General features: G+C 41.7%; 46 protein-coding genes, 7 tRNA genes and 1 riboswitch. Of the genes, 34 read left to right on the top strand and 19 right to left on the bottom strand.

The genetic code is table 11. The features are described 5' to 3' along the window. Positions 1-90 precede the first annotated feature (90 nt). From V7L95_RS02080 to V7L95_RS02050, 7 genes are all read left to right on the top strand, one after another. Positions 91-163, top strand: a tRNA-Phe gene (locus V7L95_RS02080). A gap of 24 nt (positions 164-187) precedes the next feature. Continuing rightward, positions 188-263, top strand: a tRNA-His gene (locus tag V7L95_RS02075). Between the two features lie 11 nt (positions 264-274). Further along, positions 275-348 (top strand) — tRNA-Gly (locus V7L95_RS02070). A 16-nt stretch (positions 349-364) separates the two neighbouring features. Next, a tRNA-Ile gene (locus V7L95_RS02065) sits at positions 365-441 on the top strand. Between the two features lie 6 nt (positions 442-447). Then, a tRNA-Asn gene (locus V7L95_RS02060) sits at positions 448-522 on the top strand. 3 nt (positions 523-525) lie between these two features. Beyond that, a tRNA-Ser gene (locus V7L95_RS02055) sits at positions 526-616 on the top strand. Between the two features lie 7 nt (positions 617-623). After that, a tRNA-Glu gene (locus tag V7L95_RS02050) sits at positions 624-695 on the top strand. 77 nt (positions 696-772) lie between these two features. Here the strand turns inward: V7L95_RS02050 and V7L95_RS02045 are convergent. The 3 genes from V7L95_RS02045 to V7L95_RS02035 form a co-directional block, all read right to left on the bottom strand. After that, positions 773-1,249 (bottom strand): tryptophan-rich sensory protein, encoded by a 477-nt coding sequence (locus V7L95_RS02045; protein ID WP_008342900.1) that lies wholly within the window; start codon positions 1,247-1,249, stop codon positions 773-775. 87 nt (positions 1,250-1,336) lie between these two features. After that, on the bottom strand, positions 1,337-2,071 hold the full coding sequence (locus tag V7L95_RS02040; protein ID WP_017358383.1) for a TraR/DksA C4-type zinc finger protein: 735 nt from the start codon (positions 2,069-2,071) through the stop codon (positions 1,337-1,339). A 117-nt stretch (positions 2,072-2,188) separates the two neighbouring features. Next, complete coding sequence (locus V7L95_RS02035) at positions 2,189-3,127, bottom strand: 1,4-dihydroxy-2-naphthoate polyprenyltransferase (protein WP_017358382.1); 939 nt, start codon at positions 3,125-3,127, stop codon at positions 2,189-2,191. A gap of 382 nt (positions 3,128-3,509) precedes the next feature. Between V7L95_RS02035 and V7L95_RS02030 the strand changes: the two genes are divergently transcribed. The 6 genes from V7L95_RS02030 (at position 3,510) to menC (ending at position 10,953) form a co-directional block, all read left to right on the top strand. Further along, positions 3,510-4,928: an isochorismate synthase MenF gene (locus V7L95_RS02030; protein ID WP_017358381.1), complete on the top strand. Its 1,419-nt coding sequence runs from the start codon at positions 3,510-3,512 to the stop codon at positions 4,926-4,928. After that, positions 4,921-6,663 (top strand): 2-succinyl-5-enolpyruvyl-6-hydroxy-3-cyclohexene-1-carboxylic-acid synthase, encoded by a 1,743-nt coding sequence (gene menD / locus V7L95_RS02025; RefSeq protein WP_017358380.1) that lies wholly within the window; start codon positions 4,921-4,923, stop codon positions 6,661-6,663. The genes V7L95_RS02030 and menD overlap by 8 nt, the downstream gene beginning before the upstream one ends. Further along, a complete protein-coding gene (gene menH, locus V7L95_RS02020) occupies positions 6,648-7,478 on the top strand; it encodes a 2-succinyl-6-hydroxy-2,4-cyclohexadiene-1-carboxylate synthase (RefSeq protein ID WP_019743670.1) in 831 nt (276 codons plus the stop codon). The genes menD and menH overlap by 16 nt, the downstream gene beginning before the upstream one ends. Positions 7,479-7,492: 14 nt before the next feature. Continuing rightward, complete coding sequence (menB, locus tag V7L95_RS02015) at positions 7,493-8,311, top strand: 1,4-dihydroxy-2-naphthoyl-CoA synthase (RefSeq protein WP_008342913.1); 819 nt, start codon at positions 7,493-7,495, stop codon at positions 8,309-8,311. Between the two features lie 70 nt (positions 8,312-8,381). Then, positions 8,382-9,842 (top strand): o-succinylbenzoate--CoA ligase, encoded by a 1,461-nt coding sequence (locus tag V7L95_RS02010; protein ID WP_048003422.1) that lies wholly within the window; start codon positions 8,382-8,384, stop codon positions 9,840-9,842. Then, on the top strand, positions 9,829-10,953 hold the full coding sequence (menC, locus tag V7L95_RS02005; RefSeq protein ID WP_050827618.1) for an o-succinylbenzoate synthase: 1,125 nt from the start codon (positions 9,829-9,831) through the stop codon (positions 10,951-10,953). The genes V7L95_RS02010 and menC overlap by 14 nt, the downstream gene beginning before the upstream one ends. 105 nt (positions 10,954-11,058) lie before the next feature. Here menC and V7L95_RS02000 read toward each other — a convergent pair whose 3' ends face one another. The 4 genes from V7L95_RS02000 to V7L95_RS01985 all read right to left on the bottom strand — a co-directional run bounded on the left by V7L95_RS02000 (position 11,059) and on the right by V7L95_RS01985 (position 13,903). Next, the gene (locus V7L95_RS02000; protein WP_340967887.1) at positions 11,059-11,250 is read right to left on the bottom strand and encodes a hypothetical protein; all 192 of its coding nucleotides are present in this window, start codon (positions 11,248-11,250) and stop codon (positions 11,059-11,061) included. A 25-nt stretch (positions 11,251-11,275) separates the two neighbouring features. Further along, complete coding sequence (locus V7L95_RS01995; RefSeq protein ID WP_008360682.1) at positions 11,276-11,434, bottom strand: DUF1540 domain-containing protein; 159 nt, start codon at positions 11,432-11,434, stop codon at positions 11,276-11,278. A gap of 68 nt (positions 11,435-11,502) precedes the next feature. Next, positions 11,503-12,549: a cytochrome d ubiquinol oxidase subunit II gene (locus V7L95_RS01990; RefSeq protein ID WP_169476099.1), complete on the bottom strand. Its 1,047-nt coding sequence runs from the start codon at positions 12,547-12,549 to the stop codon at positions 11,503-11,505. Positions 12,550-12,571: 22 nt separating this feature from the next. Then, a complete protein-coding gene (locus V7L95_RS01985) occupies positions 12,572-13,903 on the bottom strand; it encodes a cytochrome ubiquinol oxidase subunit I (protein WP_017358375.1) in 1,332 nt (443 codons plus the stop codon). Between the two features lie 175 nt (positions 13,904-14,078). Between V7L95_RS01985 and V7L95_RS01980 the strand changes: the two genes are divergently transcribed. Next, positions 14,079-14,321 (top strand): type B 50S ribosomal protein L31, encoded by a 243-nt coding sequence (locus tag V7L95_RS01980; RefSeq protein ID WP_017358374.1) that lies wholly within the window; start codon positions 14,079-14,081, stop codon positions 14,319-14,321. A 77-nt stretch (positions 14,322-14,398) separates the two neighbouring features. Here V7L95_RS01980 and V7L95_RS01975 read toward each other — a convergent pair whose 3' ends face one another. Further along, on the bottom strand, positions 14,399-15,391 hold the full coding sequence (locus tag V7L95_RS01975; protein WP_017358373.1) for a zinc ABC transporter substrate-binding protein: 993 nt from the start codon (positions 15,389-15,391) through the stop codon (positions 14,399-14,401). Between the two features lie 213 nt (positions 15,392-15,604). Here V7L95_RS01975 and V7L95_RS01970 point away from each other — a divergent pair, with 213 nt between their 5' ends. Continuing rightward, entirely contained in the window at positions 15,605-16,171 is a 567-nt protein-coding gene (locus tag V7L95_RS01970) for a carbonic anhydrase (protein ID WP_017358372.1), read from the top strand. A gap of 1 nt (position 16,172) precedes the next feature. On the opposite strand, the gene yidD is transcribed toward V7L95_RS01970, so the two are convergent. Beyond that, positions 16,173-16,397 carry a membrane protein insertion efficiency factor YidD gene (yidD, locus tag V7L95_RS01965; RefSeq protein ID WP_008342933.1) on the bottom strand — a complete coding sequence of 75 codons (225 nt, stop codon included), beginning with the start codon at positions 16,395-16,397 and terminating at the stop codon, positions 16,173-16,175. A 128-nt stretch (positions 16,398-16,525) separates the two neighbouring features. On the opposite strand from yidD, the gene V7L95_RS01960 reads away from it, so the two are divergent. Both V7L95_RS01960 and V7L95_RS01955 read left to right on the top strand, forming a co-directional pair. Then, complete coding sequence (locus V7L95_RS01960) at positions 16,526-16,999, top strand: S-ribosylhomocysteine lyase (protein ID WP_008342935.1); 474 nt, start codon at positions 16,526-16,528, stop codon at positions 16,997-16,999. Positions 17,000-17,121: 122 nt separating this feature from the next. Next, a complete protein-coding gene (locus V7L95_RS01955; RefSeq protein ID WP_017358371.1) occupies positions 17,122-17,559 on the top strand; it encodes a FixH family protein in 438 nt (145 codons plus the stop codon). A gap of 8 nt (positions 17,560-17,567) precedes the next feature. Here V7L95_RS01955 and ytzI read toward each other — a convergent pair whose 3' ends face one another. Then, on the bottom strand, positions 17,568-17,714 hold the full coding sequence (gene ytzI, locus V7L95_RS01950; protein ID WP_017358370.1) for a YtzI protein: 147 nt from the start codon (positions 17,712-17,714) through the stop codon (positions 17,568-17,570). Positions 17,715-17,845: 131 nt separating this feature from the next. Between ytzI and V7L95_RS01945 the strand changes: the two genes are divergently transcribed. The 4 genes from V7L95_RS01945 (at position 17,846) to V7L95_RS01930 (ending at position 19,513) form a co-directional block, all read left to right on the top strand. Then, positions 17,846-18,283 carry a Dps family protein gene (locus V7L95_RS01945; RefSeq protein WP_007501934.1) on the top strand — a complete coding sequence of 146 codons (438 nt, stop codon included), beginning with the start codon at positions 17,846-17,848 and terminating at the stop codon, positions 18,281-18,283. Positions 18,284-18,407: 124 nt separating this feature from the next. Next, entirely contained in the window at positions 18,408-18,599 is a 192-nt protein-coding gene (locus tag V7L95_RS01940) for a hypothetical protein (RefSeq protein ID WP_008342942.1), read from the top strand. A gap of 157 nt (positions 18,600-18,756) precedes the next feature. Continuing rightward, positions 18,757-19,161, top strand: a complete 405-nt coding sequence (locus tag V7L95_RS01935; protein ID WP_008342944.1) for a phage holin family protein — start codon at positions 18,757-18,759, stop codon at positions 19,159-19,161. Positions 19,162-19,204: 43 nt separating this feature from the next. Further along, positions 19,205-19,513 (top strand): hypothetical protein, encoded by a 309-nt coding sequence (locus V7L95_RS01930; RefSeq protein ID WP_017358369.1) that lies wholly within the window; start codon positions 19,205-19,207, stop codon positions 19,511-19,513. A 193-nt stretch (positions 19,514-19,706) separates the two neighbouring features. Here V7L95_RS01930 and V7L95_RS01925 read toward each other — a convergent pair whose 3' ends face one another. Together V7L95_RS01925 and V7L95_RS01920 are read right to left on the bottom strand one after the other, a co-directional pair. Then, entirely contained in the window at positions 19,707-20,489 is a 783-nt protein-coding gene (locus tag V7L95_RS01925) for an AIM24 family protein (protein ID WP_019743674.1), read from the bottom strand. A gap of 22 nt (positions 20,490-20,511) precedes the next feature. Continuing rightward, a complete protein-coding gene (locus V7L95_RS01920; RefSeq protein WP_041093355.1) occupies positions 20,512-21,165 on the bottom strand; it encodes a TerD family protein in 654 nt (217 codons plus the stop codon). Positions 21,166-21,411: 246 nt separating this feature from the next. Between V7L95_RS01920 and ytkD the strand changes: the two genes are divergently transcribed. Next, positions 21,412-21,888, top strand: coding sequence for an RNA deprotection pyrophosphohydrolase (gene ytkD / locus V7L95_RS01915; RefSeq protein ID WP_039964158.1), 477 nt, complete (start codon positions 21,412-21,414; stop codon positions 21,886-21,888). 30 nt (positions 21,889-21,918) lie between these two features. Here the strand turns inward: ytkD and V7L95_RS01910 are convergent, their stop codons facing one another. From V7L95_RS01910 to V7L95_RS01900, 3 genes are read right to left on the bottom strand one after another with little or no spacing between them, the layout of a single operon-like run. Continuing rightward, the gene (locus V7L95_RS01910) at positions 21,919-22,713 is read right to left on the bottom strand and encodes an ABC transporter permease (RefSeq protein WP_007501924.1); all 795 of its coding nucleotides are present in this window, start codon (positions 22,711-22,713) and stop codon (positions 21,919-21,921) included. After that, a complete protein-coding gene (locus tag V7L95_RS01905) occupies positions 22,700-23,470 on the bottom strand; it encodes an ABC transporter ATP-binding protein (RefSeq protein ID WP_008342956.1) in 771 nt (256 codons plus the stop codon). The genes V7L95_RS01910 and V7L95_RS01905 overlap by 14 nt, the downstream gene beginning before the upstream one ends. A 15-nt stretch (positions 23,471-23,485) precedes the next feature. Continuing rightward, on the bottom strand, positions 23,486-24,487 hold the full coding sequence (locus V7L95_RS01900) for an ABC transporter substrate-binding protein (RefSeq protein ID WP_024719321.1): 1,002 nt from the start codon (positions 24,485-24,487) through the stop codon (positions 23,486-23,488). A gap of 173 nt (positions 24,488-24,660) precedes the next feature. Here V7L95_RS01900 and V7L95_RS01895 point away from each other — a divergent pair, with 173 nt between their 5' ends. From V7L95_RS01895 to V7L95_RS01870, 6 genes are read left to right on the top strand one after another with little or no spacing between them, the layout of a single operon-like run. Continuing rightward, positions 24,661-25,389 carry a carotenoid biosynthesis protein gene (locus V7L95_RS01895; RefSeq protein ID WP_052320820.1) on the top strand — a complete coding sequence of 243 codons (729 nt, stop codon included), beginning with the start codon at positions 24,661-24,663 and terminating at the stop codon, positions 25,387-25,389. Continuing rightward, on the top strand, positions 25,358-26,104 hold the full coding sequence (locus V7L95_RS01890; RefSeq protein ID WP_052320821.1) for a lysophospholipid acyltransferase family protein: 747 nt from the start codon (positions 25,358-25,360) through the stop codon (positions 26,102-26,104). The genes V7L95_RS01895 and V7L95_RS01890 overlap by 32 nt, the downstream gene beginning before the upstream one ends. Beyond that, entirely contained in the window at positions 26,089-27,216 is a 1,128-nt protein-coding gene (locus V7L95_RS01885; RefSeq protein ID WP_052320822.1) for a glycosyltransferase, read from the top strand. Before V7L95_RS01890 ends, V7L95_RS01885 begins: the two co-directional genes overlap by 16 nt. Continuing rightward, positions 27,213-28,694, top strand: coding sequence for a phytoene desaturase family protein (gene crtI / locus V7L95_RS01880; protein WP_052320823.1), 1,482 nt, complete (start codon positions 27,213-27,215; stop codon positions 28,692-28,694). The genes V7L95_RS01885 and crtI overlap by 4 nt, the downstream gene beginning before the upstream one ends. 26 nt (positions 28,695-28,720) lie before the next feature. Then, a complete protein-coding gene (locus V7L95_RS01875) occupies positions 28,721-29,515 on the top strand; it encodes a prolyl oligopeptidase family serine peptidase (protein WP_017367901.1) in 795 nt (264 codons plus the stop codon). Between the two features lie 39 nt (positions 29,516-29,554). Beyond that, the gene (locus tag V7L95_RS01870; RefSeq protein ID WP_017358362.1) at positions 29,555-29,797 is read left to right on the top strand and encodes a DUF2584 domain-containing protein; all 243 of its coding nucleotides are present in this window, start codon (positions 29,555-29,557) and stop codon (positions 29,795-29,797) included. 40 nt (positions 29,798-29,837) lie between these two features. Here the strand turns inward: V7L95_RS01870 and pckA are convergent, their stop codons facing one another. Continuing rightward, positions 29,838-31,424, bottom strand: a complete 1,587-nt coding sequence (gene pckA / locus V7L95_RS01865; RefSeq protein WP_007501908.1) for a phosphoenolpyruvate carboxykinase (ATP) — start codon at positions 31,422-31,424, stop codon at positions 29,838-29,840. A 226-nt stretch (positions 31,425-31,650) separates the two neighbouring features. Continuing rightward, a riboswitch (SAM riboswitch) is annotated at positions 31,651-31,785 on the top strand. 195 nt (positions 31,786-31,980) lie between these two features. On the opposite strand from pckA, the gene metK reads away from it, so the two are divergent. Next, the gene (gene metK, locus V7L95_RS01860; RefSeq protein ID WP_008342973.1) at positions 31,981-33,183 is read left to right on the top strand and encodes a methionine adenosyltransferase; all 1,203 of its coding nucleotides are present in this window, start codon (positions 31,981-31,983) and stop codon (positions 33,181-33,183) included. Positions 33,184-33,331: 148 nt separating this feature from the next. Next, the gene (asnB, locus tag V7L95_RS01855) at positions 33,332-35,230 is read left to right on the top strand and encodes an asparagine synthase (glutamine-hydrolyzing) (RefSeq protein WP_136944718.1); all 1,899 of its coding nucleotides are present in this window, start codon (positions 33,332-33,334) and stop codon (positions 35,228-35,230) included. A gap of 141 nt (positions 35,231-35,371) precedes the next feature. Here asnB and V7L95_RS01850 read toward each other — a convergent pair whose 3' ends face one another. Then, on the bottom strand, positions 35,372-35,887 hold the full coding sequence (locus tag V7L95_RS01850; RefSeq protein WP_008342977.1) for a gamma carbonic anhydrase family protein: 516 nt from the start codon (positions 35,885-35,887) through the stop codon (positions 35,372-35,374). A gap of 45 nt (positions 35,888-35,932) precedes the next feature. Here V7L95_RS01850 and V7L95_RS01845 point away from each other — a divergent pair, with 45 nt between their 5' ends. The 3 genes from V7L95_RS01845 (at position 35,933) to V7L95_RS01835 (ending at position 38,829) form a co-directional block, all read left to right on the top strand. Further along, entirely contained in the window at positions 35,933-36,712 is a 780-nt protein-coding gene (locus V7L95_RS01845) for an alpha/beta hydrolase (protein ID WP_007501904.1), read from the top strand. Positions 36,713-36,741: 29 nt separating this feature from the next. Further along, complete coding sequence (locus tag V7L95_RS01840; RefSeq protein WP_017358359.1) at positions 36,742-37,821, top strand: tetraprenyl-beta-curcumene synthase family protein; 1,080 nt, start codon at positions 36,742-36,744, stop codon at positions 37,819-37,821. 231 nt (positions 37,822-38,052) lie between these two features. Further along, positions 38,053-38,829 carry a sporulation protein gene (locus V7L95_RS01835; RefSeq protein ID WP_081114385.1) on the top strand — a complete coding sequence of 259 codons (777 nt, stop codon included), beginning with the start codon at positions 38,053-38,055 and terminating at the stop codon, positions 38,827-38,829. Between the two features lie 19 nt (positions 38,830-38,848). On the opposite strand, the gene V7L95_RS01830 is transcribed toward V7L95_RS01835, so the two are convergent. Then, entirely contained in the window at positions 38,849-39,427 is a 579-nt protein-coding gene (locus tag V7L95_RS01830; RefSeq protein WP_046344273.1) for a class I SAM-dependent methyltransferase, read from the bottom strand. Next, a complete protein-coding gene (locus tag V7L95_RS01825; RefSeq protein WP_007501900.1) occupies positions 39,424-40,389 on the bottom strand; it encodes a TIGR01212 family radical SAM protein in 966 nt (321 codons plus the stop codon). The genes V7L95_RS01830 and V7L95_RS01825 overlap by 4 nt, the downstream gene beginning before the upstream one ends. Positions 40,390-40,541: 152 nt before the next feature. On the opposite strand from V7L95_RS01825, the gene V7L95_RS01820 reads away from it, so the two are divergent. After that, complete coding sequence (locus V7L95_RS01820) at positions 40,542-40,817, top strand: YtzC family protein (protein ID WP_017367895.1); 276 nt, start codon at positions 40,542-40,544, stop codon at positions 40,815-40,817. The last annotated feature ends 171 nt before the right edge of the window (positions 40,818-40,988 follow it).

Here is a 40,988-nt window from a genome sequence, read left to right as displayed (position 1 = left end):
CGGTAGTTCAGTTGGTTAGAATGCCTGCCTGTCACGCAGGAGGTCGCGGGTTCGAGTCCCGTCCGGACCGCCATTTTCAAATGAATACATGGCTCGGTAGCTCAGTTGGTAGAGCAACGGACTGAAAATCCGTGTGTCGGCGGTTCGATTCCGTCCCGAGCCACTTTTATAAATAAATATCAGTATGGCGGTTGTGGCGAAGTGGTTAACGCACCAGATTGTGGCTCTGGCACTCGTGGGTTCGATTCCCATCAATCGCCCCATACATATTTTTGCGGGTGTAGTTTAGTGGTAAAACCTCAGCCTTCCAAGCTGATGTCGTGGGTTCGATTCCCATCACCCGCTCCATTTGCATATCGTTCATGGGCCTGTAGCTCAGCTGGTTAGAGCGCACGCCTGATAAGCGTGAGGTCGGTGGTTCGAGTCCACTCAGGCCCACCATGACTTTCCGCAGTAGCTCAGTGGTAGAGCTATCGGCTGTTAACCGATCGGTCGTAGGTTCGAATCCTACCTGCGGAGCCAAATGGAGAAGTACTCAAGTGGCTGAAGAGGCGCCCCTGCTAAGGGTGTAGGTCGCGCAAGCGGCGCGAGGGTTCAAATCCCTCCTTCTCCGCCATTTTTCTGGCCCGTTGGTCAAGCGGTTAAGACACCGCCCTTTCACGGCGGTAACACGGGTTCGAATCCCGTACGGGTCATTTTTTAAAGAGGTCTAATTAAAGACCTCTTTTTTATTTTCCACAAAACGAAAGACCGCTATCATAGCGGTCTTTTCTTACATATTCATGGAATAGATCGTATAAGACAAGTATGTCGCAAAGAATCCCCATAAAACATAAGGAATCAATAAAATTGGGACAACATTGCTTAGTTTACGTGAGACGATGACAAGCGCGAGTGCTGTCAGTGCTACAAGCAGGCAGTCGATCGTAGCTGCAAATAAATCTTTTTGTGTAAATTGAAAAAAGCTAAAGGCTTGATTGAATACATAATTTAAAAGAAACAGAATCCAAAATGGTAATGTGATTTTTTGAAAACCGTACTTTGCATAAATGATGGCGGCAGATAACGAAATGAGGGCGAATAAGACAGCCCAGACCGCACCGATGACACCACCACTAGGTGTCCATTCAGGTTTATTTAGTGCGTCATACCATTCTCTGTCGATAGGGAACAGGAACCCTGCAATAGAAAATAATGCGTATGTAATAAAGAAGACGATAACCGCCCAAATGATACTTTTTTTAGCCATCCAGAAATCTCCTCCCAATCAATTCACTCTTCAACTTATTTCCCAATTATTACATGATATAAACATCAAGCCCCCAATATGTGGGGACTAATGATTTTTTTTAGTATAAGGATCTTCTTCGTAAGGCTTCAAGTCACCAAACACTGTCATGACGCCTTCTTCATCTAATGCTTCTTCATAAGCTTCGTGTGCTTTATTTGGATAGACCTTGCTTGCTTTTCCTTCAATATCAGCAGCTGCAAACCCTTCATAGTCTTCCACATCATCTTCATCTTCTGATTGAGTATACACATCATCGTATGTCAATGGAGGAAATTCCATATCGGATGGGGTATCAGAGTTCCCATAGCGTTCTACGTCTTGGTAGGCATCTTCTCCATCATATGCAGCACTTTCTTCATTTTCAAATTGCCCTGAGGGCGGACTTAATAAGTCCTCTTCAATGGGACGGTTTTGTGAAACGGTCTGTTCTTTTGAATGCTCTGTGCATGTGACGGCGGTGGGAAGGGCTTCTAAGCGTTCTTTAGGAATAGGGGCTTTACACACTTTACACAAACCATAAGAGCCGTCTGCCATTGCTTGGAGTGCTTCATTGATATCGGACAGATGCTCATGTTCCAAACTGTTTAAGGCAATGTCTTTTCCGCGTTCGAATAGTTCTGTTCCTTGGTCGCCAGGGTGGTTATCATAGGCTGACAGTTCGCCCACTGAATCATAAGGAAATGATACTTTCTGTTCATCGTCATGGCTTTTAGCTTCAATTTCTTGTTTTTCATCGAGAAGTCGCTGCTTCAACTGATGTAATTCGTTTTTAGATAACAAAGCGATCACCCTTTCATATCAAACATATTGTTAGTATGAGCAAATTTTTATGTAAGACTTGTGCCAATTTGAAGCAATTCTTCAATAAAAAACGCCTGCGGCTGCAGGCGTTTCGTGTTATGCGAGATAGTATTGTAAGATCAATGCGATCGTTAACAGGAAACCAAAAAACGTATTGGTTTGTGCTGTCGACTTCATGGCATTCATTAATTCAATTGGTTTTTCTTTTTGCTTAAATTCTTTAATGGCTGTATAAGCTTTTGGCACACTGAGTAAGACAAGAAGACTCCAAAGACCCACGATATCCATAAAGATATAAACAAAAATGAGTACATATGAGATCACAAACATGGAAAGTAGGATGTTGACTGCCGCTTTACGTCCAGCTAGGATAGCAAGTGTCTTTCGTCCATTCTCTTTATCACCGTCTAAATCACGGATATTGTTCGACAGTAAGATGGCACCAACTAAAATAGAGATGGGTAATGAAATGAGCACAGCTTTTGATGTCAATGTTCCTGTTTGGATATAGAAACTAATTAAAATGATGCCTAGTCCCATAAAAGCACCTGATACAAGTTCTCCAAATGGTGTATAAGCAATTGGTACAGGACCGCCGGTATAAAAATAGCCTGCTGCCATACAAATTAGTCCTATGAGTGCAATCCACCAGCTAGACATCATGCAAATATAGATCCCAAGTAATAAAGAAAGCGCGAATAAGGCATAAGCGAGGCCTAAAACTGTTTTTGGTTTTACACCGTTTCTCACGATCGCTCCGCCGATACCGACAGATTTCTCATTGTCCAATCCGCGAACATAATCAAAGTACTCATTAAACATGTTCGTTGCAATTTGGATAAACATCGATGCAAATAGCATAGCTAAAAATAGCCCAACATGTATTTGACCACTCGGAAGTGCTAGGACAGTTCCTAAAGTAACGGGAATAAATGCCGCTGTTAATGTATGCGGTCGTAGTAAATTCCACCAAATCCGCCAGTTCTTATCAGGCTTTATTGGTGAAAGCTGATCTGATATCGATTGATGCTGCATAAAATATACTCCTTTAAATAAAAAAATACGTACACGTCCAAATTCCAGTTTAGCAAAGTTCAAAAAGGTGTCAATATATTGATGCGATGAAACAAGAAAAAGATGTTTGCTAATCGTTCCCATCTAGAGAGAAAGCTTGATCTTCGAACAGGTCTTACCATTTTTTAAGGGATGTTCTCATTTCAATAAGCGGGAGCGAAAAAATCTTGAAAGCGTGATATAATAAGGATTCGAGGTTTTAAAAGCTGTTTTCTTTACTAAGTTCATCTGTTAAGGTTTATAATAGAAAAGCAGGTCATTCGACATACTCGAATGTTCATGTATTTTTTACATGATGGTTTTATTTTTATATGTTATTTCATGGATTTTGGAGGAATGTATCATGGTGACAACAGTGCAAAGTACTTTCCGGCAGGAAGCGCTTGCGACATTAGAAGAAGCGAATAACGTCAACCATGCTGTTTTGATAAGCTACTCCAGAAGAGTTGACGATCTGGATCCTCTTGCCTTTTTCCAAAGCGGCGAAGCGGATTTTTTAGGCGAGCGGTTTTTTTGGTCTGATCCAGAAAGCCAAATGATATTTTCTGGACTTGGCAGAGCGGCCGTGATTAAATCATCAGAGCAAGGCAAAGAACGATTCAATATCGTCCATCAAGAATGGGAGCAGCTGAAACAGCATATGTTCCATTTTCATGATGAGAAGGAGTTAAAGCAAGCGGCAGTTGGTCCGCTTTTATTTGGAGGATTTTCATTTGATCCATACGAAGAGAAGGCGCGTCACTGGGAAGCATTTGGCGAGGCTCATTTTTTTGTGCCATCGATGATGCTGACTGTTTCAAAAGAAGGCACGTTTCTAACGATCAATGAATGGAACGAGGTGGACGGGAATGTTCATCAGCTCATTCAAGAGTTAGAACAGAAAGCTTCTAATTTTGATGCATTGCCTGTCAGAAATCATGGACAAGCTGAGCTTGTTCATATGGAAGAGTTAGATGTCCAGGAATGGATGAAAGCAATCCATGAAGCGACAGAACACATTCGTGTGAACGAATATGAAAAGGTTGTTTTAGCAAGAGAAGTCTTGCTTCACTATAAAAATCAAATAGAACTCGCTCCACTATTAGCAGAATTACTAAAACATCAAACAACGAGTTATGTATTTGCTATAGAGCAGGGAAGACAAGCATTTGTCGGGGCGACGCCTGAACGTTTAGTGAAAAAAAGCGGTGGTGAAGTGTTTTCATCGTGTTTGGCAGGTTCCATTGTACGTGGTCAAGATGAAGTAGAAGATCAGGCACTAGGTGAGGAACTACTTCATGATGAGAAAAATTTGATTGAACATCAAATTGTCGTGAATATGATTGAGCAGGCATTTGAAGCAAACTGCCATCATGTGCATAAGCCAAATCAACCAAGTCTTTATAAAACGAAAAACATTCAGCATTTATTTACACCCATTGTGGGAGAAATTAAAAGCAGCTGTTCACTCTTTTCATTAATTGAACAGCTTCATCCAACACCAGCGCTTGGAGGATATCCTAAGGAAAAAGCGGTAGAGGTGATTCGTGAAATCGAACCGTTGAAACGCGGTTGGTATGCGGCGCCAGTGGGATGGATTGATTCTAAGGACAATGGAGAATTTGCTGTCGCCATTCGATCAGGTCTTATTGAGGAAGACCAAGTTCGTTTGTTTGCTGGATGTGGAATTGTAGAGGATTCCCTTGCAAAACAAGAGTATGAAGAAACGCAAGTGAAATTAAGACCAATGCTGTCTGCTCTTGGAGGTCGTCCTATTGAATAATCAAATCATGACAAGATATATTGGCAGATTAATGGATGAATTTGTGCAAAGTGGTGTGAAGGAGGCAGTTGTTTGTCCTGGCTCCCGTTCAACACCGCTTGCGATGCTCGCTCTTGCTCATCAAGAAATCAATGTCCATGTGTTAGTGGATGAACGGTCTGCTGCTTTTTATGCACTGGGTCTTGCGAAAGCGAGCCAAACACCAGTGCTACTCATTTGTACATCAGGTACGGCAGCAGCTAACTTTTACCCAGCTGTTGTCGAGGCACATTATTCTCGGGTACCATTGATTGTTTTAACTGCTGATCGGCCGCACGAATTGAGGGAGGTTGGGGCACCTCAAGCGATTGATCAGCAATTCTTATTCGGTAAGTTTGTTAAATGGTTCACAGACTTAGCCTTGCCAGAAGAAAGCCAAACGATGCTGCGGTATGTCCAAACTGCTGCTGCTAGGGCAAGTCATGTGTCAACGCAGGAGCCAAAGGGACCAGTTCAGGTGAATGTGCCGCTGAGAGAACCATTGCTACCTGACTTGTCTATTGATCCTTTTGATAGAGAAGAAGGAGTTGCGAACAAAGTTTTAGCAGCAGGTCAAGCTCGTCCGGATGATCGGGTTATGTCAGAATTAGTGTCTATCATGAACAAAGCGGCAAAAGGAATCATTGTTGCTGGTGAACTTCACTCGCCGGAAGAGCAGGCGTCAGTGTTACGTCTTGCAAAAGCTTTGCATCTGCCAATTTTAGCTGACCCGCTTTCTCTTTTGCGAAATGGACATGAAAGTGAAGAATACATCATAGATGCATACGATTCTTTGTTAAAAGATGAGGCATTGCAGCAGCACCTCTTGCCTGAAATGGTCATTCGTTTTGGACCGATGCCTGTTTCTAAGCCTTTATTTAAGTGGCTAGAAAAGCATGCGGAAGTGAAGCAGATTGTCGTCGATGCTGCGGGTGGTTATCGAGATCCTGGTTTAAGCGCATCATACATGATTGAAAGTCATGTAGCCTCTTTTGTAGAAGAAGTCTTGATGAGAGCGGAAAAGCGTCAGGATACATCTTATTTACGACGCTGGCAGAGTGTCAATTCTTCTTTTAGAATGAATGTAAATCAATACAATGATGAGGACCTGACATTTGAGGGAAATGTGTATCGGCAGCTGCAGCACCTTTTGCCAAAAGAGAGCGTGCTCTTTATCGGAAATAGTATGCCTATTCGAGATGTCGATACCTTTTTTGAAACGCAGTCAAAACCGTTTCGGATGATGGCGAATCGCGGAGCAAATGGTATTGATGGTGTTGTGTCCACAGCTCTTGGAACATATGCAGCCTTGAAACAACCCATCACTTTAGTCATCGGCGATTTGTCTTTTTACCATGATATGAACGGTCTTCTTGCAGCTAAGCTAATGGACATTCCGCTCACGGTTGTGTTGTTAAACAATGATGGAGGAGGAATCTTTTCTTTCCTTCCGCAGGCATCCGATGAACCGTATTATGAAAAGCTCTTTGGTACGCCGACTGGGTTGAATTTTGAGTATGCATCAAAGCTATATGGGGGAACCTATTCGAAGCCGACAACGAAAGAAGAGTTAAAAGATGTGTACTTGGCGCATATCCAAGAACCAGGGCTTCATTTAATTGAGATTGAAACTGACCGGCATTCTCGCGTGGGCAAACATCGCCAAATGATGGACGAGATATTGAGGGAAGTGAAAAAAGAATGCCTTCACTCATAATACGAATGCACGATGGTGTGGCGTATGAGGTGATAGACCATAACCCATCTGCTGAAAATGCCACGTTATGTTTACATGGCTTTACAGGGAGTGCAGCTTCTTGGGCTTTTTTGAATACTTATACAGAAAAACATACGAGATTGATTCAGGTCAGCTTGCTTGGACATGGCCGCACAGACTCACCAAAGAGTATAAGAAGATATGCAATGTCCCAGCAGCTGGCAGATCTTGTTGAGATTTTAGATCAATTAAAGCTTCACAAAGTGAATATTCTCGGATATTCTATGGGAGGGCGTATTGCTTTATCATTTGCCTCCCGTTATCCAGAACGTGTAAACAAGTTGATTCTTGAGAGTACATCTCCAGGGCTGAACTCTTTTAAAGAGCGGATGGCGAGGCTGAATCATGATCATCAGCTAGCTCAAAAGATCAGACATGAAGGATTAGCGCAGTTTGTGGATTTTTGGGAGAACATTCCGCTGTTTGCTTCGCAGAAATCCTTGCCAGCGGACAGGCTAACGCAACTGAGAGAGGGAAGGCTAAAAGCCGATCCTAACGGGCTGGCTCGCAGCTTAGAAGGTATAGGAACCGGTTCACAGCCGTCTATGTGGGAAGCATTAAAGCAGATAGAACAGCCTGTTTTACTCATTTGCGGAACACTTGATAAAAAGTTCTGTCACATCGCCAAACGTATGCAGCAGGAGCTTGAATACAGTCAATTCACAGTAGTAGAGCATGCCGGGCATACAGTTCATGTGGAACAACCACATTTTTTTGGTAAAATAGTAAGTGAGTTTATTTTATCGCAAGATTAGAGGAGGAAATATTGATGGCTATTGAATGGCAAACTGAGCGTCAGTATGACGAAATTTTATATGAAACATATAATGGGATTGCAAAAATCACCATTAACCGTCCGCATGTACATAATGCATTTACTCCAAAGACTGTAAGTGAATTAATTGATGCATTCTCACGTGCTCGCGACAATTCAGATGTTGGTGTCATTGTCCTTGCAGGTGCTGGAGGAAAAGCATTCTGTTCAGGTGGAGACCAAAAAGTACGCGGTCATGGCGGCTATGTAGGAGACGATCAAATTCCACGTCTAAACGTCCTAGACTTACAGCGTTTAATTCGTGTCATTCCAAAACCAGTTATTGCGATGGTTGCGGGCTATGCGATTGGCGGCGGGCATGTGCTTCATGTCGTGTGTGACCTTACCATTGCAGCAGACAATGCGATTTTTGGACAAACAGGACCAAAAGTGGGCAGCTTTGATGCTGGTTATGGATCTGGCTATCTTGCACGTATTGTGGGTCATAAGAAAGCAAGAGAAATCTGGTACTTATGCCGTCAATACAATGCACAAGAAGCGCTTGATATGGGACTTGTCAACACAGTTGTACCATTAGAGCAGCTGGAAGAAGAAACAGTGAAGTGGTGTGAGGACATGCTAGAAAAGAGCCCGACTGCTTTACGATTCTTGAAAGCTGCATTTAATGCGGACACAGATGGATTAGCTGGTATTCAGCAATTTGCAGGAGATGCGACCCTTCTTTATTACACAACAGATGAAGCAAAAGAAGGACGCGATTCCTTTAAGGAAAAACGGAAGCCAGACTTCGGTCAGTTCCCTCGTTTCCCTTGATTCAATGATATGGATGAAAACAGCTTAGTGCATCAGACTGAGCTGTTTTCTTTTATGAAAAGGAGGTGTCATGATGAAGCAACCGAATTGGCTGCTGCACCGTGCGTATTTAACGCCAGACCGGGTCGCACTCATTTATCAAGACAACGAGTGGACATTTCGTGATTTAGCGAATGATGTAGACCAACTTGCGAATCGACTGACACGTGCATCTTTTAAAAAAGGGGATACGGTTGCGATTTTAATGAACAACCATCCTCACATGGTCATGCTTGTTCACGCTTGTTTTTTATTAGGCTTCAAGATTGTGTTATTGAACAATAAGTTAACAAAAGCAGAGAGACGTTTTCAGCTGGAAGATGCGAAAGTCATGGCTTTATTAACAGAGCCTGCATATGCAAATGAGCATCATGGTGATTTACCTGTTTATACAATAGAGACTTTACCTGATGCAGATCATGATATGGAAAAGAAGGTCGTACATGATATTGATTTAAATGAGACGGCGACGATTATGTATACATCTGGAACAACAGGACGCCCTAAAGGGGTGGAGCAAACGTTTGGCAATCATTTTCATAGTGCTGTTTCCTCGGCATTGAATTTAGGGATCAGGGAGGACGACCGCTGGCTCATTGCCTTGCCTCTTTTTCATATAAGCGGTTTATCCGCTATATTTAAATCTGTCATATACGGTATGACTGTCGTGCTTCATCAAAAGTTTGATGTCGATGAAGTCAAGAATGCTATTGAACAGCATCGAGTGACGATGTTGTCAGTTGTACAAACCATGCTGTCCCGTTTATTAAGTGGACTTGAAGAATGTCCGTCATCTTTGCGCTGCCTGCTGTTAGGCGGAGGCCCTGCGCCTTATGCGATGCTTCAAGAGAGTAAGGAGAAAGGATTTCCTGTGTTTCAATCGTACGGTATGACGGAGACCTGCTCACAAATTGTGACACTTGCGCCCGAATTTAGTGTGGAAAAGCTTGGATCAGCGGGAAAGCCCCTTTTTGGGTGTGAATTAAAGATTCAAGATGAGAACCGTCCGTGTCGTCCTTTTGAGCATGGTGAAATCATGGTAAAAGGTGCAAATGTCATGAAAGGCTACCTTTATCGTCAAGAGGCAACAGCTGCTGCATTTGAGCAGGGCTGGCTGAAAACGGGTGATATTGGCTATGTAGATGAGGACGGATTCTTATTTGTGCTTGATCGGCGGTCAGACTTAATTATTTCTGGCGGAGAAAATATTTATCCAGCAGAAATTGAAGCAGTTCTTTTAACACATCCAAATGTAAAGGAAGCCGGAGTGACGGGTATGTATGATAAAAAATGGGGAGAGGTACCTGCTGCCTTCCTTGTGACAGATGAGCAGATTCCGGAGAATGAGCTCTATGCTTTATGTCAGTCGCAATTAGCCAAGTATAAATGGCCCGCCGCTTTTCACTTTGTGGATGAGCTGCCAAGGAATGCGTCGAATAAATTGCAGAGGCACAGACTCAAATCAAAGGGGTTTTTAGATGATTCAAATTGAACGTGTGATCTTATATCATGTCACGATGAAACTCAAACAGCCGTTTACAACGAGCCTTGGGACCATTTCAGAGCGTGAGTTTATTATTGTCGAGGTCAAAGATCAAACAGGATTAACTGGTTGGGGAGAGGTATCTGCCTTCTCTTCTCCGTGGTATACAGAAGAAACCATCGAGACCTGCTATCACATGCTGAGAGCTTTCTTTATCCCGAACGTGCTGACCCGATCTTTTACACATCCTTCGGACATACCAGACAGCTTGTACCATTTTAAAGGCAATAGAATGGCCAAAGCGGGAATTGAGGCAGCTGTGTGGGATATTTATGCGAAGCGAGAAAATAAGTCCTTACGTGACGTCTTAGGCGGTACTAGAGATAGAATTCCATCTGGTGTCGTTGCGGGGTTAGGACCAATAGATGATATGATTCAGCAAATCGAGCAATTTGTTGATCAAGGCTATCAGCGTGTGAAAGTGAAGATTAAGCCGGGACAAGATATTGGACTTCTACAAAAGATAAGAGAGTCTTTCCCTCACCTTCCGTTAATGGCGGATGCAAACTCTGCTTATGAATTAAAAGATATTAGCAAACTGAAGCAGCTCGACGATGTTCGTTTATTAATGATTGAACAGCCTTTAGCCGCAGATGACATTGTCGATCATCGGCATTTGCAAAAGCATTTAAAAACACCAATCTGTTTGGATGAAAGTATTTGTTCTTTAGATGATGCGAGAAAAGCTGTAGAACTTGGAAGCTGTCAGATTATTAATGTGAAGCCTTCACGAGTTGGAGGGCTGACTGAAGCACTTAAAATTCATGCGTTCTGCAAGGAGCAGCAGATTCCGTTATGGTGCGGTGGAATGATTGAAACAGGCATTTCTCGCGCGCAAAACGTGGCACTTGCATCACTTCCGCAATTTACGATTCCTGGGGATATTTCAGCATCGTCGAAATATTGGGAGCAGGATATCATTTTTCCTGAAATTAAAGTTGAAAATGGGTTTATTGAAGTACCTCGTTCTCCAGGTATGGGTGTAGAAGTTGATTATCAAGCGCTTCGTTCTTTCTCAGATAAAATTGATGTGTTTACAAAACATGATTTTGTGAAATGAAAACGAATGAATCGCCATTTGCACCATCCATAGAACCACTGTATAGTTGAGGAAAGTTTTTCCTTCCTGTCTGAACAAAAAGAAAGAGCGGTCATCCGCTCTTTCTTACTCTTCTACAAGCCCGCTGTCGTAAGCAAGCTGACCAATATACTGAAGCATGTCATTGGGCATGTCGGAAACATGTCCGTATTCATAATCCCAAAGATTTAAAAAGGAGTGAGCTGCTTGATAAAATGCAGCCTCGTCCGCGTCCTGAATTTCTTCAAGAAACGTTTTAGCAAGCCGATCGTTTTTCAAAGCGAAGCGCCTCCTTTAATGAGACTTAAAGGTCTTGAGGTTTAAACGTTTTACAGTCAGTTTCTTCACTTTTCTCAGCCGTATTTCCTGTATGGCTGACGACATAAATTGCATCTGCACCACAACGATTTCCAGCATTCCAGTAGGAACAGTTGTTTACTTCACAAAGGATTTTTTGACTCATACAGATGACCTCCTTTTGAGTATGTCTTTCATCTATAATGTAACCGAAGTAAGGGGCGTTCATTCATGTTAATCTTCCTGACGAATATAACGCTTATCTTTCATAAACAATTTCCAGAAGAAGTAGAACCCAGGGAATAGGATGATAAACCCTACAATATACGTAATAAATAATGCCCTAAATGTGACGGGATCTGTAAACCCAGACATGATGGTAATATCAGGATAGGCCATATAGGGCAAATGCGCATGTCCATACACGTAGCTTGCTAAGAAATATTGAATTGTAATGGCGATAACCGCTAAACGTGGTCTCCCTTTCCGATGTTTAAAGCGACTGTTTGGTAAAAATAGAGCCAAACCTGCAAGCAAAAACATGAGTAGAGAAACAAGCAGGATCGGGATGTTCTGCATCATTTTTGTGAACAGCCAATTGGCCTCACTTCTCAGTGTGAGCATGATAAAGAAAGCCATCATGAGAGAAAGCGGACCTGTAATCAGTGCTCCTCTTCTATAAATGTTATAAGCCTCATCTTCGTTTGCAACATTAGAAAAATCAGCTAAAAGCAAAGATGAGAGGAAAAGGGTACTGAAAATCGCAAAACCTACGAAAGAATAGACATTTGCGCTTGTAAAGACCAATCCTAAATCTAATGAGTAGACATTATTCTCCTGAAAAATGAATCCACCATGTGTAATGGGGAGAACCATGATGAGGATGGACGGAATAATAAAGCCGCTAATTCCTGAAATATATGTCACGGCTTTTCTATATTTTTTAGGCAGTGAATGAGAGAAGACAAGAAATCCGCTTCGCAGTGCAAGAAGCAACAAAATAATGCTGCCAGGTATTAATAGAACAGTACCTAGCACAAATGTTGCACCTGGAAACAGGCTAAACAAGGCAACAACGATGGCCACAATGAAGACGTTTGTTACTTCCCAAGTGGGAGAAAGATACTTATTTGCGATATTTGCGGCCTTTGTCTGCTCTTTGTTCATGTAAATCATTGACCAAAATCCTGCACCGAAATCCATTGATGCCATCACTGCATAGATAAACACGAATCCCCATAAGATGGTGATTGCAATGAGTGCATCAGTTGTTACATCCATTTGCATCAAGATCGCTCCCTTTTTAAGATTCTGTTAACCGTAAGTCTTCTTCAATTGAATGTTTTCTAAAGTAGTACGTCAGTACAATCACAGTTGCGATGCCTAAAATGAGATAGACAATGGCAAAAAGGATGAAAAGTGTACCGATAGATCCTGATGATGTGACGACTTCAGAGGTTTTGAGCATTCGATAAATCACCCATGGCTGACGGCCTGTACAGGCAAAGATCCAGCCAAATTCAATCGCCAAAAGACTAAGAGGCCCGCCAAATAAATAAAGGACAAGCAGCCATTTTGGATAATGGTCGCGTTTTAAAATTTTGCGGTAAAACAGTGCTAACACAGCAAAGAAAATGAGCAATGAGCCGATAATGACCATTCCGTTAAATAATGTGTGAATAAATAAAGGCGGCCACTCGTCCCTAGGAAAATCATTTAACCCTTTAACCACAGTATCAAAGCTATTTCCTGCAAGAAAACTAAGTGCCCAAGGGATTTCGATAGCTCCTTTGATTTCTTGCGTATTGGCATCAGTAAAACCGCCAATGGCCAGAGGCGCATGTGATTGCGTTTCAAATAAACCTTCAGCACCCGCTAATTTTTCAGGCTGATATTCATATAGAAGCTGAGCTGATTCGTGACCGTTTAAGGCTGTGAGAAAAGAGAAAAGTCCGCCTACAATCAGTCCAAGAAAAAGGGCTTTTCGATGAAAGGTATAGAGCTTTTCGTTTTTTCTTGTTTTCAACATTTTAAATGCAGCGACAGAAGCAATGACAAAAGCGCCTGTTGTAAAAGCAGACAGTACGACGTGAGTAGCAGTTACAACAAAACTAGGATTGAAAAATGCCTTCCAAGGTTCGATATTCGTTATTTCTCCATTGACCATTTGAAAGCCAGCGGGTGTTCCTTCAAAAGCATGTACGTTTGTAATGAGAATCGCTGAAGCTGCTGCACCAATGACAACGAAAATAACGGTAATGATGCGCATGGCTGGTGATAAACGATCTGCTGCGTACACATAAATAGACATAAATAATGCTTCAATAAAGAAAGCATAAATTTCTATTTGAAATGGCAGTGACATGACTTTTCCGATGACCTCCATAAAACCAGGCCATAGAAGGGCAAGCTGCGTACCAGCAATGGTACCGGTTGGAATGGCAACACCTAACAGAACAGCCTGCGCTTTTGTCCATCGTTTGGCCATGATGGCATAATGCGGGTCCTTCGTTTTTTGAAAGATGAGTTCAGCTAACAAAATCATTAGCGGGATGCCTACGCCAAGCGAGGCATAAATAATATGGAAGCCCATTGTTGTGCCGAACAGACTTCTAGCTAAAACGAGATCAGTCAATTTTTTCTCCGCCTTTCTTATCGCATCTCTTTTGATGGTGTTTATTATTCTCCACCATTTTTAGATTATTCTTCCTGACTAAGAAAGCTTGTTTTTTGACAAGTTGTAAAAGAGGGAGTAGAATATAATTATAAAACGTAATCGTTACGTTTTAATGATGAAGGGAGTTTTGACATTGAAAAGAGATATTCATCCAACCTCACATGAAGTTGTATTTATGGACGTAAACAGCGGTTACCGCTTCTTAAGTAGATCAACAAAGACATCACATGAGACCGTAGAGTGGGAAGATGGGAAGACTTATCCTGTCATTAAAGTAGAGACAAGCTCTGATACGCATCCATTTTATACAGGACGCCAGAAATTCGGAGAAAAAGGCGGCAGAGCGGAGCAGTTTAAGAAAAAATACCAAATGTAGACAAAGAAACACACCTGATCATGGTGTGTTTTTTTGTGCATTAAAAAACCCCGGCTGATCGCACGGGGTTCAAGAATTCATTCAACATTTAAAGCTGTTTTTAATGTGTTTAAATTTTGTTTCATTAAGCTGACATAGCTTTCGCCATTTTTAGCATCATCTTCTGTAATGGATTCTAGATTTTTCAGTGTAAGGCTCTTTGCCCCAATTTCACTGCGAATCGTATCTGATACTTTACTGCTGACGTTATTTTCAAAAATGACATACTTGATGTGATGCTTTTCTGCCTGTTGTACGATATTTTCAAGCTGTTTTTGGGAAGGCTCTTCAGAAGCAGAGAGTCCTAGTACACTGATTTGCTCAATGCCATAGCGTTTTTCCCAGTAGCCGTATGCTGCGTGAGAAACAAGAATTTCTTTATGTTTTGCTTTAGATAACGTTGTTTTGAATTCCTGATCTAACGATTGTAATTCTTTTTTTAGTGATTCATAGTTTTTTGTGTATTCGTCTTTATGATCTGGATCTAGTGAAACGAGTGTGTCTTTAATGTTTTTTGCCATTTGCTGTGCATAAACAGGGTCTAGCCATGCATGGGGATCTTTATCTCCGTGGTCGTGTCCATCATGGTCATGATCTTCACCTTCATGATCGTGATCATGGTCCTCACCTTCTTCATGAGCATGTTCTTCTTGTGTTGATAATAGCTTGATGCCTTCGGCTGCTTTCACTGTTTTCACGCCTTGGTCTTTTAACGTAGAAGCCGTTTTATCAGCAAATGCTTCAGCACCTGTTCCGCTGTAAATAAAGGCATCTCCTTCAGCCATTTCAACCATCGTTTTTGAACTTGGTTCAAAGCTGTGTGCATCTGCATTGGCAGGATACACACTTTGAGCGTTCACGTGAGAGCCGCCAATTTCTTCAGTGAAATCTTGAATAGGGAAGATCGTCGTGTAAATGGTTAATTTCCCGTCTGCTTTTCCTTTTGAAGCATTTGTCCCCGCACTGCTTGAGCAAGCGGCAAGACCGACCGCTAATAAAGCAGCTGTTAAAATAAAAAAGATTTTTTTCATCTAAGAATGTCTCCTCTCAACCTATTAGATAGAAATGATTACGATTTAATGTCCTGAGTTATTGTATCGTAATAATTACGATTTGAAAAGAGGAAAATAAAAAATTTTCATCAGAAGATGTTTCCTCTAAAAAAATAGACGTCAAAACGTGACGAAATTTAAAACATTGTGCTATATTTATTTTTAAAAAAAGAAAAAGGAATGGACAAACTTATGAAACTTTTAGACGAAATCATCGAATATAACCAACAATTTATTGAAGAGAAGCGATATGAAGAGTTTACAACAACGAAGTTTCCACAGAAAAAAGCTGTCATTCTATCATGTATGGATACAAGACTTGTTGAACTGCTTCCACGCGCCATGAACATGAAAAATGGCGATATTAAAATTGTCAAAAGTGCTGGCGCTCTTGTTTCTCACCCATTTGGAAGTATTATGCGAAGCATTTTAGTGGCTGTTTATGAATTGAATGCTGACGAGGTGTACGTCATTGGGCATCACGATTGTGGTATGAGTAAAATAGACAGCGAAACACTCTTAAATAAAGCCATTGAGCGTGGTATTCCAGAAAAACGGATTGAAGTACTGGAATACTCAGGAATCGATTTTCAACAGTGGCTCAAAAGCTTTAGCTCAGTTGAAGAAAGTGTGAAAGACAGTGTATCTGTCGTTAAAAATCATCCGCTTCTTCCATCTGATGTGCCTGTACATGGTCTTGTCATTGATCCTGGAACAGGTAAGCTTGACTTAGTTGTCAATGGTTATGAAGAAAAGTAAGTTATTTTTCCTTTTTAGGCGGGACCGGATCCATGCCTCCAGGATGCAGCGGGTGACATTTTAAAATTCGTTTAATCGTGAGCCAGCCGCCTTTTAAAGCGCCATGCGTTTTGATCGCCTCTAGCCCGTAGTTTGAGCAAGTGGGGTAAAACCTGCAGCTCGGTGGTGTTAGAGGGGAAATGCATTTTTGATAAAAGCGAATGATGCCGATAAAAATTTGTTTCATAGAGGTTCCTCCTTGTCTGTCTTTTCACAGTATAAGAAAAAAGGACAAGGAAGGGAAGTTTTATAAACTAAACTGGTCGGAACAATATGTTATAATATAGGAAATTGCAATTATAGGAGTGGTGATTAATGCCTTCAGTCGAAAGCTTTGAACTTGACCATAATGCTGTAAAAGCACCTTACGTTCGTCATTGCGGCGTTCATAAAGTGGGATCAGATGGGGAAGTGAACAAATTTGATATCCGTTTTTGTCAGCCAAACAAGCAGGCAATGAAACCTGATACGATTCATACATTAGAGCATTTACTTGCGTTTAATATTAGAACACACTCAGAGAAATACGATCATTTTGATATCATTGATATTTCTCCGATGGGCTGCCAGACTGGCTACTATTTAGTTGTCAGCGGTGCACCGACACCAAGAGAGATCGTTGAACTGCTTGATGCAACATTCAAAGATGCAGTGGAAGTAACAGAAATTCCTGCTGCAAATGAAGAGCAGTGCGGTCAAGCGAAGCTTCATGATCTTGAAGGAGCAAAACGTTTAATGCGTTTCTGGCTGTCTCAGGATCAAGAAGAGCTATTAAAAGTATTTGGATAATCAGTAAGATGATGAACCGGACATATTGAATGTCCGGTTTTTTATATGAAATGAAACGAGAGCTGTTAAAATAGGGGATATTTGTTAAAATGGACATGTCAGTAAAAAAGGGGGATACACGAATGCGGAAAATGGTAGGAATCATTTTGATGCTCGCATTACTTAGTGCATGTGGAAACTCGGCAGCGAGCAATGACAAGGGAGAAGTGCCTGAGCTATTAGAAGTCAAACTAACAGGGCCGGAGCAAGTGGAGAAAAATGAAAACGTTATCGTAAAAGCAGCTGTCACATATGGTGATACGCCTGTTGATGATGCAGATGATGTTCAATTTGAAGTGTGGAAAGATGGCGACAAGGATAACAGCAAGATGATTCAGCCAAAGAAAAAGGAGAAAGGTGTATATGAATTGCATACAGCTTTCAAACAAGATGGCCTTTATATCATACAAGTCCATGTGACAGCTAAACAGCAGCATAATATGCCGAAGACAAACATCCATGTAGGTGATGTGAAAAAAGAGAGTTCATCTACTGAAGAAGAAGATACCTCACATCATTGAAAGCGGTTTTATTTTGGGTTAGGACGTTGGTTTGGTTCAGCATCCTGTGGTGAATCGACTTTATGCTTGTAATCATAAGCCTTTGATGTCGTCCACAGTGATAAAAAGACAACGATTGAGATAATGATAAAGCTGATAATCCCAAGTAACAGCATCTAACTCCCTCCTTATTTCCATATTAACATATATTTCATGCGGTCAAAATAGAAGAAAATGATGGCAGGTTTCAGTATAATAAAAAAAGGGTAATCCCATACTAAACGCAACTACATAAGGAGGAATCAACATGTCTGAAAAATTATTAAACGTCGTCAATAAACAAGTAGCAGATTGGACTGTGCTTTACGTAAAATTACATAACTATCACTGGTATGTAAAGGGAAAAGACTTCTTTACACTCCATGAAAAATTCGAGGAACTTTATACAGAAACAGCGACATACATTGATGATTTGGCTGAGCGTATGCTTGCTTTAAATGGACAACCTGTTGCGACAATGAAAGAGTGCTTAGAAATTTCTAGCATTCAAGAAGCGGAAGGCAATGAATCAGCCGAGCAAATGGTGAAAAATCTGTATGATGATTTCTCTAATATTGCAGAAGAACTTAAGCGAGGCATGGAGCTGGCTGCAGAAGTTGGCGATGAAACAACAGGCGATATGCTGCTTGCGATTCATCAATCCATTGAAAAACACAACTGGATGCTAAAAGCATACTTAGGATAAGCGAATGTGAAAGGAATGTCGATCATCAAACAGATCGGCATTCTTTTTTTGTGGATTTGTGACAGACAGCCCATTGAATTGATGGGGCTTTCAGCCGAAGAGAAAAGGGAAGGGAGGGGAGAAGATGTCCTCAATTGCAGGAATGATGAGCCAGCAAGTGGCGAGTATTCAAAAAACACTTAATATCAGTTTATTGAATTCACAGCTTGCCACGAACACAGCCCAAGCCATGGTGATGCTCGATCAAGTGCAGCAGCAGCCTCAAGCTGTTCAGCCCAAAGATTCAGATGCTACGTTTATTGATGTCAGAGTTTAACCAAGAAAGCCGCCGTCACAGGCGGCTCTTTTTATGCGCTTCACGAATTTTTTGAACAGCTAACCATGCCTTTATTTTTTGTCGTCCAAGCTATTCATCAAATGCGGCATATACTATTGAGGTAAGAAGTTCCACTATGAAAGGATGTTGATGCCAAGTGAGCAAGGATTTAGGCATCTTTTCGTTGTTTACAGTCAGTTTGTCGGCAATGGGCTTTCTGTTTGGTGGAGCAGGATATTTACTCATGATATTAGTGACACTCATGGCTATAGAATTAATTTGTTCAAGCCTAAGAGAATCTGTGACTGGACAACTTACGATGAAGCGTTTTTTGACCAGGCTTGTTCGAAAGGTTGTGACGATCTCTTTAATATCCATGGCACATTTCTTCGATGTCATGCTGAAGACTGGGGGGACAATTAAGGATTTAGCGCTCATCTTTTATATTATTTATGAATCGTACCAGATTGTCTCAACAGCCAGAGCTCTCGGAATTCCCATTCCACAGTTGTTTATTGATGTGTTAGACATGATTAAAAATAAATTGCGCAAAAAGCCGTAATTTCTTCATATCTGGTCATACTAAAGGAAAAAGGATGAATCAGATGGCGACACACACATACTATGTATCCGTTCAAGACGGATCAATCTCACAGCACAGAGACGCGGCTGCTTGGCAATTTCAGATAGAAGCAGATGATGACCAAATCTTGCAGTTAAGAGAGTATTTTGATGAACAGTATATGACAGATTGGAAAGGTTTCTTTCGGGCGCATGTTCCATTTCTTGAATATCATTATGATAGTCCAAACGACGAAATGGACAGGAAAAGAAAAGAGATTTACTCGATGATTCATGATCTCGGTAACGAAGAGACAAAGAACTTTATTGAGACCAATGGACTGATGAATTGAAAAAGCATGTAGACAAACCCTCGCATCCTTTGTCAGGTGCTCATGAATGTCAAATTCGCTCTGCGCCAGTACTCGTCCTTCCTAGACTGCAAAGGTTTTCTATCACGCTGAAAAGAAGACAAAAGGCTAAAAGAAAGTTCATTTTAGCCTTTTGTCAACGATCTGAAAGTATGTAGAGACATTCTACATGCTTTTATTTTCGAGGCTGTAAGATACCCCCGATTAGATCACTGATTCCGCCTCTATTTTCCTGCTGTGAGTTGGTGATTTCGTGTGAGGTACTCTGACTCTGGGGTTTGTACCGGTTATCATCTATCCCGACCCGCATTCCAGATGTTCGTTCAGATGGCTGGATAATCACAATTTGGTCCTGTTCATGAAATTCAAACAAGTAGGATTCGCCCGATGTTTGTCCAATGAACGTTTTCCAGTTCACATCTAATTTGACTTTCGGTGCTTTGCCCGTCCAAGCGACAATAGCGTCAGGATCTACACGGCAAGGTGCTTTTAAAATCAGCGGGTTTCCATTTGTTTTGATGGCAACCTGCGCCCCGTGACCTTGATACGAGAGCTTTGAAGTAAATAGCCCTTTCTGTGATAAGATCCCAACGCCTACTGGTGTCACGCCATAGTGACATTCTTCAGTAAAGGCAAGTAAATCTTCACTTTCCACGCTAACATGTTGCCAAGGACCGTTCGGCTCAAGATTGATGACGGTCACATGCTCGCTAGAATCAGCCAAGTAGCAAGTGCCTTGTCCACTCACTTCCATCATCTCAAGGTTTTCACCTGTTAATTTTCTGCTAATATGATTAAATACTTGGCTGACCACATTTCCTTTATTCGTCCCAAGTAATCGTTTACGGTATTGAAATGTACCTTGATCGGCAATCATAGCGCCTTTTTTAGCAAAAAAGATCCCGTTGCCTTCTGCTTGTAAGGTCAGTTCTTCGATCGTGTTGAAATGAAATCCCATTTGTGCCAGCTCCTTTTCTTTGTCAAGATGTGAATCCGTAGATGCGGCATAGGTCGTTTAAATCAAGGGTCGTACCTTGTCCGGTTGCGGTGATTTTCCATTCGTTCTCAACTCTCGTTAGTTCAGCACAAATGATGGATGTACAAAATGAATAATCCTCTGTTAATTGAAAGGTACAAATCTCCTGTTGTGTGATTTGATCTGAAAGGCGCAAGTAGGCATTGGTCACCTGTCCAAAATGATGTGCCCGCTCGTGTGCATCATGTATCGTGGCTGTTACGACGATTTTCTGAATATCGGGTGAGACTCTGCTCAGTTGCATAATAATGATCTCATTGTCCCGATGGCCTCCGCCGACCTGATGATCACCTAGATGGCGAACAGCTCCATCTAAGCTTTGCTGCTGATGATAATAGATGAGGTGTTTTGGAGACAGAAGCTTGTCCTCTTCATTTAAGAGAAACACTTGCGTATCTAAATCAATTGGCTGACCAGATAAGTCCCAGCCAAGTCCGATATGAATTTGATCTACATTTGGATTGTCTTTTGTTAAATCTAACTTTTGTCCTTTCATGAGGTGTTTCTTCACTGTCTCAAGAGAAGCGTCTTCTTTCTCATGTTGCCTCATTGGCCATGCTTTGTTATTTTCTTGTTTTGATCCATTTGTGATGCTCATGCTGGTTTCCTCCTCGTCTGTGTAGGACAAACACTTATTAATTTACGTCATCATGGGCAAAAGGTTTCATGATTAAAATGGGATGAGGATGGAGATGATAAAAAGGTTTTAGCAAGAATACTTATTTTACATACAGACGAGATAGAAGTACTCGTTTGTTTCACTTTTCATAAAAATTCTTCAGAGAAATGTGATCTGTGGTATGATGTTTTACAAGAAGCAAGGACAGGATATGAGGGATTTCACATGCATGTATTTAAAGACTATTATCATAATACGGTCAAGCTCTCTTTTGAAGAGCAGCCTTTTTCAAGTCATCCTAAGCATGTTTGGGCTATTTGCCGCTATCAAGGAAAATGGCTACTTACTGAACATGAGGATCGAGGCTACGAGTTTCCAGGAGGGAAAGTAGAGCCAAATGAAGAAGCAGATCAAGCCGCTATACGAGAGATTCACGAAGAGACGGGTGCTGTTGTTCGTGAATTAACGTATATTGGTCAATATCAGGTGCTTGGCAGAGAGAAAATCATTGTCAAAAATATTTATTTCGCTGATATTGAAAGGCTCGTCAAGCAGGACACGTATTTTGAAACGAAAGGACCCGTTCTTTTCGCAGACTTACCAAGATCCATCGCAAAAAATAAAAATTTCAGTTTTATTATGAAAGATGATGTTTTAAGACAAAGTCTTGCTTATTTAGAAAAGAACGGTTTGATTCGTTAAAAAAAGCGTAGGGACATGACCCTGCGCTTTTTATTTTTGCAGAAAACGGCGTTCCAGCCATTCAACAAGCTGATACATGATGGTGGCGAAGACGGCGATAATGAAAAGACTTAAGAACACGAGTGTAAAGTTGAAGACTTGAAAGCCATAGATGATCATATAGCCGAGTCCTTTTGAGGAAACAAGGAATTCTCCCACAATGACCCCAACCCAAGAAAGACCAACATTGACCTTAATGGCAGAGATCATCGTTGGAATACTTGCTGGCAAAATGACCTCACGGAAGACCGTTCTTTTTTTTGCGCCAAAGGTTTTCATGACTTTTAAATAATTCTCATCGACTTCTTGAAAGGCTGTATAAATGACGATGGTGGTAATGATCACACTGATAATGGCACCCATCGCGACAATGCTGATCATGCCTGGTCCAAGGGCAACAATTAAAATGGGGGCGAGAGCGACTTTCGGCATCGCATTTAAAATAACCAAATAAGGATCAAGTACATTTGCAAGACGGGTGGACCACCATAAGGCGGCGGCTAATAAAATGCCGCAAAAAGTACCAAGTAGAAAGCCGAGCACTGTTTCAAATAGTGTAATGCTCATATGATTGATTAATGAACCATCTGATAATTTTTGTACAAACAATTGGCAGACGGCAGATGGTGAACTGAAAATGAGCGGGTCAATCAGTCTGAAATGGCTCGCAAGCTCCCAAAGCGAAAAGAAACTGGCGAAAATGATCAACTGGTAGACTCGCGTCATGCGTTTTTCCATTCGAACTTTTTTTCGATAGGCTTCATGTAAAAGGTCACTGTGTTTCAACTGTCTTCAGCTCCTTCCAAATCGTTTGAAAGAGCTCTTGGAAACTTGCTGTCTGTCTCGCTTCAAAAGGAGAGAGCGTCCTCAGATCATCTGGAACGGTAAACATTCGCTGGATAGAGCCGGGATGCTTTGAGAATAAGAAAATGCGATCACTCATCGCAATGGCTTCGCCGATGTCATGCGTGACAAGAACAGCCGTTTTTTGATAGTTTTTTAATGTGTGAAAGACGAGGTCTTCTAATGTCAGTTTCGTCTGGTAATCTAGTGCTGAAAATGGCTCATCTAGCAGAAGCAGGCCGGGATCAACTGCAAGTGTTCGGGCGAGAGCCGCACGTTGCCTCATCCCGCCTGACAGCTCTTTCGGGTATTTTTCTTCGACATCATTGAGTCCAAGCTTTGGCAGTAAGCTAAGGGCAGCTGAGGTGGCTTCATGTGAATCTTGTTTTGCAATTTTTAACCCGAGAATGACATTTTCCTTGATCGTTTTCCATGGGAACAAATAATCTTGCTGGAGCATATAACCGATTTGATGCTCCTGTTGATTCGGTTCTTTTCCTTCGATTAAAATTCGACCTTCAGAGGGTGGCGTAATGCCTGCGATGATGGAAAGCAAGGTTGTTTTCCCGCAGCCGCTAGGACCAATAAATGAGATGAATTCACCTTGAGTGATCTCCATATTGATGTGCTGTATGGCCGTTGTTTTTTCTTTTAAAGAGAAGTACGTGTGGGTCACATGGTCAATTTGAAGGAAAGACATGTGCTACCTCCTGTTCTATTTGTGATCTGTGACCTTCTTGGCAATGGATGAATCGACAAGTTGTTTGTACGGGATAAATTCCGGCAGTTCACCACTTGCCTTCATGATTTCCTGTAGTTTGTTCCATTCTTCTTCATTTAGAAGGGGATCTGTTGCATAGGAGTTCTGCTGCTTGTAGCGTTTAATGGCTGTTGATAAGACATCAAGGTCTGTATCAGGAAATTGAGATTGGATTGTCTTGGCAATCTCCTCTGGGCTCTTTGCTTTGACCCATTTTTGCGCTTTGTAAATGGCACGAGTAAAGGCTTCAGCTGTCTCTTTGTTTTCCTCTAAGTAACTCTTCTTTGCCATAAAGGTGGTATAAGGCACCTTGCCGGAAGCCTCACCAAAGGAGGCGGTAATGTACCCTTTGCCTTCTTTTTCAATTAAGGAAGCTGTCGGTTCGAATAACTGCACAAAATCGCCAGTTCCAGAGGAAAAAGCACCTGAAATGTTGGCAAAATCAATATTTTGAATCATGCGAAGATCCTGTTTCAAATCAATGCCTTCTTTTTTCAGGACATATTCACCGACCATTTGCGGCATGCCGCCTTTCCGTTGTCCGAGAAAGTCCTTTCCTTTCAATTGATCCCAAGAGAATTGATTGATTTTTTCCCTTGAAACAAGAAATGTACCGTCTGTTTGTGTCAGCTGTGCAAAGTTCATGACAGAGTCTTTCGTGTCTTGTGCTTCCACATAAATAGAAGATTCAGATCCGGTCAGAGCGATATCAGCGCCGCCGGATAAGAGAGCTGTCATTGTTTTATCGCCGCCCCAAGTGGTTTTTAATTCAACCTCTAAGCCTTCATCTTTGAAAAATCCTTCGGATAGGGCGACATAAAGCGGTGCATAAAAGACCGAATGGGTCACCTCGGCTACTTGTACGGTCTGCTCTTGGTCTTTTTTACAGGCGACAAATGGAATAAAGAGCAGGACAACGAATATGAATGCCAGTCTGACTTTAATGGAACGATTCAAGAGTAATTCGCCTCCTTTGTTCTAGGTCACTAATTAAAGTATGTCAAAAGGGATTTTTGGTGAGTGCCTAGATGAAATAAGAAGCGCATTGTTTATTTATAGAACGTGTCTTTTTTTCTATACTAGAAGCATGAATGCTTTCTTGAATTTGGTAGAAATAAAGGAGCGGTTTCGTGTATAGATTGAGTTGGATATTTGTTGGTTGGTATGTAGTAGGTCTTATTTTAATGGTCTTTTTTGAAGTGCCGGCATGGCTTCAGTTTGCGAATGGTATCTTTCTTGTGCTTTACGCCTGCTGCGTCATTGAGATTGGCCGAAATATCTACGGGGCATGGAGCTTTGTAATCGTAAGAGCAGCCATTGTGGGTGTGTTGACATTTACAGTTGAATGGGTGGGGATCACAACTGATTTTCCATTTGGGGCCTATGATTATTATCCGACGCTTGGATTTCTTGTGGCGGGAGTGCCTTTGACGATCGCTTTTGCATGGGTTGGTGTGTTTTTAAATAGTCTTTTTTTATCAAGACAACAATCGAAGTGGAAGCGAGCCGTCGAAACGGGTATATGGATTGTACTGCTTGATCTCATATTAGATCCGGTAGCGGCTGAACGAAAGTTTTGGGTGTGGTATGACGGCGGAGGTTTCTTTGGTATCCCTTTTGAGAATTTTGTCAGCTGGGGTATCATTGGAGCAGGACTTTCATTTCTGTTCCCGCTCGTATCCATTGATCAGCAGGCATTGCGCTGGAATGGACGTATTTATCAGGCCATGGTGTTCTTCTTTGGTCTTTTAGCATTAAAGGGCGGGCTGGATGTCATTTTTTATTTAGCACTGATCATTGTCATCTTGTGTGAAGGAAGGGTTCGATTTGAAAGAAAGCGACAAAAACCGATCGTTTAGACGACTCTTTTATTTTTATCTTGAACGATATTTACTGAACAAACATTTTCGCTGTGTCATGATGAAAGGTACGGTTGACCCAAAGGAGAAGCATCCTGTTCTTTATCTTGCTAATCACAGTTCATGGTGGGATGGACTGATCATTTTTCTTTTAATAGAACAAATGTCTGAGCTGGATCATGCCATGATGATGGAAGAGAAGCAGTTGAAGCAATATGCTTTTTTTCAAAAACTTGGTGCATTTCCAGTTCATAAAGAGAAATTGAAAAGTGTCAAGCAGGCATTAATGACTGCAAAGGAGAAGATGGAGGCTGGCGGGGCTGTGTGGCTCTTCCCGCAGGGGAAAATTATGCACCAAGACATAAGGCCGCTTGAACTGGAAGGCGGAGCTTCTTTTTTAGTCAGGCAATTTGAGCAGGTCGTCATCAAACCTGTAACGCTACATTATACATTTAATCAATTTCAAAAACCGACGGTATCGGTTGAGTTTGGAGAAGATGTCCTAGTAGCTGGCGGATCACTTCGCAGGAAGGAAGTAACAAGTTTACTCGGAGACCTGCTTGAAACACAGTTAAACGCACATCAAGCACAGGTTATTGCTGATCCAGATTTTTCAACAAACGAACAATTTAGGCAGGTGACAAGGACAAGCCGGTCAACTAGTGATGCGTTTGATTCCTTTAAAAAGTGGGTGAAAACATGGCGGTCTTCTTAATTGTCATCAGTGTTTTGCTGCTCTGCCAATTGATGTTTACGATTTGGAATATGAAGCAATTTCCTGTACTCAAGCCGGCATCTCTTTCACCTGATGAACCCATTTCATTATCGATCCTCATTCCAGCGAGAAATGAAGAAAAACGGCTGGAAGCCTGCCTTCAGTCGATTGTTGATCAGCGTCTCCATCCGAAAGAGTTGATCGTGCTGGATGATCACTCGACAGATCAGACGAGAATGATTGCAGAGGGCTTCGCAGAGACATATCCATGGATTCGCGTGCAGTCAGGTCAAGTACTGAAACGAGGATGGCTTGGAAAATCATATGCTTGTTCCCAGCTTGCTGAGGCAGCATCTTCTGATTGGCTGTTATTTTTAGATGCAGATGTCCGCTTAAAACAAGGAGCTATTGAAGCGGTGTACAAGCAGTTATGCATACAAAAAACGGGCATGCTTTCAGGTTTCCCAGAGCAAAAAACGGGAACGCCTTTTGAGCATCTTGTCGTTCCTATGATGATGTTTACGATTGGCTGTCATCTGCCAGTGAAGTGGGTCAGAACATCTCAACATCCTGCTTTTGCCGCAGCACATGGCGGTTTTATTGCCATTGAAAAGAACTGTTATCACGAAATAGGTGGTCATGAAGCGATCAAGGATTCTCTTGTGGATGATATGGCTTTGGCTAAACGAGTAAAAGCGAAGGGCTTTCCGTTCACACTGGCAAGTATTCATTCTTTTGTCTACATGAGAATGTATGAGAGTGGACAGGAAGTATGGGAAGGATATCGGAAAAATTTGTTCCCGGGAGTGAATCGAAACATTGCTTTGTTAAGCAGTGTCTTTTGTTTATACTCCGTCCTTTATGTAGTTCCTGTTATTTGCTTTATGATCGCACTGATTCATTTTGATGTGGTCAATCTCTGTTTAGCCCTTCTTTGCTACGGGCTGGGTGTATCCATTAAAGCGGTCATTGATATCGAAAATGGAAGAACGTCTACGATGGCCTTTTTATTGCCTGTCAGTATCATAAGCCTGATGGCCATTGGTTTTGCTTCTATGAAAATTGGGCTGAAAAAAGAAGGCTATGAATGGAAAGGAAGAAGGTACGAATGAAAAAAGTGATCATTATTGGCGGCGGACTTGGCGGGTTATCGGCTGCGATTCGCTTACAGTCACGCGGTTTCCAGGTCACCATTTTAGAAAAAGAAGCTGCATTAGGCGGGAAATTACAACGCCATCAAGCGTCTGGCTACTCTTTTGATTTAGGACCGAGTACCATTACAATGAAGGCGTATTTTGAAGAAGTATTTACCTCCTGTCATAGACGAATGGAGGATTATGTGACGTTTTATCCGATTTTCCCCCTTACTAAAAACGTTTTTTCAGATGGACATACGGTCGAGTTTACGCCAGATATTGAGCAAATGGAATCACAAATTGCAGTTTTTAGTCCAGAGGATGCACAGCAATACCGGGCATTCTTACAGGAATCGAAGAAGCTTTTTCAAATGGCAGAGGATCAGTTTTTAAATCGTTTATTATTGACATGGAAGGACAAAGCGGATATCAAGTTAATGAAAGCCCTTTTTGCTGTCAAACCTTTTACATCCGTTCAGCGCTTGCTACGTCAATATTTTCGTCATCCTCATACATTGGCGATGTTTGGCCGGTATGCGACTTACATTGGCTCTTCGCCATACGAGGCACCTGCTATTTTTAATATGATGGCTTATTTAGAAGGAGAAAAAGGCATTTACGGTATTAAGGGCGGTACGTATCGTTTAGTTGAGGCATTTGAGACACTAGCAAAGGAATTGGGTGTCCAAATTCATCTCAATGAACGAGTCAAAAAGATTCATGTAAAGAATAAGCGAATCCAAGGAGTTGAAACGGATCAACAGTTATATGAGGCAGATCAAGTCATTGCGGGGGCAGATGCACTGACTGTTTATCGCCAATTAATTGATGAAGAAGACCGCCCGAGCTTTGGAAATCAAAAACTGGCAAACATTGAGCCATCGTTATCAGGTTTTGTTCTTTTGTTGGGCGTCCCTAAAGTCTATGAACAACTGTCTCATCACAACGTGTTTTTTCCAGAGAATTATGAACAAGAATTCAAGGATATTTTTCAGAAAAAACAGCTTCCTCATGATCCGACGCTTTACATCTGTTATTCAGGTCATTCAGAGCCAGCTTTAAGCGGAGGGCCAGGACGAAGTAACTTGTTTGTATTGGCCAATGCGCCATATGTGACAAAAGAGCAAAATTGGGACATGCTAAAGGAGACATATGGTCAGCATATGAAAACAAAACTAAAGGAAAAGGGTCTGTTTGATCTTGACCAGCTTGTAGAATTTGAAGCGGTACAAACCCCGCTTGATTTACAGCAAAAAACGGGAGCGTATCATGGGGCCATTTATGGCATGTCGTCAAACTCATTCAAGCAGGCATTTTTTCGCATCAATAATCAATCAAAGGATATTGAAGGGCTTTGGTTTGTTGGCGGCACAAGTCATCCAGGCGGTGGCACTCCGATGGTGACAAAATCAGGACAGCTCGTCGCAGAGGCCATTATCAAGCATTTGACGTAACACCGAATGAAAAGGAGAGAATTCAAGTGATTGTGGAAAAGAGAAGGTTCCCGTCGCCACATCCGCATATTCACTTATATACAGTGACATATGAGGCCGATGGACTTCGGATGAAGGGGCTGCTCGCTGAACCGGCCGGAGAAGGTCTCTATGACGGTTTTTTATATTTACGGGGCGGCATTAAAAATGTGGGAATGGTTAGACCTGGCCGAATTGTGCAATTTGCTGCGCAAGGGTTTGTCGTCTTTGCGCCCTTCTACCGAGGGAATCAAGGAGGGGAAGGGAACGAGGATTTTGCCGGAGAAGACCGGAAAGATGCATTTGCTGCATTTCAGCTGTTGAAACATCATCAAAAGGTGAAGCAGGAGCGCATTCATATCTTTGGTTTTTCCCGCGGCGGAATTATGGGCATATGGACCGCTGTTGAAATGAAGCATGAGGCCGCTTCCTTTGTGACATGGGGAGGCGTAAGTGATATGAAGCTCACCTATGAAGAACGTGTGGATATGAGAAGAATGATGAAGCGTGTAATAGGAGGTCCTCCGCATAAGGTACCAGAAGCATATGAGGCTAGAACGCCCTTGAATCATGTGCACCAAATTGAAGCACCTGTCCTAATCATTCATGGGGAGCTGGATGAGAATGTATCCATTGAGCATGCGTATTTATTAGAAGATGCCCTGCGTCAGCATGGCAAATCTGTGGAAACATGGTATTTTCATGGATATCATCATTATTTCCCGCCACAGCATAACCGGGAGATTGTCAGACGGCTGACGACATGGATGCACAGCCGAAAAGGCGGAAATGTGGTAAAATAAACGGTAGAAAGAAATATAGAAAGTAGGGGGATTTTCATTATGGGAATGCCTGTTGAATTTAATACAATGATTGTCACAAAAGGAAAAGAGACAAGAATTGAAGAAAATGTGTTTGAGCTCATGAAGGAAGGGTACCGCATTTATCCATTAAATATTCCGCTTGAGGTGCGTAAAACGAAAGACGGAGAAAAAACAGGAACAGCACATGTTGAAAAGCTGGAGCTCACAGACAATATCACGAAGGTGACGTACCGTCTTGTGTCATTGCATTCAACGAACTAAAAAAGCTGAGGGATTCATTCCCTCAGCTTTTTCCTTTTGATTAGACGAGTGGTCCGCCTTTTGCTTCAATATCACTTGCTGCATGGCTGAATTTTTTAAAGTTCTTTTTAAATTCATTTGCAAGGAAGTTTGCTTTTTCTTTGTAAGCCTCTTGATCGTCCCATGTTTTAGCAGGCTGAAGCACTTCATCTGGCACTCCTGGAATATGAAGCGGGATGTGTAATCCGAAGATGTCGTCAGTGATCATTTCAGCGTTGTCAAGATCGCCTTCGATCGCTGCCTGCACCATTGCTCTTGTATGAGCAAGATTCATTCGTTTGCCCGTACCGTAGCCGCCGCCAGTCCAGCCTGTATTCACAAGGAATACTTTTGCGCCGTGCTCATCGATTTTTTTACCAAGCATTTCAGCATAGACATGAGCAGGAAGTGGCAAGAATGGTGAACCAAAGCAAGTAGAGAACGTTGTTTCTGGTGACGTCACGCCACGCTCAGTTCCCGCTAATTTACTTGTGTAACCGCTCAAGAAGTGGTACATCGCCTGTTCTTTCGTTAAACGGCTGATTGGAGGTAAAACGCCGAATGCATCAGCTGTTAAAAAGACAATGGCAGATGGGTGACCTGCAATACTTGGTTTCACGATGTTATCAATCATTTCGATTGGGTAAGCCGCACGTGTATTTTCAGTAAAGAATGTGTCATCATAATCTGCTTCACGTGTTTCTTCATCAAGTACTACATTTTCAAGCACTGATCCGAAGCTGATGGCTTTGTAAATTTGGGGTTCTTTTTCTTCACTTAAGTTCACGCATTTTGCATAGCATCCGCCTTCAATATTGAAAACACCTGTGTTAGACCAGCCGTGCTCATCGTCTCCAATCAGCTTGCGGCTTGCACTTGCAGAAAGCGTCGTTTTTCCAGTACCTGAAAGGCCGAAAAATAAAGCAACATCGCCTTCTTGACCGACGTTAGCAGAGCAGTGCATAGATAAAATATCTTGTTCAGGAAGCAGGTAGTTCATAACAGAGAAAATGGATTTTTTCATCTCACCTGCATATTCTGTTCCACCGATCAGAATCGTCCGTTTTTCAAAAGAAACGATAATAAACGTTTCAGAGTTTGTGCCATCTGTTTCAGGATCTGCTTTAAAGTGAGGTGCAGATAAGATGGTGAAAGGTTTTTCGTTTGATGATGGTGTTGATCCATCAGGTCTGATGAATAGTTGCTTTGCAAAGAGATTGTGCCAAGCGAATTCATTTACAACTGTAATGGGCATACGGTATTTTTCGTCAGCACCGGCAAAACCATCAAAGACAAATAGTTCATCACGTTCTTTTAAGTATGACACAACCTTTGTATATAAACGATCAAATGCCTCTTTCGAGATCGGCTGATTGACTTGACCCCAATCAATTTTATGTTCAGAGTTTTCTTCTTTTACGATGAATTTATCTTTAGGCGAACGTCCAGTGTAGGCACCAGTTGTGGCGCGGACAGCACCAGTTGAAGTTAAAACGCCTTCATTACGTGCCAAAATCTTTTCAACAAGTTTCGGAACAGATAAATTTTGGTGCGTATTTTCTAATGAGAGCAATGACTGCAAATCTTCTTTTAAATCCACTGAGTTCATAAAAAAACCCTTCCTTTACCGTTGAATTTGTTTGTTTTGATTAGTATAACACATTGATAATAATAGTCTATACTATTTAAACATTTTTGTGTGTGTTTTTTCATTTCTGCTATGAAAATATGCTTTTTGGTGATGCTAATGATGAGGTGAAAAAAAGGGGAGATAATTCCTATGAACCATTGACATGACGCAAGGGTTTAAGATAAGATATCTTATTGAACGGATACTCTTATCCCGAGTTGGTGGAGGGACAGGCCCGATGAAGCCCAGCAACCGGTTTCTTATGAAAAAGGCATGAACATGCTGAGAAACCAAGGTGCTAACCTGATGCAAGGTACAAGAACACCTTGAGCGATAAGAGTGAAAGGCATGCGATCTCAGACCCTTTCCTCGCAATGAAGGAAATGGTTTTTTTATTTTTGGGATATCATATGAACAAATTGCCAATAACATCTCTAATATAAACATGTTGAAATATAAGAGGGAACGAGTTCCGTATCATATTGGAGGCCTCATCTTGGGATGATGTGGTCTTGTACAGGAGGAAATAGCCATTATGAGTCAAAATCGTCGTTTATTTACTTCAGAATCAGTGACCGAAGGACATCCAGATAAAATCTGTGATCAAATTTCAGACAGCATTTTGGATGAAATTTTAAAGAAAGATCCAAATGCACGTGTTGCCTGTGAAACTTCTGTAACAACCGGTCTCGTATTAGTAAGCGGTGAGATTACAACGTCTACTTATGTCGACATTCCAAAGACGGTGCGTGACACGATTAAGGAAATTGGCTACACACGTGCGAAATATGGTTTTGATGCGGAAACATGTGCGGTTCTTACATCAATTGATGAACAGTCTGCTGATATTGCGCAAGGTGTAGACAAAGCGCTTGAAGCACGTGAAGGAACAATGACTGAAGAAGAAATTGATGCGATCGGTGCAGGTGACCAAGGTTTGATGTTTGGTTTTGCAAACAACGAAACTGAAGAGCTTATGCCACTGCCGATTTCTCTTGCACATAAATTATCTCGCCGTTTAACAGAAGTACGCAAGAATGAAACACTTGCATACCTTCGTCCAGACGGAAAAACTCAAGTAACAGTTGAATATGATGAACAAAACAAACCAGTTCGTATTGATACGGTGGTTATTTCTACACAGCATGCACCAGAAGTGACGCTTGAACAAATTCAAAGCGACTTAAAAGAGCATGTCATCCGCCCTGTCGTTCCAAGTGAACTGATCGATGAAGAAACAAAATACTTCATCAACCCAACAGGCCGCTTTGTCATCGGTGGACCTCAAGGGGATGCTGGTTTAACTGGACGTAAAATCATCGTTGATACTTATGGCGGGTATGCTCGTCACGGTGGCGGTGCTTTCTCTGGTAAGGATGCAACGAAGGTTGACCGTTCTGCAGCATATGCGGCTCGCTATGTAGCGAAAAACATCGTAGCAGCTGGTCTTGCAGATTCATGTGAAGTACAGCTTGCTTATGCAATTGGTGTTGCACAGCCTGTCTCCATTTCAATTGATACATTTGGAACAGGAAAAGCCTCTGAAGAGAAATTAATTGAAGTGGTACGTGCAAACTTTGATCTTCGTCCAGCTGGCATTATTAAAATGCTTGACTTACGTCGTCCGATCTATAAACAAACCGCTGCATACGGACATTTTGGCCGTCATGACTTGGATCTTCCATGGGAAAAAACGGATAAAGCCGACACGCTTCGCAAGGAAGCATTAGGAGAATAACAACATACAAAACCGCTTATTTTAAGCGGTTTTCCTTTTGATTAAAAAAAATTCTACAAAAAGCGTAAAAATGTGAAACAAAATTGGACAAAATACTGTCTAATTATAGGTCTACTTTTAAGAAATAACATAACGTGGAGGCAATAATATGTGTGGGTTTGTTGGTGTATTTAATCACCGTCCATTGTCCGAAACTACTGAGCAGGAAGAGTTAATTAAGCAAATGAATCGTCTCATCGTTCATCGAGGTCCGGATGATGAGGGGTACTTTCATGATGAGCATGTAGGATTTGGATTTAGACGTTTAAGTATTATAGATGTTGAACACGGAAAGCAGCCGCTTTCTTATGAAGATGAAAAATATTGGATTATTTTCAACGGAGAAATTTATAACTATGTGGAGCTGAAAGAAGAGCTTGTGAAAAAAGGCTATACGTTCAGCACAGATTCTGATACGGAAGTCCTTCTTGCCACATATCGCCACTATAAAGAAGAAGCGGCATCGAAGCTTCGCGGCATGTTTGCCTTTTTAATTTGGGATAAAGAAGCGCAGTTATTATATGGCGCAAGAGATCCTTTCGGCATTAAACCGCTCTATTTTACACAAATAGATGACCAAGTGTACTTTGCTTCTGAACGCAAAAGCTTAATGGCTGTGAATGAGAACATTTTATTTGATGAGACTGCTTTGCAGCAGTACATGTCTTTTCAGTTCGTTCCTGAGCCAAATACACTTGATCAAAAAGTGCACAAAGTTGAGCCAGGTCATCAGTTTACACTGCGTCCAGGCCAAGACATTGCATTTAAGACTTACTGGAAAGTTCAATTCAAACCTGAGCAAACACAAGAGCAGAAATTAGTAGAAGAAGTACGTGATGCTATCTATGATTCTGTAAAAGTCCACATGAGAAGTGATGTGCCTGTTGGTTCATTCCTATCAGGCGGGATCGATTCTTCTTTCATCGTGTCGGTCGCAAAGGAATTTCACCCTGAACTGAAGACATTCTCTGTTGGTTTCCAGCAGGATGGATTCAGTGAAGTGGATGTAGCAAAAGAAACAGCTGATAAGCTGGGATTGCAAAACTTTAGTGCTGTGATTTCTCCTGAGGAATATATGAATGAGCTTCCGAAGATCGTCTGGCATTTAGATGATCCTTTGGCTGATCCAGCGGCGATTCCATTGTATTTCGTAGCAAAAGAAGCGAAAAAACAAGTCACAGTTGTTCTTTCAGGTGAGGGAGCAGACGAGCTATTCGGTGGATATAATATTTACCGTGAACCGCTATCTCTAAAGCCTTTTGAATCTGTACCATCCATGCTGAAAAAGCTTCTTCTTCGTCTGGCTCGTTTAATGCCAGAAGGAATGAAAGGGAAAAGCTTTATCGTTCGCGGCTGTACGCCATTAGAGGAACGTTATATCGGCAATGCGAAAATCTTTGAAGAGCCAGTGAAGAAAAACCTCTTAAAGCAGTATGATCCGAACATCACGTATCGTGACGTGACGAGAACATACTTCGAGGAAAGTGCAGGCTACAGTGATATTAACAAAATGCAATATGTTGATATCCATACGTGGATGCGCGGGGATATCCTGCTGAAAGCAGATAAGATGACAATGGCCAATTCTCTTGAGCTTCGTGTTCCATTCCTTGATAAGGTCGTATTTGAAGCAGCTTCTAAAATTCCAGAAGAGCTGAAAACGAAAGACGGCACAACGAAATATTTATTGCGTAAAGCAGCAGAAGGCATTGTGCCGGACCATGTGTTAAACCGTAAAAAACTAGGTTTCCCTGTTCCAATTCGTCATTGGCTGAAAAATGAGATGAACGCTTGGGCGAAAGATATCATTAAAAACAGTCAGACAGATGAATACATTAACAAGGCATATGTTCTTGATTTATTAAATGATCATTGTGCTGGAAAAGCCGATCATAGCCGTAAGATTTGGACTGTCCTGATCTTTATGATCTGGCATAGCATCTATGTAGAGCGCAGCATTGATCCAGAGCAGTTGAATCACCAGCCGAAAGAAGTTATTTTTAGCTAATGAAAAAGGTTTTCAGCTTTGTGCTGAAAACCTTTTTTGTCATGATAGAAAGTAGTGGAAAAGGGTAAAATAACAAGCGGTACACAGTTATTGCTTAATATCCTGAAAAAAACATGATAAAGTGAAGATACATGTATGATGTTAACGCGATAAAAGGGAACGATAGTATTGTCCTTTTTCTACATATTCTCTGCGGATACGATCCATGTCTTGGATATCTTCATCTGTTAACTGGCGAACGACTTTGGCTGGACGGCCAAAAGCGAGTGAGCCTTTTGGGATGACTTTTCCTTGCGGGACAAGGCTACCTGCACCAATAAAGGCTCCTTCGCCAATTTCCGCACCATCGAGAATGATGGATCCCATGCCAATGAGGGCATTTTTTCGAATGATAGAGCTATGTAATGTGACTTGGTGTCCAATGGTAGCACCATCTTCAATCAGAAGTGTTTTTCCAGGACTTTGATGCAGGCAGGATAAGTCTTGAATGTTGACGTTTTTTCCAATTCTGACAGGAGCTACATCGCCTCTAATGACCGTTTGGAACCAAACGCTTGAATATTCTCCTATTGTGACATCACCTGTAATGGTGGCGTTTTCTGCAACAAAGACCGATTCATGAATCTCAGGTGTAAACTGATGATATGGATAAATCACTTTTTCGACTTCCTTTCTTAATACAACATTTGTGAGGTGTTTACTTTGTGGACTTGGCATGCTGAAAGACCGGTTGGTACAATTGTCATTGTACATGGTGCTAGTGAATATCATGGCCGATATAAATGGCTGATCGAAATGTGGCGAAATGCAGGCTATCACGTCGTCATGGGTGACCTGCCTGGGCAAGGGACATCGACACGTGCGAGAGGCCACATTCGTTCTTTTCAAGAATACATTGATACAGTGGATGAATGGATTGAACATGCGAAGTCGTTCAGACTTCCGACATTTTTACTTGGACATAGTATGGGGGGACTGATTTCGATTGAATGGTTCAAGCAGTATACCCATACGAAGATTGATGGCCTTATTTTATCATCACCTTGTTTAGGTCTGCAATTTAAACCGAAGAAGCTGATGGATTTTGCGTCAAAAGGGCTAAATGTGCTGGCACCGTCTTTTAAAGTCGAATCTGGGCTGTCGATTGAACTTGCCACGCGGAATCAAGATGTGATAGAGGCAGATTCGAATGATTCGCTTTATGTGACGAAGGTGTCGGTTCGCTGGTATCGAGAACTGGTCAAAAATATTGATGCGGCGATGCAGCCTACGAATGTTTTTCGGTCGATTCCACTCCTGCTCATGCAGGCAGGCGATGACAAGATTGTAGATAAAACAAGAGTGATGAAATGGTTCAATGGCATTGAATCAACCAATAAATCATACCGTGAATGGGAAGGGCTTTATCATGAAATTTTTAATGAGCCCGAGCGAGAAGAAGTGTTTAAGGCGGCAAGAGCCTTTACTGATCAATATATTTGATTGTGAGCTTAAGTTGGGGGTGGATTGATTTGTCAGTACCAGAACGTCCTTTTGCACTGATGACGAAGGTGTATAAAGATATTTTTCCGCTAGTTCATCAGGAGCTAAAAAAGTGGCGGGCGCATGCAGAAATGATTGAAAATGAAGAACTGAGAACGCAGGCACTAGCGAGCATATCCAGTAAAACCTTTCACTGTGAAGGCGGGGGAATTTTATCTCTTCTTGCAGGTGAAGCGAAGGAAACGTGTATTGAATTCATTGTGGCGTACCAAACGATTAGCGATTACTTAGATAATTTGTGTGACCGCAGTACATCACTTGATCCAAAGGATTTTCATATGCTGCATCAGGCAATGAGAGATGCACTCGATATTCATGCGGAGCTTAAGCCGTATTATCAATTCCGTGATGATCAAGAGGATCATGGGTACCTGCATGCGCTAGTCAGGACGTGCCAAGATGTGCTGTCACGTCTAGCGCATTATCCGATCATTCAGCCCTATTTACATACGCTGTGTGATTATTATAGTGATTTACAAGTACATAAGCATGTGGTTCCTCATGAGCGTGAACCTCGATTAGAGTCATGGTTCCGCCAGTATGAAAAGGATTTACCAAAGATGGAGTGGTATGAGTTTTCCGCATGTGCAGGATCAACGCTGGGTATTTTCTGTCTTGTGGCTTATGCACTGCAGCCTGATTTTACAGAGAAGCAGGCGAAGCAAATTTACGAAAGCTATTTCCCTTATATCCAAGGTCTGCACATCTTACTGGACTATTTAATCGACCAAGAAGAGGACAGGCTGGAAGGCGATTTGAATTTTTGCTCGTACTACAATTCTCATCATGAGATGATGGATAGACTACAGCATTTTATTGAAAAAGCGGATGAACAGCTGAAAGGCATTCCACACGAGAATTTTCACAAACTAATCAATAGAGGGTTACTTGCGGTCTATTTGTCTGATGAAAAAGTGACAGCTCAAAAAGAGATGAACAAGCTGGCAAAGCGGTTGATCAAATCAAGCGGGAAAACATCGTTCTTTTTCTATATCAATGGCAGAGCCTATCGCACCTATCAGAAAATGCCTTGGATGAAATCTTCTTAACGTATAAAATAAGCTCATCAGCTTGTAGAAAATGTTTTTCTACAAGCTTTTTTGTTTTGAACTGTTTCGCTTTGGACCATGTACAGTTCTTTTATGATTACAATCCTCTTATTTGCTGCCGATATTATTCTTAGTGTACGAAAAATAGGAGAAAAGTATGAATTGAATGAATCGTATCTACTCCTTATGACGTATATTTGTTGAAAAACTTAAAAAAGGGGAAGGTTGAATATGTCATTTTTTAAAAAGTTTGCAGCAAGTGTAGGAATCGGTGCAGCAAAAGTGGATACAATTTTGGAGAAAGATGCGTATGAACCGGGAGAAGAAGTAAAGGGAACAGTCCATGTGAAGGGCGGAAAAGTGCCTCAAGATATCCGCTATATTGATTTAAAGTTGAAAACATGGTACACCATTGTAAAAGATGATGAAGAGCAACGAAAACACACAACCATCCATTCTGTCCGAGTGACTGAATCATTCACGATTCAGCCTGGGGAAGCTCAGCAGTTTACATTCTCGTTTCACCTTCCTCTTGATACACCAATGACTGTAGGTAAAGTAGAGGTTGCTGTTGTGACAGACCTTGATATTCAAGGTGGTATTGATAAATTTGATCATGACCGCATTTTTGTAAACGCACACCCTTGGGTGAATCGTGTGCTTGAAGCTGTTGGAAACTTAGGCTTTCACCTTCATGAAGCAGACTGTGAAGAAGCACCTTATTTCAGGCGCCGCCTTCCCTTTGTTCAAGAGTTTGAGTTCATACCGACTTCCGACTATTATCGTCAAATGCTTGATGAGTTAGAGGTGATTTTCTTCATTGATGAAGAGGGGCTAGATCTCATTTTTGAAGTCGACCGTAGAGCAAGGGGGCTGCGTGGCTGGCTGGAAGAAATGTATAATGACGGAGAACAGCTTGTACGTGTCCGCTTTACTCAATCAGAGCTTGCAGATGCAGAAGAGCTGGAAGTAGTGCTTGAAGAAATCATTGACCAATACGCTTATTAAATAATAAAACTCAAATCCATTAAGAGGATTTGAGTTTTTTTTCGATGGCTACCACAAAGGGCGGATCGTTTTGAATATTCATGTATTGATAAGATATTACCTGTACTTCTTCGTGATGGAGTGTTTTGCAATAATCAAGAAGGATGTCCTTCTCTTTTTTTCCTTCGGGATGACCGTGGTAAATCACAAGAACGATCAGACCTCCAGGCTTAAGCCAATCCATGAGCTGGTTGATCGCTTCAATGGTCGTATGGGCCTGAGTCGTGACGGTTTTATCGCCTCCTGGTAAGTACCCAAGATTGAACACTGCACCAGATATGTGACCATAAGCTTCGGCTGGCAGATGCTCAGCAAGTTGTTCATGTCCGTCATGGATCAGGTGAACGTAAGGGTAGTGCTCACCAAGTCTTTTGCTTGTTTGCTCAATGGCTTCCTTCTGTACATCGAATGCGAAAACTTGTCCATCCTTCCCGACAAGGTCAGCTAAATAGCGTGTATCATGGCCATTTCCCATCGTTGCATCAATGACAATATCGCCTTTTTGACATGCACGTTCTAACAGTTCTTTACTAAAAGGGAGCATCCGTTTTAAAATCATTTTGCCGCTTCTTCCAATCTGATGAAGCGTTTGCCCTGGTAGCTGTTACGCCTTTCAAGCTCAGCATTAATGGCATTGAGCACTTCCCATTTATTCACACTCCACATTGGACCTACCATTAATTCAATGGGACCATCGCCTGTAATACGATGAATAATCATTTCTGGGGGCAGGATCTCCAGCTGATCACAGACAAGCTGGACATATTCCTCTTGGCTGAGAAATTCTAGTTTGCCTTTCTCATATTGCTTCACCATCGGTGTTCCTTTTAACAGGTGAAGTAGATGAATTTTAATTCCTTGTACATCTAAATCAGCGACAGCTTTTGCTGTTTCCATCATCATATCTCGGTTTTCAAGAGGAAGACCGTTGATGATATGTGAACAGACTCGAATGCCATGTTTTCTCAGTTTTTCTACACCTTCTACGTAGCATTCATAATCATGGGCACGGTTGATGAGCATCGCTGTCCGCTCATGCACAGTTTGTAGACCAAGTTCAACCCATAGATACGTCCGTTCATTTAACTCAGCTAAATATTCCACGACGTCATCTGGCAGACAATCTGGTCTTGTGGCAATCGATAAACCAACCACTCCATCCAGATTCATAACGGTTTCGTATTTTTCTTTTAAAACAGGAAGCGGCGCATGTGTATTTGTGTAAGCTTGGAAATACGCCATGTATTTTCCATCTTTCCATTTTGTATGCATCCGGTCCTTGATTTCATTAAATTGAGTGATGAGATCATCCGCCCGGTTCCCTGCAAAATCACCAGATCCTGCTGCGCTGCAAAATGTGCAACCTCCATGTGCGACAGTACCATCACGGTTTGGACAATCAAAGCCGCCGTCTAATGCGACTTTAAATACTTTATGACCAAAGTGCTCACGCAAATGATAATTCCATGTGTGATAACGTTTTTCGCTGTTTGAATATAAAAAAGGGTTATGCTGATCCAAGTCAGTAACCTCCTTGCATAATAATAGGCATCCTTAAAGTTTAACAAAAATCACGAAAGAGGACAATTGAATCTGTCCAACATTTTCTTTAGTGAAAAAGCTTTACGTGGGCAAAATAGGCGAGAGCAATGATGAAATGGAGGGATGGCTAGATGGCAACTAGAAAATCAATCGATGAATTTGTCCAAAAAAGCACTGAGACTCTTGAGTTTGCAAGCGAACAGTTTGATTTGAGCTCTCGCCAAGAACATTATAACGTAGAAGAATTTTCAAAAGCGCAGCTCATGCTTGAGGATGCGGTGAATGAATTAGAAAAGTTAAAAGATGTCGCCAATGATCAGCAAAGAGAACGTTTAGACAGAACGCGTGTACAAATTCAAAGTCTGCAAAACCAAATGATTTTAGGTATTTCATACGAGAACGAATGATGAACAGATCCTTCTTTTAAGGGTCTGTTTTTATTTTTTGGCTGTTTTCGCAAAGATTGTTGTTTTTGGATATATATTTGTCATAGGTTTTTGTTCTGTTAAAGTATGTTATATATAGAAATTGCAAATATCTTCAAGGGGGTAGAAGAAATGTTGGAGACTCTTCCTGAT

Source organism: Bacillus sp. PPSBB_11 (assembly GCF_038023285.1).
Lineage (GTDB): Bacteria > Bacillota > Bacilli > Bacillales > Bacillaceae > Bacillus > Bacillus altitudinis.
The sequence above is the reverse complement of the archived record's forward strand: the minus strand, read 5'-3'. Positions and strand labels throughout refer to the sequence as shown.

Coding starts and splice junctions, on each gene's coding strand:
- V7L95_RS01920 (WP_041093355.1), bottom strand. CDS start 21,165: ATGAGCATCACAAATGGATCAAAACAAGAAAATAACAAAGCATGGCCA.
- V7L95_RS01930 (WP_017358369.1), top strand. CDS start 19,205: ATGGCGACACACACATACTATGTATCCGTTCAAGACGGATCAATCTCA.
- V7L95_RS01955 (WP_017358371.1), top strand. CDS start 17,122: ATGCGGAAAATGGTAGGAATCATTTTGATGCTCGCATTACTTAGTGCA.
- V7L95_RS01945 (WP_007501934.1), top strand. CDS start 17,846: ATGTCTGAAAAATTATTAAACGTCGTCAATAAACAAGTAGCAGATTGG.
- ytzI (WP_017358370.1), bottom strand. CDS start 17,714: ATGCTGTTACTTGGGATTATCAGCTTTATCATTATCTCAATCGTTGTC.
- V7L95_RS01940 (WP_008342942.1), top strand. CDS start 18,408: ATGTCCTCAATTGCAGGAATGATGAGCCAGCAAGTGGCGAGTATTCAA.
- V7L95_RS02035 (WP_017358382.1), bottom strand. CDS start 3,127: ATGCAGCATCAATCGATATCAGATCAGCTTTCACCAATAAAGCCTGAT.
- menH (WP_019743670.1), top strand. CDS start 6,648: ATGCCTTCACTCATAATACGAATGCACGATGGTGTGGCGTATGAGGTG.
- V7L95_RS01990 (WP_169476099.1), bottom strand. CDS start 12,549: ATGGATGTAACAACTGATGCACTCATTGCAATCACCATCTTATGGGGA.
- V7L95_RS01960 (WP_008342935.1), top strand. CDS start 16,526: ATGCCTTCAGTCGAAAGCTTTGAACTTGACCATAATGCTGTAAAAGCA.
- metK (WP_008342973.1), top strand. CDS start 31,981: ATGAGTCAAAATCGTCGTTTATTTACTTCAGAATCAGTGACCGAAGGA.
- V7L95_RS02045 (WP_008342900.1), bottom strand. CDS start 1,249: ATGGCTAAAAAAAGTATCATTTGGGCGGTTATCGTCTTCTTTATTACA.
- V7L95_RS01905 (WP_008342956.1), bottom strand. CDS start 23,470: ATGTCTTTCCTTCAAATTGACCATGTGACCCACACGTACTTCTCTTTA.
- V7L95_RS01870 (WP_017358362.1), top strand. CDS start 29,555: ATGGGAATGCCTGTTGAATTTAATACAATGATTGTCACAAAAGGAAAA.
- V7L95_RS01830 (WP_046344273.1), bottom strand. CDS start 39,427: ATGATTTTAAAACGGATGCTCCCTTTTAGTAAAGAACTGTTAGAACGT.
- V7L95_RS02030 (WP_017358381.1), top strand. CDS start 3,510: ATGGTGACAACAGTGCAAAGTACTTTCCGGCAGGAAGCGCTTGCGACA.
- V7L95_RS01975 (WP_017358373.1), bottom strand. CDS start 15,391: ATGAAAAAAATCTTTTTTATTTTAACAGCTGCTTTATTAGCGGTCGGT.
- V7L95_RS01970 (WP_017358372.1), top strand. CDS start 15,605: ATGAAACTTTTAGACGAAATCATCGAATATAACCAACAATTTATTGAA.
- V7L95_RS01925 (WP_019743674.1), bottom strand. CDS start 20,489: ATGGGATTTCATTTCAACACGATCGAAGAACTGACCTTACAAGCAGAA.
- V7L95_RS02010 (WP_048003422.1), top strand. CDS start 8,382: ATGATGAAGCAACCGAATTGGCTGCTGCACCGTGCGTATTTAACGCCA.
- V7L95_RS01885 (WP_052320822.1), top strand. CDS start 26,089: ATGGCGGTCTTCTTAATTGTCATCAGTGTTTTGCTGCTCTGCCAATTG.
- asnB (WP_136944718.1), top strand. CDS start 33,332: ATGTGTGGGTTTGTTGGTGTATTTAATCACCGTCCATTGTCCGAAACT.
- crtI (WP_052320823.1), top strand. CDS start 27,213: ATGAAAAAAGTGATCATTATTGGCGGCGGACTTGGCGGGTTATCGGCT.
- yidD (WP_008342933.1), bottom strand. CDS start 16,397: ATGAAACAAATTTTTATCGGCATCATTCGCTTTTATCAAAAATGCATT.
- V7L95_RS01820 (WP_017367895.1), top strand. CDS start 40,542: ATGGCAACTAGAAAATCAATCGATGAATTTGTCCAAAAAAGCACTGAG.
- V7L95_RS01995 (WP_008360682.1), bottom strand. CDS start 11,434: ATGAGTCAAAAAATCCTTTGTGAAGTAAACAACTGTTCCTACTGGAAT.
- ytkD (WP_039964158.1), top strand. CDS start 21,412: ATGCATGTATTTAAAGACTATTATCATAATACGGTCAAGCTCTCTTTT.
- menC (WP_050827618.1), top strand. CDS start 9,829: ATGATTCAAATTGAACGTGTGATCTTATATCATGTCACGATGAAACTC.
- menB (WP_008342913.1), top strand. CDS start 7,493: ATGGCTATTGAATGGCAAACTGAGCGTCAGTATGACGAAATTTTATAT.
- V7L95_RS01835 (WP_081114385.1), top strand. CDS start 38,053: ATGTCATTTTTTAAAAAGTTTGCAGCAAGTGTAGGAATCGGTGCAGCA.
- pckA (WP_007501908.1), bottom strand. CDS start 31,424: ATGAACTCAGTGGATTTAAAAGAAGATTTGCAGTCATTGCTCTCATTA.